The organism is Cellulosimicrobium sp. ES-005, from assembly GCF_040448685.1.
Taxonomy (GTDB): Bacteria; Actinomycetota; Actinomycetes; order Actinomycetales; family Cellulomonadaceae; genus Cellulosimicrobium; species Cellulosimicrobium cellulans_G.
Genome location: NZ_CP159290.1, coordinates 343472 through 400856, shown reverse-complemented (window position 1 = coordinate 400856; position 57385 = coordinate 343472). Strand labels below are relative to the sequence as shown.

Here is a 57385-nt window from a genome sequence, read left to right as displayed (position 1 = left end):
GTGGAGTCGGGTCCCATGACCGGGCACCGGCACCTGCTCACCGACGTCCTCAAGGACGAGCTCGGGTTCGACGGCGCCGTGGTCTCCGACTGGGTGGCGACGCACACGACCGAGCTCTCCGCGAACGGCGGCCTCGACGTCGTCATGCCCGGCCCGGGCGGCCCGTGGGAGGACGCCCTCGTCCGCGCGGTCGAGGAGGGCCGCGTCCCCGAGAGCGAGATCGACGACAAGGTCGCGCGCATCCTCCTGCTCGCGCGCCGGGTCGGCGCGCTCGACGAGCCCGCCCGCCCCGTCACGCACGACGGCGACCTGCGCGCGCTCGTGCGCCGCACCGCCGCCGCCGGCACGGTCGTCCTGCGCTCGGACGTCGCGAACCCCGTGTGGGACCGTCCGGCACCGCGGTCGATCGCGCTCGTCGGCCCCAACGCGGTGCGCCCGCACGTGCTCGGCGGCGGCAGCTCGACCGTGAACCCCGCGCACGTCGTCACGCCCGCCGAGGGACTGGCCGCGCGCTGGCCCGACGCCACGCTCACCGTCGCCCGCGGCGGCGACGCGCGCCGGTTCGCCCCGCGGCTCGACGTGGAGGGCCGCAGCGCCGACGGCGCCGCCGTCGCGATGACCTGGCTCGACGCCGAGGGCGCGACGCTCCGCAAGTCCGTCCTGCCCCGCTGGGACGGGTTCCTGCGCGACCTGCCCGCCGAGGTCGACACCGTCGTGCTCGACGTCGACGTCCTGCTCGACGAGCCCGGGGACCACGTGCTCGAGGTCGGCACGGTCCCGGGTCACACCATCGAGATCGACGGGGTCGTCGTCGCGGAGGACGACCGCCGCTCGGGGGTCGAGGTCATCCTCGACTCCTCGATCAACAACCCGGCGGGCGTCCCCACGACCGTGCACGTCGACGCGCCGCGCCGCGTGCGGATCACGGCGTCGCTCCTCGTCACGCGCGCCCAGGGGTACGGGAACCTCGTCCGCGCGGAGCTCCGCCACCGCGTCCCGGCGCCGAGCGTCGAGCAGGAGATCGCCGACGCCGTCGAGGCGGCCCGCGCGGCCGACCTGACCGTCGTCGTCGTCGGGACGAACGAGGAGGTCGAGTCCGAGGGCTGGGACCGCACGTCGCTCGCGCTGCCCGGCCGTCAGGACGAGCTCGTCGAGCGGGTCCTCGACGCCGACCCGGACGCGGTCGTCGTCGTGAACGCGGGCGCCCCTGTGCTCCTCCCCTGGCTCGACCGCGCGCGCACCGTGCTGTGGGTGTGGTTCCCGGGCCAGGAGGCCGGGCACTCGATCGCGGACGTCCTCGCGGGCGTCGTCGAGCCGGCGGGCCGCCTCCCCTGGACGCTCCCGGCCGACGAGGCCGACGTCCCCGTCCCGCACGCGGTCCCCGACCAGGGGGTCGTCGAGTACGCCGACGGCGTCCACGTCGGCTACCGCGCGTGGGAGCGCTCGGGCGCCGTCCCCGCCGCACCCTTCGGGCACGGGCTGGGCTGGACGACGTGGTCGTACGACGCGTCCGGCGAGCCTGACCATCTCCCCGCCCGCACTCCCGACGGCGACGCGACCCTCACGGTCCGCGTCACCAACACCGGGCACCGCGACGGCCGCGAGGTCGTCCAGGTCTACGTCGAACCCCCGGTCGCGCCCGCGTCGGCCCCGGTCGCCGAGCGCGACCGTCCGGTCCGCTGGCTCGGCGGGTTCGCCGTCGTCGACGTCGCCGCGGGGGCCTCCGCCGACGTCACCGTGACCGTCCCCCGCCGTCAGCTCGAGGTGTGGGACACCGACAGCGGACGCTGGCACCTCCCGGCCGGGACCTACCGGCTCCGGGTGGGGCGTTCCGTCCACGACCTCCGCCTGGACACCGCGGTCCGGGTGCAGGAGAGCACCACGGAACAGGAGTAGCCGGACCGCGGTCCACCCGGGCGACCCAGCGCCCCACGCAGTTCTCACGCAGTACTCACGCATGCTCGACCGCCCCGGCACCGCGCCGGGGACGAAGTTCCCTCGAAGGAGAGAGATTCATGAGGTTGAAGGCCTCCGCGATCGCCCTCGGCATCGCGACAGCACTCGTGCTGACCGGCTGCTCGTCGTCCGGCGGCAACGACGACGACAGCACGACCAGCTCCGGCGAGGGCGCCGCCCTCACCATCGCCAAGCCGGACGGAGCGATCGCGACCGAGTCGAACAACCCGTGGATCGGCGACTCGTCCGCGCTCAAGCTCGGCTACGTCAACGCGATCTACGAGCCCGTCGGCATCGTCAACGTCGTCGACCCGTCGGACGAGATCCGCCCCTGGCTCGCGTCCGAGATCACGTGGTCGGAGGACTACACGTCGGTGACGCTCACGACCCGCGAGGGCGTGAAGTGGAGCGACGGCAAGGACCTCACGGCCGACGACATCGCGTACTCGTACCAGATCCTCGTCGACACGCCCGAGCTCAACACCGCGGCGCTCGACATCACGGACGTCGCCGTGGACGGCGACAAGGTCACCGTCACGTTCGGCACGCCGATGTTCGCCAAGCAGGACAAGGTGCTGCACCGGTTCGTCGTCCCGAAGCACGTGTGGGAGGGCGTCGCCGACCCGACGACGGAGACGAACCCCGACCCCGTCGGCACCGGCCCCTACACGCTGACGAGCTTCAGCACGGAGAGCGTCCAGCTCGACGCGCGCGACGACTACTGGGGCGGCGAGCTCGCGGTCCCGACGCTGTACTACGTCTCCTACAACGACAACAGCGCCCTGACGACGGCGCTCGCCAACGGCGACGCGGACTGGGCGCAGGCGTTCCTCCCGAACGTGCAGTCGGCGTTCGTGGACAAGGACCCGGAGCACAACGTGTACTGGGCCCCCGCCGGCCTCGGCATCGACGCGATGTTCGTCAACACGACCAAGAAGCCGTTCGACGACGTCGCGTTCCGCCAGGCCGTGAACATGGTCATCGACCGCGAGCAGCACCAGCAGATCGCCCGCGAGGGCGGCGTCCCGCTGCTCACCTCCGTCACGGGACTGCCGACCCCGGCCGGCGACCCGTTCATCTCGGACGAGTTCGCGGGCGAGGAGTACGAGGTCGACGTCGAGGGCGCCAAGAAGGTCCTCACCGACGCCGGGTACACGTTCGAGGGCGACACCCTGATCGACCCCGACGGCGAGCCCGTCACCTTCCAGCTCAGCGTCCCGCAGGGCTGGAACGACTACGTCACCGGCATCAGCCTCATCGCGGAGTCGGTCAAGGCGATCGGCGTCGAGGCCACGGTCGACACGCCCGACTCGGACTCGTGGTGGGCCGCCAAGGGCACCGGCGACTTCGACGCGATCCTGCACTGGACCGAGACCGGCGCGACGCCGTACGACATCTACAGCGACACGATGGACGCCCGCTGGCTCAAGCCGGTGGGTGAGGCCGCGGACTACAACTTCGGCCGCTTCGACAGCCCGGAGGCCACGGCCGCCCTCGACGCGTACCTCGCGGCGACGACGGACGAGGACCGCGCGACGGCCATCGCGGAGGCGCAGAAGATCTTCGTGGACCAGGTCCCGGTCATGCCGATCGGCACGCGCCCGTTCATCACGGAGTTCAACACGCGCAACTACGTCGGCTGGCCGAGCGACGACGACCCGTACATCAACGCGGACCCGACGCAGCCGACCGCGGTGCTCATCCTCACCCAGCTCAAGCCGGCCGAGTGAGGTCACCGAGGCCCGCGCGGCGCACGCCGCGCGGGCCTCGGTGCGGCCCAGCCCCCCGCACAGAAACAGGTAGGACGAGTGAACACCGAACCCCTGCTGACCGTCTCGAGCTTCAGCGTGGTCTACGACGTCGACCCGCCGGTCGAGGCCGTCAGCGACGTCTCCCTCACGCTGCACCGCGGGGAGATCCTCGGCCTCGCCGGCGAGTCCGGCTGCGGCAAGACGTCGCTCGCGTACGGCATCCAGCGGCTGCTCAAGCCGCCGGCCGTGATCCCCTCGGGATCGGCGATCTTCCACGACGAGTCGGGCGAGGACGTCGACCTCAACGCGCTCGACGACGACGCGATGCGCCGGTTCCGCTGGGACAAGGCGTCGATGGTGTTCCAGGGGGCGATGAACGCGCTCAACCCCGTCGCGACCATCGGCAAGCAGCTCGGCGACGTGTTCGAGACGCACCGCCCCCGCATGAGCAAGGCCGAGCGGACCGAGGAGAGCGCCCAGCTCCTCGACCTCGTCGGCGTCGGACGCGACCGACTGCGCTCCTACCCGCACGAGCTCTCCGGCGGCATGCGCCAGCGCGTCATGATCGCCATTGCCCTGGCGCTCAAGCCCCAGCTCATGATCATGGACGAGCCGACGACGGCCCTCGACGTCCTCGTGCAGCGCGAGATCCTCCAGCAGATCTCGGACCTGCGGAAGCAGTTCGGCTTCTCGGTCATCTTCATCACGCACGACCTCCCGCTGCTGCTCGAGATCTCCGACCGGATCGCGGTCATGCGCCAGGGACGGATCGTCGAGCTCGACACCGCGGCGAACATCTACCACCACGCCCAGCACGAGTACACGCGCACGCTCCTCGGCTCGTTCCCGAGCCTCACCGGCGAGCGGGGCGGGTTCGTGCGCGGCCGGTCGGAGCCCGCGACCACGGCCGCGAGCACGGCCACGACCTTCGCAGGAGGCCAGGCCTGATGACCACCCTCGAGTTCTCGCACGTCACCAAGAAGTACAAGGTCCGGGGTTCGGGCGACCTGCTGGCGCTCGACGACGTCAGCTTCACGCTCACCTCGGGGCGCACCGTCGCGCTCGTCGGGCAGAGCGGCAGCGGCAAGTCGACGATCGCGAAGATCCTCACGCAGCTCGAGCGCGCCACGTCCGGCGAGATCCTGCTCGACGGCGCCCCCATCCCCCGCCGGGGACGGGCCCTGCGCCGCTACCGGCAGCAGATCCGCATGGTCTTCCAGGACCCGTTCGCGTCGCTCAACCCGTATCACACGATCCGCCACCACCTCGAGCGGCCGCTGCGCCTCGACCACGTGGTCCCGAAGGACGAGGTCGACGCGGAGGTGCACCGGCTCCTCGACCGCGTCCACCTGGACGGCGGGGTCGTGGACCGTCGCCCGCACGAGCTGTCCGGCGGGCAGCGCCAGCGCGTCGCGATCGCGCGCGCCCTCGCGTCGCGCCCGTCGCTGCTCATCGCCGACGAGCCGGTCTCGATGCTCGACGTGTCGATCCGCCTCGGCGTCCTCAACCTCCTCGCCGAGCTCCAGCGCGAGGCGAACCTCGGGGTCCTCTACATCACGCACGACCTGGCGACCGCGCGCCACTTCAGCGACGAGATCATGGTCCTGCACCACGGCAAGGTCGTGGAGCACGGCCCCGCCGACGACGTGATCCTCGAGCCCCAGCACCCCTACACCCGCGCGCTACGCGATGCCTCGCCCAACCCGGAGGTCCACTTCTCCGGCACCGGCCCCGCATCGTCGAGGAGCTGATCCCGTTGCGATTCTTCGCCCGCCGCACCGCCTTCTACCTGTTCACCGCCTGGGCGGCGATCACGATCAACTTCTTCCTGCCCCGCATGATGAAGGGCGACCCGGTCTCCGCGTACCTCGCGAAGAACCAGGGGAAGATCAGCCCGGAGGCGGCCGAGTCGCTGCGCACCCTCTTCGGGCTCGACGACGGCCGGTCGCTCTTCCAGCAGTACGTCGACTACTGGGGCCTCATGCTCCGTGGCGACCTCGGCCGGTCGTTCTCCAAGGGCCTCGCCCCGGTCGGCGACGTGATCGCCGCCGCCCTGCCGTGGACGCTCGGGCTCGTGGGCATCGCCACGATCCTCAGCTTCTTCCTCGGCAGCGGTCTCGGCGCGGTCATCGGCTGGCGCCGCGGGAGCAAGGCCGACGCGATCGTGCCGATCTCGACGTTCTTCTCGACGGTCCCGTACTTCTGGATGGGCCTCATCGCCATCGCGGTCTTCTCGAGCATGCTCGGCTGGTTCCCCGCCTCGCACGCCTACAGCAAGGGCGCGTCGCCCGAGTGGTCGTGGGAGTTCGCCTGGGACGTGATCCAGCACGGCACGCTGCCCGCGCTGACCATCGTCGTCGCGTCGCTCGGCGGCTGGGTGCTCGGGATGCGGAACATGATGATCACCGTCCTCGACGAGGACTACGTGACGGTCGCGCAGGCCAAGGGCCTCCCGCCGCGCAAGGTGCTCACGCGCTACGCGTCGCGCAACGCGGTGCTGCCGCAGCTCTCGAGCTTCGCCCTGTCCCTCGGCTTCATCGTGGGCGGCACGCTCGTCATGGAGCTCGTCTTCTCCTACCCCGGGGTGGGCAAGCTGCTGCTCGACGCCACCAACGCGAAGGACTACCCGCTGATGCAGGGCCTCTTCCTCGTCATCACGCTCTCGGTCCTCGTCGCGAACATCCTGGCGGACGTCGCCTACGCCGCCCTCGACCCGCGCACGCGTCAGACGGAGGCCTGAGCCATGACGTCCACCACCACGACCGCGGCGAGCGAGGCCACCGCGCCCGCGACCCCGCCGGCCGCCTCGGGCGGCTCCCCCGGACGCGGCCTCGCGAGCCGTGCCGGCGCGTCGTTCGCGATGTTCCGCAACGGCAAGTCGCTCACCGGCCTCATCATCCTCGGCGTGTTCACGCTCGTGGCGATCTTCGGCGACCTCCTCGCGCCGTACGGCCCGCTCGAGAAGGACTTCACCGCGCTCAAGCAGCCGCCGTCCGCGCAGCACCTGCTCGGCACGACGCACATGGGCGAGGACGTCCTCAGCCAGATCATCTACGGCACGCGGGGCGTGCTGGTCGTCGGGTTCGTCTCCGGCATCATCGCGACGCTCGTCGCGGTGATCGTCGGGGTGACCGCCGGGTACATCGCGGGCTGGCGCAGCGAGTCCCTCTCGGCGCTCACGAACGTGTTCCTCGTGCTCCCGGGCCTGCCGCTCATGATCATCGTGGCGTCGCAGCAGGAGAACCCGAGCCTCCTCCTCGTCTCCACGGTGCTCGCGATCACGGGCTGGGCCTGGGGCGCGCGCGTCCTGCGGGCGCAGACCCTGTCGCTCCGCAACCGGGACTTCATCCAGGCGGCGCGGGCGAACGGCGAGCCGATCCACCGCATCATCGCCGTCGAGATGCTGCCGAACCTCACCGCGATCATCGCGTCGAGCTTCGTCGGCACGGTGACCGCGGCGGTCCTCGGCCTGACGACCCTCGCCTTCATCGGGGTCATCCCCATCACGAACCTCAACTGGGGCACGATCCTCTTCTGGGCCCAGCAGAACGGCGCCTTCCCCGACTACTGGTGGTGGTACGTCCCCGCCGGCCTGTGCATCGCGCTGCTCGGCATGGCCCTGTCGCTCATCAACTTCGGCATCGACGAGTACGTGAACCCGCGCCTGCGGTCCGCCGGCGAGCGGGCGCGAGCGATGCGCAAGAAGGGCTACAAGGTCTCGAGCGGGATCACGACCGTCGCCGACCGCCCCGACCTGCTGGCGGGGAGCGTCACCCCGCCCCCGCCCGACGCGCCGCACGTCGACCTGCCGGGCGCTCCGGTGCACGGGGACGACATCGGCGCCGTGGCGGAGGCCGACCAGGCGACGGGCGGCCCGGACGTGATCCCGGCCGGCCGGCCGGAGCGCTTCGCGTAGCGGGCGTCGCACAGACAGGTGAGGGGCCGTACCACGGCCCCTCACCGGCAGACGGTCCCGGCACGGGACGCCGTCCGCGCCACGCCCCTGGTGCGGACGGCACGCCTCCACCCGTGCCGGGACCGTTCGCGTCCCTCGGGTCAGCGCATCTTGCGCCGGTAGATCGCGACGGCCCACGCGTAGGCGACGACGAGGATCCCGACGAGCCACGCGAGCGCGACCCAGATGTCGGAGCCGACCGGCTGCCCGCCGAACAGCGCGCGCAGCGTGTCGACGATCGCGGTGACCGGCTGGTTCTCCGCGAACCACGCGACCGGGCCCGGCATCGTGTCCGTGGGGACGAACGCGGAGCTGATGAACGGCAGGAAGATCAGCGGGTAGCTGAACGCCGAGGCGCCGTCGACCGTCTTGGCCGAGAGCCCGGCGACCACCGCGAGCCACGTCAGGGCGAGCGTGAACAGCACGAGGATGCCCAGCACGGCGAGCCACGCGCCCACCGACGCGTCGGTGCGGAACCCCATGAGGAGCGCGACGCCGACGACGATCGTCACCGAGACGAGGTTCGCCACGAGCGACGTGAGCACGTGCGCCCACAGGACGCTGGACCGCGCGACGGGCATCGACTGGAAGCGCTCGAAGATGCCGCCCTGCAGGTCGAGGAACAGCCGGTACGACGTGTACGCGACGCCCGAGGCGACGGTGATGAGCAGGATGCCGGGCAGCATGTAGTCGATGTACGACCCGGCGGCGCCGGTGTCGATCGCGCCGCCGAGGACGTAGACGAACAGCAGCATGAGCGCGATCGGGGTGACGGCGGTCGTGATGATCGTGTCCGGGCTGCGCAGGATGTGGCGCAGCGAGCGGCCGGTCAGGACACGGGTGTCGGCCAGGACGTGCGTGGTCATCGGAGCTCCTCTCCGGCGGGCTGGGCGCCCTCGGTGGTCGTCGGGGTCGTGGGGTCCTCGCCGGTCGCGCCGACGAGGGTGAGGAACACGTCCTCCAGGGACGGCTGCTTCTCGACGTACTCGACCTGCGCGGGCGGCAGGAGCGCCTTGAGCTCGGCCAGGGTGCCGTTCTGGATGATGGTGCCGCGGTGCAGGATCGCGATCCGGTCCGCGAGCTGCTCGGCCTCGTCGAGGTACTGCGTGGTGAGCAGCACGGTCGTGCCGCCCTGGGCGAGCTCGCGCACCGTGGCCCAGACCTCGATGCGCGCCTGGGGGTCCAGACCGGTCGTCGGCTCGTCGAGGAAGATGACAGGCGGGTCGCCGATCAGGCTCATCGCGATGTCGAGGCGACGGCGCATCCCGCCCGAGTAGGTCCCTGCCCGGCGCGAGCCCGCGTCCGTGAGCGAGAAGCGGGCGAGGAGGTCGTCCGCCACCTGACCGGGGTGCTTCAGGTGGCGCAGGCGCGCGACGAGCACGAGGTTCTCGCGCCCGGTGAGGACCTCGTCGACCGCGGCGAACTGCCCGGTCAGCGAGATCGACTCCCGGACCTGCCCGGGCTGCTCGACGACGTCGTACCCGTGGACGCTCGCAGCGCCCGCGTCGGGCGTGAGGAGCGTCGACAGGATGCGGACGAGCGTGGTCTTGCCCGCCCCGTTGGACCCCAGGAGCGCGAAGATGCTCCCGCGTGCCACGTCCAGGTCGACCCCACGCAGCACGTGCAGGTCGCCGAACGACTTCTCGATGCCTCGGACCCGCACCGCGGGCTCGAGCGTCTGGTCGACTGACATGTCCAGGTCTCCGTCTCTCTCAGGTGGGGTTCAGGGCCGGCGGACGACGACGTCGCCGAAGCCGGTGCTCGCGTGGATCTCCGCGGTGGCCTCGTTCTCGACGGGCCCCTCGGTCGGGGTGAGGTGGTTGCGGACGCTGCCGTGCTCGGAGCTCGCGTCGAGGAACGCGGCCGTGCCCTCCGGCACGCCCACGTCGATCGAGCCGAACGACGTGCTGAGCGTGACGCTGCCGGACTCCAGGCGGTCGACCCGGATGCCGCCGTGGGCGGACTTGGCGGTGAGCGTGCCGAGCACCCGGGCCACGGCGATCTCGCCGTGCGCGCCCTGCACGGCGAGCGTGCCGGTCACGGCGCCGACCGTCGTCGTGCCGTTGCTGGCCTTGATGGTCCCGTCGCCGGCGATCTCGCTGATGCGCACCGAGCCGGCGCTGACCTTGACGTCCGCGGCGCCGGCGACGCGGCCGACGACGACGGACCCCGCCGAGGCCTTGAGGGCCAGCCGGTCGACGTCCTCGAGCCGGACGTCGGCGACGGAGAGCGTCATGTCGACGTCCCCGAGCGAGCCCTCGGTGTAGAGGGTGCCCGCCTTGCCGCGGAGGTCGGAACCGGCCGGGAGCTCGACGGTGATGTCGGCGGTCCCGGCCGCGAACGGCAGGACGAACTGCTTCCACGAGCCGGGGTACAGGATCGTGACGGCGTCACCGTCGCGGTCGACCCGGACGTCCTGGGCCGCGCGGACGCTGCCGGACTTCGAGGGGTCCGTCGGCAGGACCGTCACGACGACGTCGTCACGGTCGCCGGCGACGACGTGCAGGTTGGCGAAGGGCACGTCCACGACGACCGGGACGGGCTGGGAGGCGGGGAAAGTGGGCATGACGGAGCTCCAACGGTGGTGTCGGTGTGGTGTCAGCGGATGGTGGGAGGGGCGGGCGCGCGGACCGGAGCGGTCAGCGCACCCAGCCGGTGACGCGGGCGGAGCCGCGCGGCTGCGGGCGGGCCTGCGCGGCCGGGCGCCCGGTGGACTGCTCGAGCGCCGCGGCGACCGCGCGCACGAGCCACGTGTTGACGGAGACGCCGTCGCGGGCGGCGGCGGTCTCGGCCTGCGTCTTGAGGTGGTCGGGCAGACGCAGGGTCGTGCGGGTCGTGGCGCCGGACTCGGCGTCGACCGGCGCCACGGCGGGGGTCGGCGCGGACGCCGGAGCGACGCCGTACGCCGGCTCACCGGGAGCGCTGGGCGGGGCCGCGGCGGCCGGGGCGGCGACCACGAACTCCGGGGCGCCGCCCCGCAGCCGCACGTCGACCGACCCGGGCGCGAGCTCCGCGGAGATCTCTCCCGCCGCGGCCGAGAGCGCGTCGAGCAGGACGAGCCGCACGGCCGCGTCGAGAGGAGCGGTCAGCCGCTCGGCGAGCCGGCGGCCGTCGTCCCCCGCGGCGTCCGCGGCGGCGGCGAGGCGGTTCTGGAGGTCGTCGACATACGGGGTGAGGTCCATGACGCCATCATGGCACCACTCGTGGTGTCACTGCAACCCCTTGTGGCAACATCACGACACCACGTGACACCAGGCGCGTGTCCGCGCTGGTCAGCGTGGCGTCAGGAGCCCAGGTCGGTGACGACGTCGTACCCGAGCTTGAGGATGAGCGCCCCCACCACGACGACGAACACGACGCGGACGAACGCGCTGCCCTTGGCCACGGCCATGCGCGCCCCGACGTACGCGCCGAGCAGGTTCGCCGCACCCATGAGCAGGCCCAGGCCCCACAGCACCGCGCCGTAGGGGACGAAGAAGATCAGCGCGCCCGCGTTCGTCGCGAAGTTCGCGATCTTCGCGAGCGCCGACGCCGGCAGGAACGCGTACCCGAGGATGCTCACGAGCGCGATGACGAAGAACGTCCCCGTGCCCGGGCCGAGCAGTCCGTCGTACGTGCCGATGACGAGGCCGATCCCGGCTGCGGCCCAGCGGTGGCCGTTGCCCTCCCAGCGCAGGTTCGTCGTGTGCCCCAGCTTCGGCTTCGCGATCGTGTAGGCCGCGACCCCGACGAGCACCACGAGGATGATCGGCTCGAACAGCTCCGCCGGGATGCGCGACGCGAGGGCGGCGCCGCCGATCGCGCCGACCAGCGCCGCGAGCGCCATCGGACCGGCCGTCCGCAGGTCGGGGCCCACCCGCCGGTAGTACGTCGCCGCGCTCACCGAGGTGCCCATGATGCTCGCGAGCTTGTTCGTCGCGAGCGCCTGGACCGGGCTGATGCCGGGCACGAGGAGCAGCGCGGGGAGCTGGACCAGACCCCCGCCGCCGACGACGGCGTCGATCCACCCCGCCGTCAGGGCGGCGAGGACGAGCAGGAGGACGGTCACGCCGTCGATCTCGAGCCCGCCGGAGACCGGGAGGGAGAAGGCGGGCAGCACTCCCTAGTGGTACCACAGCGCCTCGGTCGCGGTGGTCCTGCGTCCCGGTCGTGCGCATCCGGTCCGTCGGACGGGCATCGAACCGCGACGTGCGTCAGGACTGGAGGGCGTCGTACTCCGCCTCGGCCGCGACGTCGTCCTCGACGTCGAGGCGCAGGTGCGCGAGCGCGAGCTGCAGCACGCGCAGCGCGCTCGCGGCGCGCTCCCCCCAGAGCGAGACGTAGGAGAACTGCCACCACCACAGGCCCTCGAGCTCGCGGCCGCCGTCGTAGTGCTGGAGGCCCTTCGCGAGGCACTCGGCGACGCACGCGAGGTCGCCCGAGAGGGACGCGGCCCCGACCTCGGCGCCCACGAGCGGGTCCGTGATCTCGGCATAGTCGTCGAACCCGTCGAAGAGCTGGGAGAGGGCCGTCCGCAGCGGGTCCACGTCGGTGTCGCGGCCGGCGTCGGGCTCGAAGCGCTCGACCGGGACGACGTCGCCCATCGCCCCGAGCCGTGCGCCCGCGGCGAGCGCGTCCGACAGCGCGAGCAGCAGCAGGGGCAGCACGGCCCCGGGTGCGGCCCCCGACGCGACCTGCGTCGCGGTCGTCAGGAACGCGCGCGCCTGCGCGGCCATGCCCTCGGCGATCTCCCGCAGGTCGGGGTCGTTCTCGATCTCCCCCATGCTCGTCACCTCTCGTCAGCCGCCGACGAGACGTCGGCCCTCGAACGCCCGGCCGAGCGTCACCTCGTCCGCGTACTCCAAGTCTCCCCCGACCGGCAGCCCGGACGCGAGGCGGGTCACGCGCAGGCCCATGGGGCCGAGCATGCGCGCGAGGTACGTGGCCGTGGCCTCGCCCTCGACGTTCGGGTCGGTCGCGAGGATCACCTCGGTCACCTGGCCGTCGGCGAGGCGCGCCATGAGCTCGGCGATCCGCAGGTCGCCCGGACCGACGTTCTCGATCGGGTTGATGGCGCCGCCGAGCACGTGGTACCGACCGCGGAACTCGCGCGTGCGCTCGATCGCGACCACGTCCTTGGGCTCCTCGACGACGCAGATCACCTCGGGCGACCGGCGCGGGTCCGCGCAGATGCGGCACTGCTCGGACTCCGCGACGTTCCCGCACGTCTCGCAGAAGCGCACGCGCGCCTTCACCTCGGTGAGCGCGTCGGCGAGCCGGCGCACGTCGACCGCGTCGGCCGCGAGCAGGTGGAACGCGATGCGCTGCGCGCTCTTGGGCCCGACGCCGGGAAGCCGGCCGAGCTCGTCGATCAGGTCCTGGACAGCGCCTTCGTACACGCCCCCAGCCTACGGGGCGCGGCCCACACGACCGGCCTGCCCGGTCGAGGCAGGACGGCCGGGTCGGTCAGGACGCGACGATCTCGACCTCGAACCCGTCGACGTCCTCGAGATAGGCGGCGTAGTGGTCGTCTCCGCCGGCGAACGGGTGGCGGTCGCCGAACAGCAACGACCACCCGTGGTCGCCGGCCCGCAGGACCAGCTCGTCCACGTCAGCGCGCGAGCCGCCGCGGAAGGCGAGGTGGTTCAGGCCCGGCCGCAGCCGGTCGTGCTCCCCGGACGCGAGCACCGGGCTCTGCTCGACGACGACGTACGTCCCGCCGAGTCGCCAGGACCGGCCGTGCTCCCATCGCTGGTGCAGCGCGTACCCGAGCTCGGGGAGCAGCCAGCCCCAGGAGCGCTCCGCCCGGGCGAGGTCCGGCACCCAGAGCTCGACGTGGTGGAGGCCGCCCCGGCTCACGGTCAGACGCCCTGGTCCTGGATCTCCTCGATGATCTTGCCGTCGAGCAGGCTCACGACGAGCGCCGTCCCGACCAGACCGGTCGAGACGATGTCGGGGTCGTCCGCGGAGGGCAGGTCGTCCATCGGATCGACCGTCGACGGCGCGTCCCGCCGAGCCGACGCCTCGGCAGGTCGGGAGACGCGGGCCGTCGTGGCCGCCGCGATCGCCGCGCGCGCGGCAGAGACCCCGCGCAGCGGCTGCGCCGGGGAGGCCGGCGCAGGGCTCACGGGCGAGACCGGTGCCGGGGCGGCCGGAGCCTGCGCAGCGGGCACCACGCGCGTCTCCGGGGCATTGTCGAGAACAGGCTCCGGCTCGGGCCCGTCGTCGAGGTCGGCCGGAGGCTCGGCGGGCGCCCCCGCGAGCCACGCCTCGTCCGCCGTGTCGATCCGAGGTTCGGGCGACGGCGACGGCGACGGCGACGAGGCTCCGGCGAGCCAGGCCTCGTCCGCGGCGTCGACCACCGGACGGTGGTCCGCGTCGCCGCCGGCGACGCCCGTCTCGACCGGTCGCTCCTGCAACGCGACGGCGCCGCGCGGTGCGGACGCGCCCGTCGCGAGCGCGGTCGGGGAGGTGGCCGTGCCGGACGCCACGGTCCCGCCCGGCGCGCCGACCGTCGCGAGGGGCACGGACGCACCGCCCCCTCCGGAGCCGGGCTCCGGACCGGTCCCGCCGAGGCCGGGCGCTGCCGGGCCCTGGCCGGGGCCCGCGGGGGCGGGGGCCGCAGGGCCCTGTGCCGAGGGGCGCCCGGCACCGGCCGCCCCGCCCTCGTCGAGCCGCGCCTCGACGCGCACCTGGAGCCCGAGGGTCTGGTAGACGACGTCCTGCACCGCGTGGATGTGCCGCGAGGAGGAGAAGGTGCGTGCGAGGCCCGGCGACGGGAAGGCGAGGAAGAGGACGCCCTGCGCGAGCTCCGCGACCTGCGCGTTCGGGCCGACCAGCGACCACGTGACGGGGTTCGCCCGCAGGTTCTCCAGCACCTCGGGCCAGCGCCGCCGGAGCTCCTCGGTCGTGAACGCCGGGCTCGCGGCACCGGACGGGGCGCTCGCCGTCGGCTGCGCCGGACGGCCTGCTGCCAGCCCTGCGGGGGCCGCCTCGGCACGCGCGGGCGGCGCCGCCTCCTCGCGCGTCGGCGACACGGCGTCGTCGCGCGTCGCTGCATCGGCGTCCGCGTGGTCCTGCTCCGCCGGACCGGTCGGCTCGACCGGGCCGGTCCGACGCGCGGTACCGGTCTGCTCGACCGGCGGCACCGCCTGCGCCGGTCCGCCGCCGGTCTCCGCGGTCGACGACGACGTGGGCACGGCGGGCGGCGCGGCATCCGTGCGCGCGGGCTCGGTCGTGCCCGACGGAACGACGCCCTCGTTCGGTACGGACGGGGTGTCCGGTGCCGACGGGGCGCCGGGCGCCGAGCCCCGCTCGTCCTCGACGGTCCCTGCCGGGACGGCCGCGGCGGCGCGGGGCTCGGCCGGCTCGGGTGCAGGCCGCGCGTCGGTCGGCGCGGCGGCACCGGCCGACGGCTGCACAGCGGGGGCGGACGGGGTGGTCCGGGTGGGGCGGAGGGCCGCGCGCACGGCGGCGGCACCGGTGAGGCCGGACGCCGGTGCGGTCGCGACGGGGGCCTGGCCGCCGCCGTCGGGCACGGCGGCTCCGGCGCCGGCAGGCGTCCCCGCCCCCGGCGAGACGGCCGCCGGCACGGCGGCGACGGCGCCCAGGCCGCCACGCTCGAGCCGGTCGAGGCGCGCCGCGAACCCGGCTGCGCCGTCGTCGGCCCCGGGAAGGAGCAGCCTCGCCATGAGGAGCTCCAGGTGGAGTCGCGGCGAGGTGGCGCCCGTCATCTCCGTGAGCGCCGCGTTGACGAGGTCGGCCGCGCGCGAGAGCTCGGCGACGCCGAGGTTCTGCGCCTGGGCGCGCATGCGCGCGAGCTGGTCGGCGGGCTGGTCGCGCAGCACGGCCTGCGCCTCGTCGCCGGAGACGGCGATGACGATGAGGTCGCGCAGGCGTTCGAGGACGTCCTCGACGAAGCGCCGGGGCTCGTGCCCGGTCGCGATGACGTGGTCCACGACGCGGAAGATGCTCGCGCCGTCGCGCGCGGCGAGGGCGTCCACGACGTCGTCGAGGAGCGTCGCGTGCGTGAAGCCCAGGAGCGCGACGGCGCGCTCGTACTCCACGGCGCCGTCCTGGGCGCCCGCGATGAGCTGGTCCATGACGGACAGCGAGTCGCGGACGGAGCCGCCCCCGGCGCGCGTGACGAGCGGGACGACGCCGCCGCCGATCGTCACGCCCTCCGCGGCGCACAGCTCCTCGAGGTAGGGCCCGAGCACGTCCGGCGGGACGAGGCGGAAGGGGTAGTGGTGCGTGCGCGAGCGGATGGTGCCGATGACCTTGTCCGGCTCCGTCGTCGCGAAGACGAACTTCACGTGCTCGGGCGGCTCCTCGACGAGCTTGAGCAGGGCGTTGAAGCCCTGCGGCGTCACCATGTGCGCCTCGTCGAGGATGAAGATCTTGTACCGGTCGCGCGCCGGGGCGAACGCGGCGCGCTCGCGCAGCTCGCGGGCGTCGTCGACGCCGTTGTGCGACGCCGCGTCGATCTCGACGACGTCGAGGCTGCCCGGGCCGCCGCGCGCGAGCTCGACGCACGACGGGCACTCGCCGCAGGGCGCGTCGAGCGGGTCGTCCGGGGTGTTCCGCGCGCAGTTGAGCGTGCGCGCGAGGATGCGCGCGCTCGTCGTCTTGCCGCAGCCGCGCGGGCCGGAGAAGAGGTAGGCGTGGTTCACCCGGCCGCTGCGCAGCGCCTGCATGAGCGGCGCGGTCACGTGGTCCTGACCGATCACCTCGGCGAAGGTCTCGGGCCGGTAGCGGCGGTACAGGGCGGTGCTCACCCCCGTCACTCTAGACGCCGCGTCCCACAGGCACGAGGCCGCTCCGCCGTCGTCGACGCCGAGCGCCACGAGATCGACCCGTACGTCCGAGATCGACCCTCGGGAGGTCGATCTGGGGACGCACGGGCCGATCTCGCGGGGCGGGTCAGCGGTGGAGCGCCTTGCGGGCGAGCCAGTTGCCGAGGAGCTGCGCGACCTGGACGATCGCGATGATGACGAGGACCGTCACGACCACGACGCCCCAGTTGTAGCGCTGGTAGCCGTAGACGATCGCGAAGTTGCCGAGCCCGCCGCCGCCGATGATCCCCGCGATCGCGGACATGTCCAGCACGGCGATGAAGAGGAACGTGTACCCGAGGATGAGCGGCGCGAGCGCCTCGGGGACGAGCACGGTCGTGATGATGCGCCACGACGACGCGCCCATCGCGCGCGCCGCCTCGATGACGCCCGGGTCGATGCCCACGAGGTTCTGCTCGACGATGCGGCTCGTGCCGAACGCCGTCATGACGGACAGCGGGAAGATGAACGCCTCGGTGCCGAGCGTCGTCCCGACCACCTGGAGCGTCACCGGCCCGAGCAGCGTGACGAAGATGATGAACGGGATGGGCCGCACGATGTTGACGAGCACGTTGAGCACGCCGAACACCCAGCGGTTGTCGAGCAGGTTGCCCCGCCGCGTCACGTAGAGCGCGATGCCGAGGGCGAGGCCCGCCAGCCCGCCCGTGAGCAGCGCGACGGACACCATCTGGAGCGTCTGCCCGAAGGACTCCCAGAGGATCGGCCAGAGCTGGGACCAGTCGCGGTTCATCAGCGGCCTCCGAGGTTGCCGTGGCGGAAGAGGGTCTCGCGGCCGGTCCCGTACGGGTCGCCCGGGTCGCCGCCGGCGTCCTCGGGGGCGTCCCCGCCGCCCGGGTCGGCGTCGAGCCGCGCGACGCGCGGGTCGTCGAGCGGCCGGTCCGCGGTCCCCAGGTCCACGACGTCGGCCCGCTCGGCCAGCGCGACGAGGAACGGCGCGATCCGGTCCTCCGGCGCGTCGAGCTCGACGGTGAGCGATCCGAACGGGCGCTCCCCGACCTCGGAGATGCCGCCGTAGACGACGGACCCGTCGACGTCGTGCTCGCGCAGGAGGCGGAACAGGTCGGTCCCCGTGCTCGCGCCCTCCCGCACGCCGACCGTCACGAGCCGCCCGGGGTGCCGCTCGCGCAGCCGCGCGAGCGTCTCGCGCGACGGCCGGTCGTGGAGCGCGGTGCCGACGAACCGCTGCGCGGCGTCGGCGCTCGGCGCGGAGAAGACGTCGTACACGTCACCCGTCTCGACGACCCGCCCGTGCTCCATCACGGCGACGCGGTGGCACGTCGAGCGCACGACCTCCATCTCGTGCGTGATGACGACGATGGTGATGCCGAGCTCGGCGTTGACGCGCCGCAGGAGCGCGAGCACCTCGCGCGTCGTCTCGGGGTCGAGCGCGGAGGTCGCCTCGTCGGCGAGGAGGATCGTCGGCTGCGCGGCGAGCGCGCGCGCGATGCCGACGCGCTGCTTCTGCCCGCCCGAGAGCTGGCGCGGGTACGCCTTCGCCTTGTCGGCGAGGCCGACGAACGCGAGCAGCTCCGCGACGCGCGCGGCCCGCTTCTCGCGCGGCCAGCCGGCCACCTTGAGCGGGTAGGCCACGTTCCCGGCGACCGTCCGCGACGACAGCAGGTTGAACTGCTGGAACACCATGCCGATGCGCGAGCGCACCTCGCGTACGCGGCGCTCGGGCAGCCCGGTGATCACCTGGCCGTCGACGACGACCTCGCCGCTCGTCACGGTCTCGAGCGCGTTGACGAGCCGCACGAGCGTCGACTTGCCGGCGCCCGAGTAGCCGATGACGCCGAAGATCTCACCGCGGCGGATGCGCAGCGAGACGTCGTCGACGGCGTGCACGGCGCCGTCGCCCTCGCCGAACGTCTTGCTCACGTGGCGCAGCTCGATCGCGGGCTGCTCGTCACCGCCCTCGTCGCGGGGGACGTCGGTCACGTCGGGTTCCTCTCGTCGGAGGCCGGGCCTCCGGGCCGGGGCCGCCCGGGTCGCCTGGGATCACCAGGTGCGTCGTCGGGGCCGCCTGTCGGGGTGTGCCGCTCGCCTGCCATCGTCCTCCCCCGGGCACGACGGCGCGCGAGGGCGGGCGCGACGCGCGCGCCCGCCCTCGCGGGGACGTCAGGAGTTGCGGATGTCGTCCTCGATGCCCGCGAGGATCTCCTGGAGCTCGGTGGGCGTGTTCTCCTTGATGACGGCGGTGCCGCCCGACGCCTTCTTCTCCGCCTCGACGACCTCCGGCGAGTGCGAGATCTCGGCGAGCTTGAGCAGCGTCTCGTCGTCCTTGTCCTCGGCCCGCGCGACCCACACGTTGATGTAGGGCTTGGCGGCGTCGGAGTCGGGGTCGTCCTGGAAGAGCGCGTCCTCGGGCTTGAGGCCCGCGTCCTCGACGAAGTCGTTGTTGATGATCGACGCGTCGACCGACTGGAGCTGGATCGGGGTCTGCGCGGCGTCGACGGGCGTGACCGTCACCTTGGAGCTGGGCAGCACGTCGGCCTCGGTGGAGATGGAGCTCCCGCCGTCCTCGAGCTCGACCAGGCCGGCCTCCTGGAGCACGAGGAGCGCACGGGCGAGGTTGGTCGGGTCGTTCGGCACGGCGACCTGGCCGCCGTCGGGGATCTCCTCGAGCGACGTGTGCTTCGACGAGTACAGGCCGAGCGGGTAGACGGCGGTCGCGCCGATCGGCTGGAGGTCGTCGCCCGCGTCCACGTTGTACCCCGCGAGGAACTGGAGGTGCTGGAACTGGTTGACGTCGAGCTCGCCCTGGGACAGCGCCGGGTTCGCCTGCGTGTAGTCCTGGAGGTCGACGAGCTCGATCTCGATGCCCTCGGCCTCGGCCTGCTCCTGGAACACCGCCCACTTGTCGTCGGACGCGCCGACGACGCCGACGCGGATCGGGTCCGCGGCGTCGCCGCTCGCGGCGCCGCCCGCGGTGTCGTCGCCACCGCCGCAGGCGGTGAGGGTGAGGGCGGCCGTGGCGGCGATCGCGGTCCAGGTCAGACGCTTGCGGGTGGTCGAGAACGACATGGGGGTTCCTTCCGGTGGCGGCGACGACGGTCACGGGTGGCGACCGGCGCGGCCGGTGGTGCAGGGACGGCCCTGCGAGGCGGTGGGGTTCGGGGTGCTTCCGGCGGGCCATCAGCCACGCGGCGAGCGGGGGCGTCGTCGTCAGGACGACGCGGCGGGTGCGGCGCAGGTCTCCCTGCGGGTCACGACGGCGTCAGCAGCCGCACATTCGCCCGGTGCGCACGCCACGACAGCACGACGTGCCGGCGCAGGACGCTGCGCGCGGGGTCGTGGTGACGACGTGGTTCCGGGTCATGCCGACATCATGAGCACGGTGGCACCCCGGACGCCAATCCCCGGGCCAGATTGTCCATGATGTGGACGGAGAAATGGTCGCATGCCGGGAATCCCCGGCCTCAGACCGGGACGAAGCGGGCACCTGGCCAGGTCATGAGGGCCGTGCGACGACCGAACGGGGAGATCTGCGCCACACCGCCGCTCACGTCCGGGCCAGGGCGGCGAACTCGGGCGCTCCGTCCGCGGGAGGGTCCACGCGCATCGGCGGCATCACCCGCGCGACCAGCCAGACCGGCAGGATCGCGACGCACAGCACCGGGATGAGCCGCACGTCGCCCACGGTCACGGCCGCCATGAAGAGCGCGAGCCACCCGTCCCGGCTCACGACGAGCACGGCCCCGAGGACGGCCGCCGACACCGCGACCGCCGCGGGCACGGCCGGGACGAGCGACGATGCCGCGAGCCCGACCGCCACGCCGACGAACACCGTCGGGAAGATCCGACCGCCCCGGAAGCCGGCGCCCGCGGCGACGACGAGGGCGACGAGCTTGACGAGGGCGAGGACGAGGATCGCCGACCAGGCGAGCGTGTCGGCCTCCTCGGACAGCTCCTTCATCTGCGCCAGCCCCTTGAAGAGCGTGAGCGGCCCTCCGAGGACCCCGAGGAGCCCGAGCAGGAGACCGGCGGCACCGAGGGCGAGGACGGGGTGCCGCAGCGCGTGGAACGCGCGGTGGACCCACGGGAGGGCGAGGACGGCCAGGAGCGCGAGCAGTGCGGCGACGAGGGCCACGACCGCGGCGCTCAGCGCGTCGCCGACGTGCAGCCCGGGATGGTCGGGGAGGTCGATCGCGAACGTCGGCGCGTCGAACGCGAGCATCGTCACGGCCCCGGCCCCGGCGGCCACGAGCGGGGCGAAGAGCCGGTCGAACAGCGGTCCCGGTGCGTCGCCCCGCTCGGCGAGCGTCTCCGTCAGGACGAGCGCGGCCGCGACCGGCGTCGCGAACATCGCCCCGATCGTCGCGGCCATCGCCAGGCCCACGGCACCCTGCACCGGCACGCCCAGCCGGGGGCGGCACAGGAGCCAGGCCGTGAGGGCGACGTTGATCGCGATGATCGGGTTCTCCGGCCCCAGGCTGACGCCGCCCGCGAGGCCGAGGACGAGCGTGAGGGCGAGGCCGGGCAGGGCACGCAGCGGGAGCGGAGCGGTCACGAGGTCCGTCGTCGCGGGGTCGACCCCCGCGTGCCCCGGTGCCCACCGGATCGTCGCGCCGACCAGCAGGCCCGTGACGGTGAGCACGACGACCGTCCACCAGGTCTCCGTCGTCGCGAGGCCCCACGCCGCGGGCAGCCGGTCCCACACGAGGTCCTGGATCCACGTGGCGAGCGCCGAGAGCGCGAGAAGGGTCAGGGCGCAGAGCACGCCGACCAGGAGCGCCGGGACGACCAGGCGCACCAGGCGCCCCGTCGACGACGGAGGCTGCGGTTCCCCGGTCACACGGGCAGAGAACCACGCCGGGACCGAGGCTGCACCTCGACCGCTCGGGTCCGCCGCGGCCCCGGGACGCGAAGGACCCCTCGCACACCCACCAGAGCTCACCTACCCTTGCTGCCTTCCGGCCCTGGGGGAGTTCGGCGAGATGATGCCGCACGAGGGGTCTGCGCCCACCCTAGCCCAGGTCGGCGCCCCACCCGAAACCCGGTCGGGCGCGGGGGCGATTCGGCCCGGACGCCGCGGTCCGGTATCCTCGTTGCGCTGCCGTCGGTGCGCCGTGTGCGCGTCGGCCGTCGCACCAGGAGGATTCGCCTAGTGGCCTATGGCGCACGCTTGGAAAGCGTGTTGGGTTAACAGCCCTCGGGGGTTCGAATCCCCCATCCTCCGCAGACCGAAGGGCCCGCCGCACTCGCGGCGGGCCCTTCGTCGTCGTCCGTCGCACCATGTCCGGCCGCCTGGACCGAAAAGGCCCGTCGCACGAGTGCGACGGGCCTCTCGACGTCCCGACGGTCCGACGCGCCGGGACGTGGCGCCGGCGGTGCCGCCGACGGCTACCCCCAGCCTACGGGTGTCTGGCCCGGAACGGCAGGGGTCTCTCGTCCCCAGTGCCCGTGATCTCCACGACGCACGTCGTGCGGGGAGCCGCGGCCACGGGTCAGACGACGTGGCACGGGCGCCCTCCGAGGGTCACGAGCTGCGGGCCGGCGCCCGGCGCGCCCGACGCGACGAAGCCGAACGTCGCGGTCGCGCCCGGTCGCACGCGCGCGTTCCACGACAGGCTGTGCGCGGTGAGGGCGGCGCCGTCGCGGCCCGCCTGCGCGCCCCACACGTCGGTGAGCCGCTGGTCCCCGTCGGGCGTCCAGCGCAGCTCCCAGCCGTCGAGCGGCGACGCGCCGGTGTTGCGGAGCTCGACCTGGGCGATGAAGCCGCTGCCCTTCTTGCCCTGCCACGTCCCGTGGACGGTGTACGCGACCTCGCAGGTCGGGCGCTCGACGGCGGGAGAGGCGAGCGCGAGGAGCTCCGCGGCCTGCTCGACGAACCACTGCCCCGCCGCCGGGTCCTCGATGCCGCGTGCGGGGTCGAGCGGGCCGCCGGTGCCGCGGTAGCACTTGCCGTCGGACTCGCCGGGCACCTTGATCCACAGGTACGCGTCGACGAACGGGTCCGCGGTGTCCGTCGTCGGTCGCTCGCCGAGCCCGCGGTCGGGCGGGTTGCACCACACCTCGGGGTCGGCGTAGACGCCGGACGGGGCGGTCCACGGCCCCTGGCCGTTGCGGCTCGTGTCGACGACGACGTGCTTCTGCGCCGCCGGGTCGCGCGCGACGCCCGTGTCCGCGTAGGCCTGGGCGTACGCGGCGTCGGTGAGACCCCAGGTCTCGACGTCGTCGGGGTTCGCCGGGTAGTACTGGCTCGCGCACCACGCGGGCTCCCACCAGCTGTTCACCGACAGGTTGACGCAGTCGCTGATCCACGTCCCGTACTTCACGAGGCGCTCGGTCTCGACGTAGTTCGACGCGTTGACGAACACGCCGTCGGCGCGCTCGACGCCCGCCTTGACGAGTCGGTCGGTGATGTCGCCGACCCCGAGCCACCCGCTGTGCGTCCCGTCGAGGTACACGGAGGTGGCGGGGAGCGCCGTGAGCGCGTCGACGGCGTGGTTGAGCTGGACGAACCGGTCCGCCGCGGCGGTCTCCGGGTCGAGCTCGGCAGGCCGGCACCACTCGGGGTTGCCGTTGATGTCGGTGTACCAGGGGATGATCCCGAGCCCGTCCGGCTCGAGGATCACGATCGCCGGGTCGTCGCCGATCCCCTCGGCGAGGGCGTCCACCCACGCCGTGTAGGCGGCCGTGTCCGCGGCGCCGCCCGCGGAGTACTGCGCGCAGTCGCGGAACGGCAGGTTGTAGACGACGACGGTGGGCACCGCGCCGTCCGTCGCGGCCGCCTGCACGACGGACGCGACGTCGTCGCGCACCTCGTCGGGCGTGCCGCCCGTGAACCACGAGGCCGACGGGAAGGACCCGAGGAGCTGGGCGTCGGCGCGGGCCTGGCCCGTGAGCGCGGCGGCGGCCTGGAGGGTCGTGGAGAACGGGTCCACGTAGAGGCGGGTCCCCGGCCCGACGACGTCGTCCGCCGCGGGGGCGGCCGTCGCCCGGGGTGCGGCAGGGGTCGGGACGGGGGCGGCGCCGGCGCTCCCGGCGGCGGCGAGCAGCGGGCTCGCGAGCGCGAGAGCGGCGACGGCGGACAGGACGGCACGACGTCTCATGCGGATCTCCTTCGATCGACACGGGGGTGCGGAAACGACGTATGGAAGCGCTCCCATCGCGTCGTGAACTCCACTCAACCCGGCGCCGTCGTCGGCGTCAAGGGCCAGGTCGCGACAGAGCGCTCCCTCGCGGGTGGACACTCGTTGAACGGGTGTTTAGTCTATTGAACGTGCGTTCAGACCAGCCCTCGCCGACCGGCCGCGGCCGCCCCGCGCCGTCGGGCACCGACGACCTCACGACCCGCGCCCGCATCCGGGACGCCGCCGTCTCGCGCTTCGCGCGCGACGGGTTCGGCGCGCCGCTGCGCACCATCGCCGCCGACGCGGGCGTGAGCGCCGCGCTCGTCGTGCACCACTTCGGCTCCAAGGACGGGCTGCGCCGCGCGTGCGACGACTACGTGTTCGACGCGGTGCGCGCCGCCAAGACCGACGCCATCTCGCCGCAGGACCCCGCGGCGGGCCCGATGGGACTGTTCGCGCAGCTCGCCGGGATCGAGGACTACGCGCCCGTGTTCGAGTACACGCTGCGCAGCCTCCAGGCGGGCGGGGACCTCGCGCGGTCGTTCGTCGAGCACCTCACGCAGGTCACGCTCGAGTACATGGAGTCGGGCGTCGCCGCGGGCGTCATCCGCCCGAGCCGCGACGAGGCGGCCCGCGCGCGCTACCTCGTCTCCGTCTCGCTCGGGTCCCTGCTCGTCGACGGCGCGCTGCGCGAGCGGGCCGAGCCGCGCGACCCCGAGGCGGACCTGCGCGAGTACGTCGAGCGCGTGATGCTCCCCGCGCTCGAGGTCTTCACCGAAGGACTCTTCGTCGAGACGACCCTGCTCGACGCCTACCTGCAGCACACCACCCACCAGGAGGAGACGCGATGACGAGCACGACCCCCGCCGTCGAGGTGCACGACCTGCGCAAGGCCTTCGGCCACGTGCAGGCGCTCGACGGCCTCGACCTCACCGTCCGCGCGGGCGAGGTCGCCGGGTTCCTCGGACCGAACGGCGCGGGCAAGTCGACCACCATCCGCGTGCTGCTCGGGCTGCTGCGGCCCGACTCCGGCAGCGCGCGGCTGCTCGGCGGAGACCCCTGGCACGACGCCGTCGACCTCCACAAGCGCCTCGCCTACGTGCCGGGCGACGTGAGCCTGTGGCCCAACCTCACCGGCGGCGAGGCGATCGACCTGCTCACCCGGCTGCGCGGGAGCGTCGACCCGCAGCGCAAGAAGCTGCTGCTCGAGCGCTTCGAGCTGGACCCGTCGAAGAAGGCGCGCACGTACTCCAAGGGGAACCGGCAGAAGGTGGCGCTCGTCGCGGCGTTCGCGTCCGACGTCGAGCTGCTCGTCCTCGACGAGCCGACGTCGGGCCTCGACCCCCTCATGGAGTCCGTGTTCACGCAGTGCGTGCGCGAGGTGACCGCCGAGGGCCGGTCCGTCCTGCTCTCGAGCCACATCCTGGCCGAGGTCGAGAAGCTCTGCGACACCGTGACGATCATCCGCGCGGGCCGCACGGTGCAGTCCGGCACGCTCGCCGAGCTGCGGCACCTCACGCGATCCTCGGTCACGGCCGTGACCGAGCGCGACCCGTCGGCGCTCGACACCCTCGACGGCGTGCACGACCTCGTCGTGGAGCCCGGCGCGGACGGCGCGCGGGCGCGGTTCGACGTCGACAACGACCACGTCCAGGCCGTCCTGCGCACGCTCACCGACCTCGGCCTGCGCTCCGTGACGGTCAACCCGCCCTCGCTCGAGGAGCTGTTCCTGCGCCACTACGGCGACGAGCTCGCCGTGCTCGACGGGGCGGGCGCGCTGTGAGCGCCCCCGGGACCGCGCGCACCGCGGCACCGACGCGCGGACGGCGCGCCACCGCCGTCGCCCCCGAGCCCCACCGGCGGGGCCGCGCGGCCACCGGCTGGACCACGCTGCTGCGCTTCGTCCTGCGGCGCGACCGCGTCCGCATCCCCGTGTGGACCGCGTCGATCGCGCTCCTGTTCGGGTACGCGGCCGTCGCGCTGGACACGCTCTACCCCACCGCGGCCGACCGCCAGGCGCGCGCGGCGCTCGTGTCCAGCCCCGCGGGGATCATGCTATCCGGTCCCCAGTACGGGATCGAGGACTACACGCTCGGCGCGATGATCGCGAACGAGATGGCGCTCACCGTCATGGTCGCCGTCGCGATCATGAGCATCTCCCTCGTCGTGCGGCACACGCGCGCCGAGGAGGAGACCGGCCGGGCGGAGCTCGTCCGGGCCGGGGTCGTCGGGCGCCACGCCCCCGCGACCGCCGCGTTCGTCGCCGCGCTCGTCGCGAACGCCGCCATCGCGCTCGCGACGGGGGCCGTCCTCGTCGCGACCGGGCTCGAGGCCGTCGACTCGTTCGCGCTCGGCGCCGCGGTGGGCGTCACGGGGCTCGTGTTCGCCGCCGTCGCGGTCGTGACGAGCCAGGTGACCGAGCACGCGCGCGCCGCGAGCGGTCTCGCGCTCGCCGTGCTCGGCGTCGCGTTCCTGCTGCGCGCGGTCGGCGACGTCCAGCAGGAGCACGGGAGCTGGGTCTCGTGGCTCTCCCCCATCGGCTGGGCGCAGCAGATCCGCGCGTTCGTCGACCTGCGCTGGTGGCCGCTCGGCCTGTCGGCCGTCCTCGTGGTGCTGCTCCTCGCCCTGGGCGCGGCGCTCGCCGCGCGGCGCGACCTCGGCGCGGGCCTCGTCCCGCCGCGTCCGGGCCGGCCCGACGCCGCCGGGTGGCTCGCGAGCCCGCTCGCGCTCGCCTGGCGCCAGCAGCGCGCGTCCGTGCTCGCGTGGGGCGTCGGGGTCGGTGTCACCGCGCTCGCGTGCGGGACGTTCGTCGACTCGGTGGGCGACATGGTCGCCGACAACCCCGAGATCGCGCAGATGCTCGGCGACGCCTCCGACCTCGTGGGCGGGTTCGTCGCCGTCATGGCGCTGTTCCTCGGGCTCGGGGCGGGCGGGTTCGCCGTCGCGTCGGCCCAGCGGGCCCGCGGCGAGGAGACGGCGGGACGCCTCGAGCCCGTGCTCGCGACCGGGGTCGGGCGCGTCCGGTGGCTCGGGGCCCAGCTCGTCGTGACCCTGGTCGGGACGTCGGTGCTGCTCCTCGTGAGCGCCGTCGGGCTGTGGCTCGGTGCGCTGAGCGTCGGCGAGGACGCGTTCGGGCTCGGCGACTACCTCGCCGCGTCGTTCGCCTACCTCCCGGCGATCGCGGTCGTCACGGGCGTCGCCGTCGCCGCGTTCGGCTGGCGGCCGGGCCTCGCGTCGCTCGCGTGGGCGCTCCTCGCGTACTCGTTCGTCGTGACGATGTTCGGCGCCCTGCTCGACCTGCCGTCGTGGGCCAGCGGCGTCTCCCCGTTCTGGCACGTCCCCCAGCTCCCCGGGGCGGACGTCGAGCCGTGGCCGTTCGTCTGGCTCACGCTCCTCGCCGTCGCGCTCGTCGCGCTGGGCCTCGCGGGCTTCCGCCGCCGCGACGTCCCCCGCCCGTGACGCCGAGGTAGAGGCCTGGTAGCGCGAGGTAGAGGCCTGGTCGGCCCGTGCCCTGACCACGCCTCTACCTCGGCGGACCAGGGCTCTACCTCGCGTCGCCGTGGGGGCCTCCGGATAGGCTCGGTCCACTGTGCCCGACCACGGAGGTGACGGTCATGTCCACGCCCGACCAGAGCGACGCGACGCGCTCGGCCAGGGCCACCCTGCACGAGTGGGTCGCCGCGATCCCCACCCAGGAGCCGAGCCCGGCGCCGGACGGCGGCTCCGGCGTCCCCGACCCGCGCACGTGGGTCGCGGCGCTCGCGCTCGAGGGGACGTGGCTCGGCCTCTACCAGGACGCGTACGCGCTCACGGAGGCCGAGTGGGAGGACCTGCTCGGCGACCTCTCCCGGTACGCGGACGTGCGGCCGCCCGCGAGCGCCGTCGTCTTCCGCGACGTGGACCTCGACGAGGACCCGTTCCGCGACGACGAGCGCCCGCTCGTGGACGCCGTCCTGCGGGTCGCGCTCGAGGAGGGTGTCGACAACCTCACGCTCGCCGCGGTCGCGCGCCGCTGCGACCGCAGCGAGTCCACGCTGCTGGCGATGTTCGGCGACGCGGAGACGCTGGTCGACGACGTCGCGCTCGAGGTGCTGCAGTCCGGGTTCGACGACCTGTCCCCGCTGCGCCTCGACCCGTCGCGCGCGGCGGTGGCCGCGTCCGTCGCGGCGCTGGACGACTCGCGCAAGGCCGCGGCGCTCCTGCGCCTGTACGCGCTCGGCGGCGTCGCGCGCGACGACGTCCCGGAGGGGCAGCACGAGGTGCACGCGCTCGTGCTGCGCGCGTGGCGCGAGGAGGGCGCGCCGTCGTCGCTCGTGCTCGCCGCGCTCGCGTGCGACGGCTGGCGCGCGGGCGAGCTGCAGCGGGCGCTGCTGTTCCCGCCCGCGCTGCCGGGCGCCGTCGTGCGCGAGCTGGCGCGCCTCGTCGACGACGCGGCGGGTCACTCCTCGAACCGGTAGCCGATGCCGGGGCTCGTGATGAGGTGGCGCGGGGCCGCCGGGTCGTCCTCGATCTTGCGGCGGAGCTGCGCGAGGTAGACCCGCAGGTAGTGGGTGTCGCGCGTCGCGGTCGGCCCCCACACCTCGCGCAGGAGGTGCTCGCGCTCCACGACCCGCCCGCGCTGCGCGACGAGGATCTCGAGCAGGGCCCACTCGGTGGGGCTCAGCCGCACCTCGACGCCGCCGCGCAGGAGGCGGCGGCGGGCGAGGTCGATGTGCAGGTCGCCCGCCTCGACGACGGCGGACCCGTCCCGGGCGGTGCCCGTCGACCGCCGCACGGCGGCCCGCAGCCGCGCCATGAGCTCGGGCATCGCGAACGGCTTGGTGACGTAGTCGTCGGCGCCGGCGTCGAGCGCGTCGACCTTGTCGTCGCCGAGGTGGCGGGCGGAGAGCACGACGATCGGCACGGTGCTCCACGCGCGCACCGCGCGGATGACGTCGAAGCCGCTGAGGTCGGGCAGACCGAGGTCGAGGAGGATGACGTCGGGCGTGTCCGTCGCGACGAGGTCGATGCCCGCCCCGCCCGACGTGGCGGTGCTCACCCGCCAGCCGTGCGTGCGCAGCGTGATGGCGATGGCGCGCAGCAGGCCGGGGTCGTCGTCGACGACGAGGACGTGGTGGGTCGCCGGGTCGTCGCTCACGCGCTCTCCTCCCGCTCGGGGCGTGCCGCGTCGCGCGGCGCGACGGGGACGGTCAGGACCATGGTGAGGCCTCCGCCCGGGGTGTCCTCGGGGACGAGGGTCGCCCCGACGGCGCGGGAGAACCCGCGCGCGACGGCGAGCCCGAGCCCGACGCCGTGGCCGGCAGCGTCACCGAGCCGCTGGAAGGACTCGAACATCCGTTCCTTGGCCTCGTCGGGCACCCCGGGCCCGAGGTCGACGACCCGCACCTCGACGATCCCGCCCGAGGCGGACGCCCGGACGCGGACGGGCTCGCCCGGGGGCGCGAACCGCACCGCGTTGGCGACGACGTTCGCGACGACGCGCTCGAGCAGGCCGGGGTCGGTGCGCACCAGCGGCAGGTCCTCGGGCACGTCGAGCACGACGCGCGGGCCGTGCGGCTCGACCGCGACCGGCACGATCTCCTCGAGCGAGACGTCGCGCAGGACCGGGGCGACGGAGCCCGTCTGCAGGCGCGAGAGGTCGAGCAGGTTGTCGATGAGCTGTTCGAGCCGCCCGGTCTCGGACGCCGCGGTCTCGACGAGCGCCGTCCGGTCCTGCGGCTCCAGGACCGCCTCGGGCGAGCGCAGCCCGTCGACCGCGGCGCGGATCGCGGCGAGCGGGGTGCGCAGGTCGTGCGAGACGGCGGCGAGCAGCGCCGTGCGGGTCGCGTCCGCCTCGGCCAGGACGGCGGCTCGAGCCGCCTCCTCGCGCAGCCGGCGGTACTCCAGCACGATGCCCGCCTGCGCGCCGAACGCCTCGAGCACCTGGCGGTCGCCCGCGGGCAGCGGACGGCCGTCGAGCACGAGCCGGAGGTCGTCGTCGACGCTCACCACGGTCCGGGTCTCGTCATCGCCCCCGGGGCGTCGTCGGGACCCGCTCCCGGCCGGCCCCCCGGTGTCGGCGGCGCGGTCTGCGACCGCGATGGTCGACCACTCGCGCCCGCGCCCGTCCGCGCGCGACCGCTCCTCGATCGCGACCCGCCGGAGCTGGAAGGTCTGGGCCAGCCGACCGACGACGGCCTCGGCCGTGTCCTCCCCGGACAGGACCGAGCGGGACAGCGCGGCGAGGGTCGACGCCTCCGCCCGCGCCCGGTAGGCCTGCACCGTGCGCCGGGCCGAGAGGTCGACGACCGACGCGACCGCGGCCGCGACGAGCACGAACACGAGCAGGGCGAGCAGGTTCTCCGGGTCGGCCACGGTGAGCAGCCCCGTGGGCGGCGTGAAGAACCAGTTGAGGCACAGGAACGAGACGACGGCGCAGGCCAGCGCGGGCCACATGCCGCCGACGAGCGCGACGCCGACCGACAGCGCCAGGAAGAGCATGACCTGCGTCGACAGCCCGACCGCTCCCCGGGCGGCGTCGAGCAGGCCCGTGAGTCCCGCCGGGCCGGCGACGGCGAGCACGAACCCCGCGACGCGCCGCCGGGCGGACAACGGGCTCCAGCCGCGCCGCGCGACCCGTCCCGACCGGGCCCGCTCGTGCGTCACGAGGTGCACGTCGAGCGAGCCCGAGAGCCGGGCGATCTCCGCGCTCGTGGACCCGAGGAACGCCTCGCGCCACCGCGAGCGCCGCGAGACGCCGACGACCACCATCGTCGCGTTCGCGCCGTGCGCGAAGTCGACGACGGCCGACGCGACGTCCTCCCCCACGACGGTGTGGAACGTCCCGCCGAGGGACTCGACGAGGGCGCGGTCGGCGGCGATCGCCGCGGGCGAGGCCGTGGGCAGCCCGTCGGTCGCGAGCACGTGCACGGCGAGGAGCTCGGACCCCGCCGCGCGCTCGGCGATGCGGGCGCCGCGGCGCAGCAGCGTCGCGCTCTCGGGGCCGCCGGTCACGGCCACGACGACGCGCTCGCGCGCCGGCCACGTCCCGGAGATCGCGTGGTCGGCGCGGTACCGCGTGAGGGCGTCGTCGACGCGGTCCGCGAGCCACAGGAGCGCGAGCTCGCGCAGCGCCGTGAGGTTGCCCTCGCGGAAGTACGAGGACAGCGACGCGTCGATCTGCTCGGCCCGGTACACGTTCCCGTGCGCGAGCCGCCGCCGCAGCGCCTGGGGCGAGAGGTCGACGAGCTGGATCTGGTCGGCCTCGCGCACCACGTGGTCGGGGACGGTCTCGCGCTGCCGCACCCCCGTGATCGCCTCGACGTCCTCCGTGAGCGACTCCAGGTGCTGCACGTTCACCGTCGTCACGACGTCGATCCCGGCCGCCAGCAGGTCGTGCACGTCCTGCCACCGCTTGGCGTGGCGCGAGCCCGGCGCGTTCGTGTGGGCGAGCTCGTCGACGAGCGCGACGTCCGGGTCGCGTGCGACGACGGCGTCGACGTCGAGCTCGGTGAGCTCGACGCCCCGGTGCCCGACGGCGCGGCGCGGGACCACCTCGAGGTCGCCGATCTTCGCCGCCGTGGCCGGGCGCCCGTGCGTCTCGACGAGGCCCACCACGACGTCGGTCCCGCGGGACCGGCGACGGTGCGCCTCGTCGAGCATCGCGAACGTCTTGCCGACGCCCGGCGCGGCGCCGAGGTAGACCGTCAGCCTCCCCCGGCGCCGCCCGTCAGGCGTGTCGGCACTCATGTGCGCAGTCCATCACGTCGCACGTCAGGGCGCGTCCGAGCCGGCGGGCGCGAGTTCCTCGAGGGCGAGGTTGAGCGCGAGCACGTTCACGCGCGGGTCGCCCAGCACGCCGGCCACGCGCCCGGCCGCGGCGTCGTCGACGAGCGCGCGCACCGCCGCCGGGTCGAGCCCGCGCGCGGCCGCGACGCGGTCGACCTGCTGGTACGCGTACGCGGGCGACACGTGCGGGTCGAGGCCCGAGGCCGACGCCGTCAGGGCGTCCGGCGGGACCGTCGCCGGGTCGACGCCGTCCTCCGCGGCGACGGCCGCCCGGCGCGCCTCGATCGCGGCGACGAGCTCGGGGTTGTTCGGCCCCAGGTTCGACCCCGCGGACGCGAGGGTGTCGTAGCCGTCCCCGGCCGCCGACGGGCGGCCGTGGAACCACTCGGGCGCGGTCCCCGGCTCGCCGAACGCCTGGCCGACGAGGACGGACCCGACGACCGGGGCGCCGTCCGCCCCGGCGTCGTCGACCGACGAGGCCCGGGTGCCGTCGGCGCGGACGAGCGAGCCGTCGGCCTGCCACCCGAAGGCGGCCTGGCCGACGCCCGTCACCGCGAGCGGGTAGAGCCCGCCGAGCAGGAGCGTCATGAGGAGCAGGACGCGCAGCCCCGCCCACGACTGCCGGACGAAGGAGACGGCGCCGCCGGCGGTCGACGGGCGGCCTCCGGACGGGACCTGCGAGGAGCTGGGCACGGGAGTTCCTTTCGGCACCGGGATCAGAAGCCCGGGAGGAGGGAGACGAGGAGGTCGACGAGCTTGATCCCGACGAACGGCGCCACGAGGCCGCCGAGCCCGTAGATCAGCAGGTTGCGCCGGAGCAGCGCCGACGCGGACGCCGGGCGGTAACGCACCCCGCGCAGCGCGAGCGGGACGAGGACCACGATGATCAGGGCGTTGAAGATCACCGCGGAGAGGATCGCGGACTGCGGGCTGGACAGGTGCATGACGTTGAGCACCTCGAGCGCGGGGAACACGCCCAGGAACATCGCGGGCAGGATCGCGAAGTACTTCGCGACGTCGTTCGCGACGGAGAACGTGGTGAGCGCGCCGCGCGTGATGAGGAGCTGCTTGCCGATCTCGACGATCTCCAGGAGCTTCGTCGGGTTCGAGTCGAGGTCGACCATGTTGCCCGCCTCCTTGGCGGCGGTCGTCCCCGTGTTCATCGCGACGCCGACGTCGGACTGGGCCAGCGCGGGCGCGTCGTTCGTGCCGTCGCCGGCCATCGCGACGAGGCGACCGCCCTCCTGCTCGCGCCGGATGAGGGCGAGCTTGTCCTCCGGCGTCGCCTCGGCGAGGACGTCGTCCACGCCCGCCTCGGCGGCGATGGCCCGCGCCGTGATCGCGTTGTCGCCCGTCACCATGACGCTCCGGATGCCCATCGCGCGGAGCTGGTCGAACCGCTCGCGCAGCCCGTCCTTGACGACGTCCTTGAGCCGGACGACGCCGAGCACGCGCGCCGGACCGTCCGCCACCTGCTCGGCCACCACGAGCGGCGTCCCGCCCTGCCCGCTCACCGTCTCCACGTGGGCCGCGAGCTCGTCCGTCTCCGGACCCGTCACGCTCCCGCCCGTCGAGTGCACCCACCGCTGCACCGCCGAGCCGGCGCCCTTGCGCACGCGCCGCACGCCGCCGTCGGGCGAGGGCAGGTCCACGCCCGACATCCGGGTCTGGGCCGTGAACGGGATGAACTCCGCGCCCGCGGTCTCCCGGACCAGGTCCGCCGCGGGACGCCCGTCCATCGACGTCACGAGGTCGACGATGCTGCGCCCCTCCGGGGTCTCGTCGGACAGCGAGGCCAGGCGCGCCGCGTCGGCGAGCTCCGCCGCGCTCACGTGGCCCACCGGCAGCACCTCGGTCGCGAACCGGTTGCCGTGCGTGATCGTGCCGGTCTTGTCGAGCAGCAGCACGTCGACGTCGCCCGCCGCCTCGACCGCGCGGCCCGACATCGCGAGCACGTTGCGCCGGACCAGGCGGTCCATGCCCGCGATGCCGATCGCGGACAGCAGCGCGCCGATCGTCGTCGGGATGAGGCACACGAGGAGCGCGACCAGCACCACGAGCGACTGCCGTGCCCCCGAGTACACCGCGAACGGCTGGAGCGTCGCGACGGCGAGGACGAACACGATCGTCAGCGAGGTGAGCAGCACGTTGAGCGCGATCTCGTTCGGGGTGCGCTGACGCTCGCTGCCCTCGACGAGCGCGATCATCCGGTCGACGAACGTCTGGCCGGCCGGTGCCGTGATCCGCACGACGATGCGGTCGGACAGCACGACCGTCCCGCCCGTGACCGCCGAGCGGTCCCCGCCCGACTCGCGGATCACCGGCGCGGACTCCCCCGTGATGGCCGACTCGTCGACCGACGCGACGCCCTCGATCACGTCGCCGTCGCCCGGGATCGTCTCCCCCGCGACGACCACGACGACGTCACCCACCCGCAGGCTGGACGACGGCACGTCGACCGTCGGCAGCAGGTGCAGGCTGGACCCCGCCGTGAGCGTGTCGGTCGGCGCGTCCACACGGCGCGCCGTGGTGCTGCGCTGCGTCGCGCGCAGGCTCGACGCCTGCGCCTTGCCGCGCGACTCCGCGACCGACTCGGCGAGCGTCGCGAACAGGACCGTCGCCCACAGCCACACCGCGACGAGGACCGAGAACAGGTCCGGGTCCAGCGCCGCGAGGACCGTCGTCGCGACGGCACCGATCTCCACGACGAACAGGACCGGCGACCGGTACAGCACGCGCGGGTCGAGCTTGCGCACCGCGGCCGGCAGCGCCGCGCCCACCTGCGCGAGGGACAGCGCCCGCGGCGCGCGACGCCCGCCGCGGTGGTCGTCGTGGTGCGCGCCGCCGTCGGGCGCCTCCGCGGGGGACGCCGGGGTGCCGGGCAGCTGAGGGACGGAAGCGAGCGGGGTGCTCATGACAGGGACTCCACGACAGGACCGAGGGACAGGACGGGGACGAAGGTGAGGCCGACGACCACCAGCGCGACCGTGCCGAGCAGGCCGACGAACAGCGGCTGGTGGGTCGGCAGCGTGCCGGCCGACGGCGGCACCGAGCGCTGCGAGGCGAGGCGCCCCGCGAGGGCGAGGACGAGCGCGATGGGGACGAATCGGCCGACGAGCATCGCGAGCCCGAGGAGCGTGTTGTAGTACGGCGTCCCGGCCGACAGCCCGGCGAACGCGGAGCCGTTGTTGTTCCCGGCCGACGCGAAGGCGTACAGCACCTCGGTGAGCCCGTGCGGGCCGCCCTCCTGCTGACCGGCGAGGCCGTCGGGCAGGACCACGGAGAGCGCCGTGCCGACGAGCACGACCGCCGGGGTCGTCAGGACGTAGAGCGCGACGAGCGTGATCTCCTGGCGGCCGATCTTCTTGCCCAGGTACTCGGGCGTGCGACCCACCATGAGGCCCGCGACGAACACCGCGACGACGGCGAGCACGAGCATCCCGTACAGCCCCGCGCCCACGCCGCCGGGGGCGATCTCGCCGAGGAGCATGTTGAAGAGGACGACGCCGCCCCCCGGTGCGGTGAGCGAGTCGTGCATCGCGTTGACCGCGCCCGTCGACGTGCCGGTCGTCGCGGTCGCGAACAGGGCGCTCGCGGCGAGGCCGAACCGGGTCTCCTTGCCCTCCAGCGCGGCACCGGCCGCCTGCGGCGCGGCACCCGGGCCGGCGAGCTCGGCCCAGGTGGTCAGCGCGAGCGCGACGGCGAACAGCCCGGCCATCGCGCCGAGGACGGCCCAGCCCTGACGGCGGTCGCCCACCATGAGGCCGAACGTGCGCGGGAGCGTGAACGGGATCAGCAGGATGAGGAAGATCTCGAAGACGTTGGTGAACGGGTTCGGGTTCTCCAGCGGGTGCGCCGAGTTCGCGTTGAAGAACCCGCCGCCGTTGGTCCCCAGCTCCTTGATGGCCTCCTGGGACGCGACCGGACCGCCGAGGACGTGCTGCGTGCCGCCGGCGAGCGTCTCGACCGCGGTGTGCGGGCTGAGGTTCTGGACGACGCCGTTCGCCACGAGCACGACCGCGGCGACGAACGCGATCGGCAGCAGGATCCGCACGACGGAGCGGGTGAGGTCGGTCCAGAAGTTGCCGACCCGCGCGTCGGTCCCCGAGCGGGCGAACCCCCGCACGAGCGCGATCGCGACCGACATCCCGACGGCGGCCGAGACGAAGTTCTGCACGGCGAGGCCGGCCATCTGCAGGAGGTGGCCCGCGGCCGCCTCGCCGGAGTACCACTGCCAGTTCGTGTTCGTCACGAACGAGACCGCGGTGTTCCACGCGCCCGCGGGGTCCAGCCCCGTGAACCCGAGGTTCATCGGCAGGTGGTCCTGGAGCCGGCCGAGCCCGTAGAGGAGCAGGACCGAGGCGAGCGAGAAGCCCAGCACGGAGAAGAGGTAGGTGCTCCACCGCTGCTCCGCGTCGGGGTCCACGCGCGCCAGCCGGTAGCCCGCGCGCTCCACCCGCAGGTGGCGCGACGAGGTGTACACGCGCGCCATGTACGCACCGAGCGGCGCGTGCACCGCCGCGAGCGCCGCGACGAGGAGCGCGACCTGACCGACGGCCGCCCACACGACCGCGGCGTCGACCGTCGTCGGCACGGCGCTCACCGGGCCCGGTCGCTGCGGAGCAGCGCGACGAAGAGGTAGCCCAGCACGGCGACGACGGCGCCGAGCGCGATCCAGTCGAGGATCATCACCGGGTGCCTCCCGAGGAGCCGTGACGACGCGCGACGAGCGCGACCGTCGCGAAGAACGCGACGGTGAGGAGGAGGAAGGCCAGGTCGGCCATGGTGGGAACGCCTTCTCGACGACGGTCGGCCGGCGCTCGTGGCGGGCGCCGTGCCGGCACCCGGAACCCGGGCGCACTGCCGTTCTACGCCCGGCCGGAGGGCTCCGGGCGGGGCTCTGACGGAACCTTGACGCCCTCTGCCGGAACCTTGACGGGGCGCCGCGCCGACGGCCCGCGCCCGCCTGGCACGATGGCGCCATGCTGACTGTGCGGGTCACCGCGGGGCACGACCTCGCCGAACGTCTGCGTCCCGTCCTCGACGCCGACCCCACCGTGTGCGACCTGGCGGTCGTGCCCGGCGCGGCGCTCGAGGGGCGCGGCGACGTCCTCTGGTTCGAGATGGCGCGGGAGAACGCGAACAACGTCATGCGGACGCTCCGGCACGCGGGCGTCCCGGCCGACGGGAGCATCGTCGTCACGGAGCCCGTGACGGTCGTGTCGGACGCCGCGGTCGCGGCCGAGCGGGCGGCCCCCGGCCATCCCGCCGACGGGGTGCTGTGGGCGCAGCTCGCGGACGCGTCGCGCGAGGACTCCCGGCCCTCCGCCACGTTCTTCGTGTTCCTGCTGCTCGCGACCCTCATCGCGGGGGTCGGGCGCCTGCTGGACCAGCCCATCCTCATCATCGGGGCCATGGTCGTCGGGCCGGAGTTCGCCCCCATCGCGGCGATCTGCTACGCGGTCGTGCGACGGCGGCGCGGGATCGCCGGGTCGGCGCTGGCGACGCTCCTCGGCGGGTTCGCGGGGTGCGCCGCGGTCGCCTGGGCGGTGTGGAGCCTCGCCTACGCGGCGGGCCTCATCACGTTCGAGCAGGCGACGACCGGGGCGCAGACGGAGTTCATCGTGTCGCCCGACGCGTGGTCCTTCGCCATCGCGCTCCTCGCGGGCGTCGCGGGTGTGCTCTCGCTCACCACGGCCAAGTCGGCCGCGCTCGTCGGCGTCTTCATCTCCATCACGACGGTGCCCGCCGTCGGGACGATCGGCCTGACCCTCGCGGTCGGGGCGTGGGACGAGGCGCTCGGCGCGGGCGTCCAGCTCCTCGTGAACGTCGCCGGGCTGCTCGTCGCCGGCATCGCGACGCTGTTCGTCCAGCTCCACCTCGGACGCCGGCTGGGCCGCGCGCGCCCGCTCCGGGTCCGCCCCGACGCCCGCTGACGCGAAGGACGCGGGTGCTCCTCGTGGGGAGATCGTGACGACCGCGTGACCGACACCCCGACGACCTGGGCACGGGCCGCCGTCGGGCCTCTAGGATGTGCCGCATGATCTTCAAGGCCGTCGGCGACGGGCGCCCCTACCCGGACCACGGCCGGGTGACCGCCCGCGACTGGGCCGAGGTGCCCCCGCGTCAGGTGCGCCTCGACGAGCTCGTCACCACCAAGCGCACGCTCGACCTCGACGCGCTCCTCGCCGAGGACTCGACGTTCTTCGGCGACCTCTTCGCCCACGTCGTCGAGTACGAGGGCATCCTCTACCTCGAGGACGGGCTGCACCGCGCCGTGCGGGCCGCGCTCCAGCAGCGCGCCATCCTGCACGCCCGCGTCCTGACCGTGCGATGAGCGCGGGGTCCGGTAGGTTTCTGGCGTGACCACCCGCCCCGACACCGCGCGCGCCGAGCGTCGCCGACGCATGCACGAGCGCCAGGCCGTCGTGTTCGGGCTCCTCATCGCCGCGCTCGCCGTCGTCGGGCTCGGTGCGCTGGCCGTGTACACGGGCGCGATCGACGCCCCGTTCGACCGGCCGCTGTCGTCACCCGAGGCCGTCGACGACCTGGCGCACGTCGAGGTCCCCTGCCTCCCCGAGGGCACCCTCCCGGTGGCGACCGGCGACATCCAGGTCAACGTCTACAACGCGTCCGGCAAGGACGCCCCGCTCGGGCGCCTGAACCAGGACCTCCTCACGTCGCGCGGCTTCACGGTGCTCTCCACGGGCAACGCGCCGGACCTGGACGGCGACGAGAAGTCGGACGTCATGGCGCGGACGCAGATCCACTTCGGAGCCGCCGGCCTCGCGCAGGCGTACACGCTCGCCGCCCACTACGACAACCCCGGCCTCGTGCTCGACGCGCGCGAGGACGCCACCGTCGACCTCTACGTGGGTGCCGACTTCGAGGACGTCGTGGACCCCGAGCTCGTCGGCCTGTCCGGCGACGTCCCGCTCGAGAGCCGCGCCGGGTGCGTCGCGATCGAGGAGATCACCCCGCAGCCGCTGCCCGTGCCGCCCGCGGAGGGCTGAGCACGTTCCTCGCCCGGCGCCCGCCGAGCCTCACGACCGCCGAACGGTACCCATGAGCACCCTGCCCCTCCGGCCCGCCCGGACCACCGACCCCGACGAGGTCGACCGCCTCTACGAGATCTGCCTCCGGACCGGCGCGTCCGGCGCGGACGCGACCGCGCTGTACACCGACCCGCGGCTGCTCGGCGAGGTCTACCTCGGGGCGTACCTCGCCCTCGAGCCGTCGCTCGCGTTCGTCGTCGAGGCCGACGGCGTGGCCGCGGGCTACGTGCTGGGGGCGCGCGACACCGCCGCGTTCGAGGCACGGTCCGAGCGGGAGTGGTGGCCCCCGCTGCGCGAGCGCTACCCGCTCGGCAGCTTCCCCGAGGGTTCGCGCGACGAGGCGCTCGTCCGTCAGATCCACCGCCCGCACCTCACCGACCCCTCGGTGCTCCCCGACTACCCCGCGCACCTCCACGTCGACCTGCTCCCCGCTGCGCAGGGCGGCGGCAACGGCCGTCGGCTGATGGCGGCCCTGTTCGACGCCCTCCGCGCCGCCGGGGCCCCGGGAGTCCACCTCGGCGTCGCGGAGGACAACGTCTCCGCGATCGGCTTCTACGAGCACCTCGGCTTCACCCGCCTCGACGTCGACGAGGGCCTGGTCCTGGGCCTCCACCTCTGACCCGGCGCCCCGGTGCCGACCCCGGGATCGCTCCTCACGCGCGGCACCTCCTGGGGAGAGATCCCGGGTTGGCGCGAACCCTGGACTTCTCCCTTTGGACGCGCGCGTGGGAGGAGCGATCCAGGGGTCGGCCCCCCGCGAGGCGGGGAGTGACTCGACGGGTTCCACAGTCCCTCGGTTGCGGGGTCCCTTCCACAGGGGCGTCCGGCGAGCCCCTCCGACGACGTCAGGTGCGCTGGGATGCGACCCATGCCGCCCCGTTCTCCCGTACCGGAAGCCCTGCGTGCCGTCGCCGCCCAGCAGGAGTCGCTCGTCTGCACGAGGCAGTGCGTCGAGGCCGGGGTCGGTCGGAACGTCCTGACCCGCCTCGTGCGCTCGGGGTCCTGGTCACGGATCACCGCCGGCGTGTACGACCTCGACGCGGCACCCTGGCAGGCGCGTCCGCCCGACTCCCGACGCCGCCGTGCTGCCTGGGCGGCGCTGCTCGCCTTCGGCCCCGAGGCGATCGCCGTCGGGCCGTGCGCGCTCGCGCTGCTCGGCGTCGCGGGACTGCCCGCGCGCGTCGTCCCCCAGGCGACGTTGCCGGGTGCCCGCTCCCTCGAGTCGCGCGACGGCATCCGGCTGCGCATGTTCGACGACGGGATGACGGTCGTGCGGGTGGGCGACCGGTACGTCGCCGCCCCCGAGTGGGCGCTGGCCCAGGCGGTGCCCGAGCTCGACCGCCCCTGGGCCGTGGCGGTCATGGACTCGGCTCTCCACCTCGGGCTGGTGACGCCCGAAGGTCTCGACCGCGCGCACGACCACGCCCGTGGTCGGCGGGGTGTCGCGCGGACGCACTCGTGGTGGGAGCTCGCGGACGGTCGGTCCGAGTCGCCGCTCGAGACCTGGGTGCGTCTCGACTGCGTCGACGGCGGCGTCCCGCCGGACACGCTCCAGGTCCCGCTGGTCGGGTCGAGCGGACGGGAACGACGCGGCGACCTGGGCTGGCTGGTCGACGACGGCCGCTGGGTCGTCGCCGAGGCCGACGGCGCGGAGTTCCACGACACCCCGAGCGCCGCGTTCGCCGACCGGGAACGTCACAACGACCTCGTGACCGGCGACGTCGCGGCGATGCTTCGATTCACCTCCGCCGACACCCGCGTGCCGGGCCGCGTCGCAACCACGGTCCGCCGCGCTCTCCTGGCGTCGGGACGCCGTCGTGCCGCGTGACGTGAGGACGCCGAACCCGGGCCCGCTCCCCAGCGAAGGCTTCGGCTGGGGAGAGATCCCGGGTTCGGCATCGGGCGGGGGTCCGTCAGCGGGCGTCCTCGACCGCGTCGTGGACGATCGGCTCGTCGCCGCCAGGGGCCGACGCCGGGCTGGCGGGCTCCTGGGTCGTGCCGCGCCACCGCGCGATGGTCCGCATGAGGTGGTAGATCACGAGCGCCGCCGCGGTGCCGAGCGCGATGCCCTCGAACGTCAGGTCGCCGACGACCCACGTGAAGTTGGCGATGCCGACGACGAGCGGCACGGCGGCGGTCGTGAGGTTGACCGGGTTGGAGAAGTCGACCTTGTTCTGCACCCAGATGCGCGCGCCGAGGATGCCGATCATGCCGTAGAGCATCGTCGCCGCACCGCCCAGGACCCCGGCGGGGATGGTCGCGATGAGCTCACCGAACTTCGGCGAGAGCGAGAGCACCAGGGCGGTCGCCGCCGCGACCCAGTACGCCGCGGTCGAGTAGACGCGCGTCGCCGCCATGACGCCGATGTTCTCGGCGTACGTGGTCGTGCCGGACCCGCCGCCGATGCCCGCGAACGTGGTCGCGAGGCCGTCCGCGAAGAGGGCGCGGCCGGTGAGGTCGTCGAGGTTCTTGCCGGTCATCGCCGCGACCGACTTCACGTGCCCGACGTTCTCCGCGATGAGCACGAGCACGACGGGCACGAACAGGCCGAGCACGGCGACGTCGAACGTGGGCGTGACGAACTCGGGGAACCCGATCCAGTCAGCCTTGCGCATGTCGGTGAAGTCGACCTCGCCCTGGAGCAGCGCCGCGACGTAGCCGACCACGACCCCGACCAGGATCGACAGGCGCCCGAGGATGCCCTTGAACAGGACGCTCACCAGGATGATCGACCCGAGCGTGACGAGCGCCGTGACCGGCGCCTTCTCGAAGTTGTCCCACGCGGCCGGGGCGAGGTTGAGGCCGATGAGCGCGACGATCGTGCCCGTGACGATCGGCGGCATGACGACGTCGATCCATCGCGCGCCCGCGACGTGCACGAGCAGGCCGACCGCGGCGAGCACGAGGCCGGTGACGAGGATGCCGCCGACGGCGACGGACTGGCCCTGCGACATCGTCGCCGCACCGATCGGGGCGATGAACGCGAAGCTCGACCCGAGGTAGCTCGGCAGCCGGTTGCGCGTGATGAGCAGGAACCCGACGGTGCCGATCGCGGAGAAGAACAGCGTCGTCGCGGGCGAGAACCCGGTGAGCAGCGGCACGAGGAACGTCGCGCCGAACATGGCGACGACGTGCTGCATGCCGATCCCGATGGTCCGCGGCCAGGTCAGCCGCTCGTCCGGGTCGACGACGTCCCCCGGCGCGACCGTCTTCCCGTTCCCGTGCAACCGCCACCCGATGGCGCTCATGTCTCTCCCGTCCGTGAAGTTCGTGTGAAGACCCCCGGAGCAGGGTAGTGCCCGCCGAACCCGGGGTTGCTCCCCACGCGGGCGGTCCGGTGAGGAACGACCCCGGGTTCGGCGGCGGTGCTACGCGGCCGCGTGCACCTGGAGCCATGCCAGGAGGTAGCTGCGGGTGGTGCCGTCGTCGATGCGTTCCGCCGGGAGGGTGCGGGCGACCTCCAGTGCGGCCGCGGCGTCGTCCGGGCCGGCGAGCGCCGCGTACATGAGGAGCTGGTCGCCGAACAGCACGTCCCACGACGCGGGGTCGTCGCGGGGGCCCGCGAGCGCCTCGTCGAGGTTCGCCCGGATGCGCTCCGGGTCGCCCGCGAGGTAGCCGGCGACGGGCTGCGTCGGCAGCACGAGGATGCCGAGCATCGCGCTCGGCTCGGCGCTGAACCACGTGGCCCAGTCGCGCTTGCCGCCCCACACGAGCGACGTCACGGTGTGCCCGAACCCGTCGAGCGCCGGGTCGTCGCGGTCGACGTCGGTCCAGTACGCGCGCGCCGACGCCGCCTCGGCGGACAGCAGCCAGCGCGCCTGCGCCTCGAGCGTCGCGTCCCCCGACGCCTGCGCCCACAGCGCCAGCCCGTTCCACGCGGACACCGCCTCGGACGCGGACTCCTGGTTGTTCCCGTCCGCGAAGGGCGCGTACCCCGACGCCCACGAGTGGCCGGCGTACGCGTCGAACACGCGCAGCGCCGGGAAGTCCTCGTCGCCCGCGCCGGACGCGACGTCCGCGGCGAGCAGGTCGAGCACGGGCGCGAGGTCCGCGGCGAGCGCCGGGTCGTCGGCTGCGACGACGCCCGCGGCGTAGAGGAAGTACCCGTAGTGGAAGTGGTGGTCGTTGAGCTCGTCCGAGCCGAACGACGGCGTCCGCCCGACGACGCTGCGCACCTCGGGGTCGTAGACGAAGCAGCGCGCGTCGCGCTCCCCGCAGCCGGAGGGCTCGGCCCACTCGCGCAGCGCGGCCGAGAGGTCGTCGCGCAGCGGCGCCGCGACGTCGTCGAGCCCGAGCTGTTCGGCGAGGGCGAGCAGGTTCGCGTCGCGCGCGAGCGCCTTGCCGCCGAAGTACGTGTCCGACGGCACCTCGAGAGACCCCGCCTCGAGCGCCGCGGCGTCGGCCCGCACCTGGTCGGCGAGCTCCGTCGTCTCGTTCTCGCCCAGCCCGGAGAGGTCGAGCGTTCCGGCGGGTTCGACGGCGGGACTCGACCAGCCGAGCGTGCTCGCCGTGCACACGTCGACCGTCCCGAGCACGGTCGCGTAGGTGCCCAGGCCGCACGACGCGCCGTCGCTCTCGCGCTGGTGCGGCAGCCGCACGACGACGGTCCCCGGCCCGGGCTCGTCACTCCCGGTCTCGTAGGTGATCGCCGTGGTGGCGGCGTCGTCGGCCACGCCGTACGTGAGGGTCGTGCCCGTGACGGGGTGCGCGGCCGCCTCGGCGAGCGTCGCGACGGCACCGTCCGGGGCGCCGTCGGGCACGGGGAACCACGCGACGGAGTCGCCCGCGGCGAGGTCGAGCGAACGACCGTCGTCGGACAGCGCGCCCTCCGCCCCGACCAGCACGTACTCGCGTCCGCCCGCCTCGGTCGTGACGAGCCCGTCCGCCGCGTCGAACGCGACGGTGAGCGCCGCCGTCTGGTCCGTCGCCGCGGTGTACCGCAGGACGGGCGACCCCTCGACGAGGGCCACCGTCCCCAGGACGGAGCCTGCGTCGAGCAGGTCGACCGTGACGGACGCGGTGTCGTAGGCGGTGACCTCGACCGACTCCGCCCCGACGTCCACGCCGACCCGCGGCACGAACGGGCCGAGGATCGACTGCTCGGTGACCTCGACGTCGGGCAGGCCGAACGCGAACCCGCCGTCGGTCACGCCGAACGCGAGCGGCACGGGGAACACCGGCAGCGGCTCGTCGCCGAACACCAGCCCGGAGAACCAGCGGTTGGTCGGCGGCACCAGGCCGTCCGCGAGCCGGGTGGTGGGCATCGGAGCGACCGACTCCTGCGGCAGGATCGACGGGTCGACGTGGGGGACGGTCCCGGTCAGGTCCGCGGCGGGGTGCCCGACGGCAGAGCCCGCCCCGGGCGGCCCCGTCGCCCCGGGCGACACGTCCGTCTCGAACAGCCCGCACCCGGTGACGAGCGCTGCCGATGCGAGCACCACCACGACGGCCCGTCCGCGAGATCGGCCCGAGCGTCCGAGATCGACCTTCGGGGGGTCGATCTCGTGACGGACGGGTCGACCCTGGCGGGGCGTCACAGCCCCACCTTGCGGAGGAACGCGCCGAACGACTCGTCGACCCCGGCGAGCGGGCCGTCGTCGTGCAGCTCGATGCTCGCCGTGACGGGCGTGCCCGACGCGACGAGGCCGTGCTCCGCACCGCGCACAAGCGCGTCGCTCGTGACCTCGATCGTGGCCTCCGCCTGGTTGGCGGTGTTCTGCACCGCGACCGACGCGACCTCACCCGCGACCTCCACCTGGTTCGGCAGCACGACCGTGACCTCCGCGCCCTGGCGGACGCGCGCGAAGTCGCTCGGGTCGAGCGTCAGCCGGGCGTCGACGAACAGCGACCCTTCGCGCTCGAGCGACGCGATCACCTCGCCGGCCTGGACGAACCCGCCCTCGCGGGTCGTGACGTCGGTGACCACGGCGTCGTAGGGCGCGACGAGCGTGATCGTCCCGTCGGGCGCCACCTGGTACGCGGACGTGTCGGCGCTGACGAGCCCGAGCGCGATGTCGTGCTGGAGCGTCAGGCTGCTCACGGTGAACAGCGGGTCGCCCGCGGCGACCTCGTCCCCCTCGGCGACCTCCGCCGCGGTGACGGTCCCCGCGTAGTCGCTGCCGACGTCGAGCACCTCGGCCCGGATGGTCGCCGTGGTGCTCGTCGCCTGCCCGAGGCGCCGGTTCATGACGAGCGTGAGCGCCGCGCACACGAGCACGACCACGAGCAGCCCGCCCACGAGGCGGAAGCGGTTCGACCAGGTCATGCGACACCTCCGACAGGTCCGGACGACGAGTCCCCGCCACGGCGCGCCCGCCGCCTCCCGGCCCGCGTCCCGACGCCGACCGTCACCTCCACGCCGAGCCGCGCCGACAACGCCTCGTCGACGACGGCCGCGGCCGCTCCGTCTCGCGGCCGGACCAAACGCCCTCCGTCCCGAGCCGCCAGGCGCGTCGACCGCGACTCTCGGAGGGCCGTCACGACGAACGCGCCGAGGATCAGCGTGTTGGTGACGTTCCAGGCGAGCGCGAGGCTCGGCATCGGGTCGCCCCACTCCTTCCAGGCCCCGACCACCGACGTCACGAGCAGGAACGCGAAGAACAGCACCTGCGGGATCATGTAGTTGAACGGCGACGTGACCTTCCCCTTGCTGCCGGTCACGTGCCACGCCTGCTCCTTGCCGGTCAGCGCGTTCCACAGGGCCGTGGTGTAGATGGGGAACGACACGGACGCGAGCATGAGCACCTCCCACCGGAACGACCCGAGCGTGAAGAACGCGATGGCGATCTGGAGCACGTAGAAGCCCGCGTAGTAGAGCAGCCACGTGCCCCACGAGATGGTGAGGTTCATGGGCGTGAGGTCGAGGTAGATCTGCAGCGGCGGCACGAGCAGCAGCACGAGCGGCGCGATGCCCGCGAGGTAGTGCGTCGCGGTGACGGTGTACTGGAGCCGCTGGTCGAGCGTGAGGGTGCGGCGCGGGCTGAGCGGGTTGTGCTGGAGCAGGATCTCGAACCCGCCGGTCGCCCAGCGCAGCTGCTGCTTGGTGTACGCCTCGACGGTCTCCGGGGTGTCGCCGACCGCGAGCGTCGTGGGGATGTAGATCGTGCGCCACCCGCGCTCGTGGAGCATGAGCGACGTCCACACGTCCTCGGACTTGGAGTCGGTGTGCAAGCCGCCGATGTCGTCGATCGCGGCGCGGCGGAAGATCACGTTGGTCCCGACGCAGAACGCGGCGTTGAAGCGGTTGCGGCCAGGCTGCACGAACCGGTAGAAGACGGCCTGCATGTACCCGGCGCCGCGCGAGATGAGGTTGTCGAGGTTGCCGTAGGTCTGCGGCGTCTGGACGAACGCGACGTCGTCCTTGACGAAGAACGGCACGGTCTCCACGAGGAGCTCGGGCCTGGCGACGAAGTCGGCGTCGAGGATGACGAAGAAGTCGCCCTTGGCGATGGCGAGCGCGTGGTTGACGTTGCCGGCCTTCGCGCCGTTGCTCGACAGCCGTCGCACGTAGCGCGCCCCGAGCTGGGCGGCGAGGTCACGGACGTCGTCGGACCGGCCGTCGTCGAGCACCCACGTGCGGTGGGTGCCGCGGACCGCGACGGCGGCGCGCACCGTGCGCGCGATGGTGTCGAGGTCCTCGCCGTAGGTCGTGATGAGGACGTCGACCGTGACGGGACGGTCGTGGAGGTACAGGTTCCAGCGCGTCGGGTCGTCCTCGGCGCCGTCGCGGATGATCTCGGGGACGTCGAACAGGCGGTCCTTCGCGTGGTGGAACGAGAACCCGCGCGGGTCGTGCCCGCTCGACAGGACGGTCCACATCGCCAGCAGCGCCTGGGCGACGAGCACCGACTCGGCCGTGATGACCATGACGTACGGCAGCGCGTCGCCGCGGTTGGCCGGGTTGAGCAGGAACACCGCGTACGCGACGACGCCGAGCGTCGCCAGCAGCATGATCATGACGAGCGACGGCGAGCGCGCGGCGGAGTTCTCGTCGCGCGGCGGGCCGGTCGGGCGGTCGACGTCGGCGCTCGGGCCGAACGTCGCGGGCCGCACGTGCTGCGTACGGCGCGGGGTGACGACCAGGCGGTCGAACTCGGAGACGGGCATCGCAGACCTCCGGCTCTCGACGGGACCCCGGGAATCCTCCGGGGGCGCGGTCGGGCCGACGGCGGACGACGGCGGGCGGACCCGCCGGGTCGTCGAGAGCCCGGGTGCGGCGACGTCGTCGGCGTCGTGACGTGGTGCGTGTCGTGACGTGGTGCGGTGCCGTGCGGGACGTGCGGTGCGGTGCCGTGCGGGACGTGCGGTGCGGCCGAGCCGGTCGAGCGCGGGCCGAGACGGGTCGAGGTGGCCCGCACCAGCGGGCCACCTCGTCGTCTGCGCCGAACGTAGCGGTGCCGGGCGGGCTTGTCACGGGTCGTGCGGGGTGACGCGACGGCCTCTCTTCCGCCCCAGGTCAGATGTGAACGGGCCGGGCCGCGGGCGGCGCCACGTCGTCGAGGTGCGCCGGATCGTTGGTGCGGTGCCGTTCCCGACCCGGTCGGACGCCGTCGTACGCGACCGGGTGAGCGCTCACCCGGCGGCGACCCGCACGAGCCGGAAACGAGTCGTTCACGGGCGGAAACGGAGAATTCACGGCGCCGGCGCGCCGGGCGTCCGACGGGTGGACGCCTGCGGCGGGCGGACGGCACCGGCCGCGGTCGCGGTCGCGGTCGCCGTCGACGATGCCCACGTCGCGACGAGCCTGACGTCGCGACGCGGGCACGGACGGTCAGGGCAGCTGCGGCACGACCTCAGACGCGATGAGGTCGAGGTGGTCGAGGTCGTGCAGGTCGAGCACCTGGAGGTAGAAGCGCGTCGCGCCCTGCTCGGCCGCGGCGGCGATCTTGTCCGCGACCTCGGAGACCGTCCCGGCCAGGCCGTTGCGGCGCACCTCGTCGGGCTCGCGCCCGATCGCGTCGGCCCGACGGCGGAACTCCGCCTCGTCCTTGCCCACCGCGACGACGAACGCCGCCGAGTACACGAGCGAGTCGGGGTCACGGTCGGCGTCAAGGCACGCGGCGCGCACGTTCTCGAACCGGTCGGGCAGGACGCCCGGGTCGGGGAACGCCGCGTTGAACTCGCTCGCGTACCGGGCCGCGAGCGCCGGGGTGCGCCGGGGACCGTGGCCGCCGACGATCACCGGGACGTGCTCCTGCGCGGGCTTCGGCAGGGCCGGGGAGTCGGTGAGCGTGTAGTGCTCGCCGCTGAACGAGAACGTCTCCCCGACCGGCGTCTCCCACAGCCCGGTGATCACCGCGAGCTGCTCCTCGAGGATCCCGAACCGCTTCTCCGGGAACGGGATGCCGTACGCCTCGTGCTCGCGCGCGAACCAGCCCGCGCCGAGCCCGAGCTCCACGCGACCGCCCGACATCTGGTCGACCTGCGCGACCTGGATCGCCAGCACGCCCGGGTGGCGGAACGTCGCCGACGACACGAGCGTGCCGAGCCGGATGCGGCTCGTCTCGCGGGCCAGGCCGGCGAGCGTCGTCCACGCGTCGGTCGGGCCGGGCAGCCCGTCGCCGTCGCCCATGACGAGGTAGTGGTCGGAGCGGAAGAAGGCGTCGAACCCGAGGTCCTCGGTGGCCTTCGCGACCGCGAGGAGGTCGTCGTAGGAGGCGCCCTGCTGGGGCTCGGTGAAGATGCGCAGGTCGATCTGGGTCATGCCGTCACCCTGCCACACCGGGCGACTGCCCCCGCCCGCAGGAGCCCCCGTCCCGCGAGGTAGAACGTCCGGTCGCGAGGTAGAACGCGCCGAGCTCTACCTCGCGACGCGATGTTCTACCTCGGCGAAGGCACCGGGCGGCGATGCAGTCAGTCGGCGAGCGGGACGAGGTCGAGCTCCTGGAACTCCGCGACCTCGGGCACCCAGCGGTCGGCGACGAACCCGCGGTGGTCCGGGTGGGCGTCGTACGCGGCGTACGCGGCGTCGTCGTCGAACACCATGGAGAACTGGAACGTCAGCGGGCTCTTGGCGCTCACCTGGCGCGAGACCGTGAAGTCCCGCACCCCCGGGATCGCGGTGAGCGTGCGGCGCGCGGTGCCGAGGAACTCGGCCTCCTCGGCGCTGCCGGCGGGGTGGACGAGGCGGAAGGCGACGGTGTGCTGGATCACACCGACACCGTAGACGGGGCCCAGGATCGGCGCCCGCTAGTCTCGCGGCATGCGGATCCGCTGGCGCGAGGTCTCCGGGCACTTCGACGAGAGCGTCGAAGGACGCCTGCCGGACGGATTGGTGCACGGGACGACAGGAGCCGACCCCGCTCTCCTCCTTCTGCGGTACCAGGCGCTCGGTTGGAGGGTCGAACAGGACGGTCGGCCGATGGATGCCGACGGTCTTCGCCCGACCGAGGACGGGGAGCCCCCAACGCTCGTCGTTCATCCCGACGCGACGGTGTCGGTGAACCTGTTCCTGTGGCCCGGAGACGAGATCGCTTTCGACGTCGACGCCCGGGAGATCCATGACCAGGCCACGTTCGACGTCGTCTGCCGGTTCCTCGTCGAGACGGGCCGCGCGCTCGCCACGGACGTCGACCTCTGCACCGAGGGAACCACGTCGCCGTTCCTCCGCTACAGCGCACGGACGGACAGCCTCGGCCTGTGTCCCTAGGCTGGCGACCATGCGCGTGAGCACCGTGATCCTGCCGATCTACCCGTGGAGTGAGGGCCGCGACGTGTGGCGCGAGGCCGACGACCTCGGGTTCCACGCCGCCTACACGTACGACCACCTGTCGTGGCGGACGTTCCGCGACGGGCCGTGGTTCGGCGCCGTCCCGACGCTCGCCGCCGCGGCGGGCGCGACGGAGCGGGTACGCCTGGGCACGCTCGTGTCGTCGCCGAACTTCCGTGAGCCGGTGACGTTCGCGAAGGACGTCATGACGCTGGACGACCTGTCGGGCGGCCGGATCACGGTCGGTCTCGGCGCAGGCACGACCGGCTTCGACGCGGCGGTGCTCGGCGGAGAGCCGTGGTCCGCGCGCGAGCGGGCGGACCGTCTGCGCGACTTCACGGTCCTGCTGGACCGGCTGCTCACCGAGCCCGCCGTCACGCACGACGAGGGCCACTACCGCGCGCACGAGGCGCGGACCATCCCCGGTCCGGTGCAGTCCCCGCGCGTGCCGTTCGCCATCGCCGCGACCGGCCCGCGCGGCCTGCGGCTCGCCGCGCGCTACGGCCAGGCGTGGGTGACGACGGGCGACGGCCGTCTGGGCGACGACGCGACCCCGGAGCAGTCCCGCGCGGCGGTCCGCGACCAGGTGGAGCGGCTGGAGGCCGCGTGCGCCGATGCCGGTCGCGACGCGGCGTCGGTCGAGCGGATCCTGCTCACCGGCTTCACGCCCGACCCCGCGCTCGCGTCGGTCGACGCGTTCGTCGAGACCGCGCGCGGGTACGCGGAGGCGGGGATCACGGAGATCGTCGTCCACCGGCCGATCCCCGGCACGCAGTTCGCCGCCGACCAGCGCGTCTTCGAGCAGATCGCGACCGACGGAGCGGCCCAGGTCGCCGGTCTCTGACCGTTCGGATCCCGCCCCGGAGCGAGCCACCGCCGTCGGGCCACGGCGCCGCGGGAACGGTGATCCGCGGCCGGAGGGAACCTCGCCGGCCTCTGCTGCGTGAAAGAGGTGGGGCTGCTGTGACACAGGTCCGTACGGAGGGGCTCACGGTCCGTGACGCGAGGAGGCGACATGCGCAAGGCACCGGCGGGGTGGTACCCGGACGCACCGGGGTCGGGCAGCGAGCGCTGGTACGACGGCGCGGCGTGGACCGACCGCACCCGGACCCGCCGCGCGGCGGAGGGCGCCGGGCTGTGGCGGCGCGTCCTCGTCGTCGGGGCGGTCGTCGTGCTCGTCGTCGCGGCGCCGCTCCTGCTCGCCGTGCTCGACTGAGGCACCGCGACCCCGACACGGGCCGTCAGCCGAGCGGCCCCAGCACCCGGTACGTGACGTGCGTGACGAGCGACGCGGCGCGCACGGCGACGGTCTCGAGCGCGAGGGGCGGGACGCCGTCGAGCACGCGGTCCCCGTGCCCGAGGACCTGCGGCACGACGTGCAGCCGGAGCTCGTCGAGGAGCCCGGCCGAGAGCGCCTGGTTGATGGTCGCGGCGCCGCCGGCGACGGAGACGTCCCGGTCGCCCGCGGCCTCCCGCGCCTGCGCGACGGCGGACTCGATGCCGTCGGTCACGAAGAAGAACGTCGTCCCGCCCTCCATGACGAGCGGTTCGCGCGGGTGGTGCGTGAGCACGAACACGGGCCCGTGGTACGGCGGCTCCGGACCCCACCACCCGCGCCAGTCGAGGTCCCACTCGCCGCGGCCCGGGGTGAACATGTTGCGGCCCATGACGTACGCACCGGCGGCGAGGATCGCGTCGAGCTCCGCACGGTTCTCGTCTGCCGTCTCGAACATCCACCGGTGCAGGTCCACGCCCTCGCCGAACGGGTGCTCCACCGTCTGGTCGGGCCGGGACGAGAACCCGTCCACCGACACCGCCACGTCGCACGTCACGTTCCCCATGCCGCCCTCACCCTCCGCGGTCGGCACGAGCCTTGACCGCCGTCGTCCACACCTGACGCCACCTCCGACCGCGCGCGCACCCGGAACTCATCGCACCCGCTATCTCGACGTGGCGGCCTCCTCGGTCGCGATGCGCAGGGCGGCGACGAGCTCGCGGTAGAGCTCGTCGGTCGCGAGGAGCTCGGCGTGCGTCCCGCGGGCGCGGACGCGTCCGTCCTCCATGACGAGGATGAGGTCGGCGTCGATCACGGTCGACAGGCGGTGCGCGATCGTCACGACGGCGCGGTCGCGCGCGAGGTCCTCAATGACGGCGTGCACGGCGGCCTCGGTGAGCCCGTCGACCTGCGCCGTCGCCTCGTCGAGCAGCAGGACGTCGGGCGCGTGCAGGACGGCGCGCGCGAGGGCGACGCGCTGCCGCTCGCCGCCCGAGACGGTCGTCCCGACGAGGGACGTGTCGAGGCCCTCGGCGAGCGAGCGCACCTTGGCCTCGAGCCGGACCTTCGCGAGCGCGGCCCACATGGCCTCGTCGGTCGCACCGGGGTCGGAGAGGAGGAGGTTCTCGCGGATCGTCCCCGGCACGACGGGCGTCTCCTGCTCGACGTACGCGAAGCGGCGCCGGACGTCGTCGAACGTGAGGTCGTCGTAGGGCACGCCGTCGAGGAGGATCTGCCCGGACTCGGGCTGGAGGAACCGCAGCAGCAGGGAGAACGTCGTGGTCTTGCCCGCGCCCGACGGCCCGACGATCGCGACCTGCCCCCGGTGGGGCACGTCGAGGTCGAGGTCGCGGACGACGGGCTCGCCGCCGGGCAGGTAGCGCGCCGTGACGCCCCGCAGGGAGAGGCGCGGCGTCCCGGCAGCGGTCCCGTCCGTGCCCGACGTCGCGCCCGCCACGGCCTCCCGAGTCGCCTCCGCGGCGGCCGGGTCCAGCGCCGCGGCGCCCGCCCGGGCCGGCCGAGCGACGTCGTCGTCCTCCTCCGGCTCGATCGACTGGACCTCGCTGATGCGTCCCGCGGCGGCGATGCCGGCCTGGAGCTGCGTGACGTTCATGGTGAGGCCGGTGACGGGCTCGACGATCTGGAACGCGTAGAGGAGGAACGCGACGAGGCTCGACACCGCGAGCAGCCCCTCGTCGACGCGCCACGCGCCGAGCGCGAGGATGACGATGATCGCGAGCTGGATCCCGCCGCCCGCGATGGTCCACGCGACCGCCTCGGTCCGCACGGCCCGGACGCTGTGCCGCGCGGACGCCTGCGCGTCGTCGAGCACCCGCTCGATCTGGCGCCCCTCGGCGCGGCTGGCCTTGATGGTGCGGATCGCGCGGAGGCCGCCCTCGAGCGTGCCGCCGAGGCTGCCGAGCGACTCCTGCGCCTTCTCCTGCGCCTTCGCGATCCGCGGCATGAGCGCGCCGACGAGCACCGCGATGACGACGATCGCGCCGAGCGTCGTGCCGAGCAGCACGATGTCGAGCACGCCCATGAGGACGATCGTCCCGACGAGGGACACGGCGAAGTTGACGAGGTTGACGATGCTCGACGACGCGGCCTCCCGCAGCAGCACGGTGTCGGACGTGACGCGCGTGACGAGCTCGCCGGTCGGGCGCCCGGTGAGCGCACCGATCCGCGCGCGGAAGTAGCGCCGGACCATGGACGACCGCGCGTCGAGCACGACCCGCTCGGCGAGCGTGCCGAGCAGGATCCACTGCCACAGCCCGAGCACGAGGCCCACGACGAGCAGCCCGACGAGCGTGAGGACGGCCGGGGTCAGCGACTCCCCCGTCCCGAGGGTGTCGAGCACCCACTTGGTGACCATCGGCGTCGCGAGCGCCGCGGCGGTGGTGCCCAGCCCCAGGACGAGGCCGAGCAGGAGCGTGCGGCGGTGCGGTCGGACGAACTCCCCGAGCACCTTGAGCCGCGGGAGGAACGGGCCGGTGGGCGTGTCGGGCGTGGCGGGCGTCGTGGTCGGCGAGCCGGTGGCGTCAGTCGTGGACATGGTGTCAACCATGGTTGACATCCTCTCTCGTGTCAACTGTGGTTGACGCGGGCGGGACATGGGAGCGGAACTGGCGTGACCACTAGTGGAACATTCCTGTTCCACTCGTGGCAAGAGGTGTTCCACTGCGCGGAGGGCTATCGTGGGCCGCGTGACGGCACGAACCAGCGCGCGGGACGCCACCACCGCGCCGGCCCTCGCAGCGGCGCGCGACGGCGCGCCCGCGGAGAGCGGCACGCGCGCGCGCACGCGGCGCGCGATCCTCGACGCCGCGGTCGCCGTGCTCAGCACGGACAAGTCCGCGTCGCTCGGCGACGTCGCCCAGGCCGCGCAGGTGGGGCGCACGACGCTGCACCGCTACTTCCCCGAGCGGGCCGACCTCGTCGAGGCGATCGGGACCGAGGCCGTCGAGCGCACGCGCGCCGCGATCACCGCGGCCCGCCTCGACGACGGCGCCCCCGCGTCCGCGCTGCGCCGCCTCGCGTTCGAGTACTTCGACCTCGGCCCCTGGTACATGGTGCTGTTCAACGAGCTGTCCGGCGGCGAGCCCGAGTTCTGGGCGGAGTCCGACGCGGTCGAGGAGCCGGTGCGCGACCTCCTGCGCCGCGGCCAGGCGGACGGCGTGTTCGACGACCAGCTCAGCGTCGCGTGGCTCGTCCGCACGCTCTGGTGGATGCTCTTCAACGCGTGGGCGATGCACGACGAGGGCGAGGCGACGCGGGCCGACGCGCTGCGCATGGCCGTGCGCAGCATCGAGGGCGTGGCGCTCGCCCGCGAGGCCCGCCCGTGAGCACGGCCCCGACCCCGCGACCCGGCCTCGGCGAGCGCCTGCGGCGCTGGTGGCAGCGTGCCGACGAGGTGCGCACGGGCGTGCGCTGGGCGAGCGTGGGGACGGTCTTCGGCGGGATCGCCGTCGCGCTCGTGTGCCTCGTCCTCGTGCTGCGCGGCCGCGTCTGGGCGTGGTTCCCGCTCCTCGTCGCCGCCGCCGTCGCGCTGCGCGAGGTCCGCTACCTCCAGCGCGCCGCGCGCGGCGGCCGACCCCGCTACCAGGAGAACGCGCCGCGCTGAGGTCCGAGCCGTGTGCGAGCCGACTCCGGACCGGTCCCGGACCTCGGTGGGCTCAGGGCACGGGGGGAGGTCTCCCCATCGTGCGTGCTCGCCGGTCCGGCTAGCGTCGACGGCGACCACGCTCGCTCGAGGACACGACGAAGGACGCCCGATGTCAGGATTCTGGGGAAGCAGTCCCTCCGAGCTGCGCAACCTCGCCGCGCGCGCGACAGACGCCCGCGGACTGCTCGAGGACGCCCGCCACGTGCTCGACACGGCCGTGCGCGCCACGTCCTGGTCGGGTCCGGACGGCGACGCCTTCCGCACGTCGTGGGCTGAGGAGCTCGCACCCCGCCTGAGCGCCGCGGCGCTCGTCGTCGACCACCTCTCGACGACCCTTCGCCACAACGCCGCCCAGCAGGAGTCCTCGAGCGCACCGACCGGCCCCTCGGACGGGTGGGCGCTCCCGTCGATCCTTCGCGTCGGCTTTGCGTCCCCGTTCGAGCTCGAGGTCTGCGCACCCTTCGACCCCGACAAGGGTCCTTCTCCCCAGCCTCTCGCTCGGCCGGACCTCGACGACATCGTGGCGCTGCCCGCGCCAGTGCCCGACGGCATCGGTCCCGTCCGCTCCCTGCCCGACCGCGCCCCCGTGCCCCCGGACCTCGACGGTATCCAGTCCCTGCCGGCACGAGTGCCTCCGGGGAGCATCCCGTCCCTCCCCGACCACGCGCCCCTCGATCTCGACGACATCCAGGCGCTCCCCGCGCGCCTCGACCCGCCGGACGGCGCCTCGGAGCGGTTCTCCGGGTAGGCGGGTCATCCGGAGGTCGCACCCGGTGGACCGCAGGATCCACCGGACGGGCGACGCGCCGGGGACGGGTCGACGGGAAGACTGGCGGCACGGCGTCGGGCAGCGGCGCCGGAGACCTCCGGAGGTGCTCCGTCCGTGACGACCCCGACTCCTGCCCGGGACGCTGCGTCCCCCGAGCAGCTCCCCGAGCCGTCGCCCCGGCAGCCCTCCGCCCGTGCGGCCGCGCGCGGCCTGCGCTTCACGGCGCGTCGCGGTGCCCGACGGCGCGAGGCCGACCCCGCGCAGCGCCCGGCCGTCCCGCCGGTCGAGCGGGCGAACGGCTGGCTCGTCGCGGTCGCGGTGCTCGGCGCCGCGGTCCTCTTCTCCGTCCTCGCGATGAACGCCTTCATGGGCGGCTGACGCCCCGCACGCCTCCCGCCGTCGTCGCCGTCACAGTCGCGGGTCGACGGGCTCCGACTCCAGCGCCAGCACCGCGAACACCGGCTCGTGGACGCGCCAGGTCGGCTCACCGCGAGCCACCCGGTCGAGCGCCTCGAGGCCGAGCGCGTACTCCCGCAGTGCGAGGGACCGCTTGCGCCCGAGCGACCGCTCGCGCAGCCGTTCGAGGTTGCGCTCCTCGGTGTACTCGGGGCCGTAGATGATGCGCAGGTACTCCCGGCCGCGGACCTTGAGCCCCGGCTGCACGAGCCCGCCGCCCTTCCCGGGAGCGCCCCGGCGCCGCACGAGGTTGGCGGCCGGCTTGACCACCATGCCCTCGCCGCCGGCCGCCGTGAGCTCCTCCCACCAGGCCGTCCCCTCGGCGCGCGAGGTCTCGTCGGCAAGGTCGACGACGACGCGCCGCGTCGTGCGGAACAGCGCCGGGTCCGCCGCGACGAGCCGGTCCGCGACGTCGAGGTGCCACAGGTGGTCGCGCTCGGCGTACGTCGTGCCGGCCGACTCCGCGGACCCGGCTCGCGCGGACGTCCCGCTCGCGAGCACCTGGAACGGCGCGACCTGCACGCCGCGCAGCGGGTCGGGCGCGGCGTCGCCGTCCACGGCCACGCCCGTGTCCCAGCGGTAGCGCCGGTACGACTCGACGAACAGCCCGGCGTCGGTCGACCGCCGCGCGGTCCGTCGCCGGAGGTCGCCCACGTCGGCTCCCCGTGCCTCCGCCGCGGCGAGGGCCGCCAGGGCCGCGGGCATGACCGCCCGTGCGGCCGCCCCGACGCTCGCGTACTGGTCGCGCAGGAGCTGGTCGGCCTTGAGCGACCACGGCAGCACCTCGGCGTCGAGCAGCACCCAGTCGGCGCCGAGAGCGTCCCACGTCCCGGCCGCGTCGAGGGCCGCGGCGACGCGCCCGAGCAGCAGCGCCGTCGTCGGCTCGTCGAAGAACGACCGCCCGGTGCGGGTGTGCACCGCGCCGGGCGCGTCGACCCCGAACCGCTCCGCGACGACGCGCGACCCGTCCGCCGACCCCGAGTCGCGCGCGACGAGCAGCACCGCGCGCGACCCCATGTGCTTCTCCTCGCACACGACCCGGTCGACGCCGTCGCGCGCGTACGCGGCGAACGCGCCGTCGGGGTGCTCGAGCAGACCGGGCAGGGTCGAGGTCGCGACCGGGCTCATGGTCGGCGGCAGGTACAGCAGCAGCCGCGGGTCGACGGCGAACCGGCTCATGACCTCCAGCGCCCCCGCCGCCTGCTCCTCGCCGACGGTCACGCGCCCGTGCGTCGCGGTCTCGACGGCGCGCCGCCCGAGCACGTCGGCGACGGAGAGCAGGTCGGGCTCGCGCACCGGCGCGCCGTCCGAGTCCTCCGGCAGGAACGGGCGCGCGGGCGCGTAGTACTCGCGCGCGGCCGGGACCTGCACCACCTCCTTCTCCGGGCAGCGCAGCGCGGACAGCCTCCCGCCGAACACGCACCCCGTGTCGAGGCACATCGTGTTGTTGACCCACTCGGCCTCGGGCGTCGGCGTGTGCCCGTAGAGGACCATGGCGCGACCGCGGTAGTCGTCGGCCCACGGGTAGCGCACGGGCAGGCCGAACTCGTCGGTCTCGCCCGTGGTGTCGCCGTAGAGCGCGAAGCTCCGCACCCGCCCGGACGCCCGGCCCTGGTAGGACTCCTTGAGTCCCGCGTGCGCGACCACGAGGCGCCCGTCGTCGAGCACGAGGTGGGAGACGAGGTCGCGGCAGAACTCCGCGACCTCGCGCCGGAACTCCTCGGGCTCCTCGGCGAGCTGCGCGAGCGTCGTCTCGAGGCCGTGGGAGACCTTGACGTCGCGCCCGCCGAGCGCGCGCACGAGCTTGTGCTCGTGGTTGCCCGGCACCGCGAGCGCGTGGCCCGCCCGGACCATGCCCATCGCGAGGCGGAGCACGCCCGGGGAGTCGGGACCGCGGTCGACGAGGTCCCCAAGGAAGATCGCGCGCCGGCCCGCGGGGTGCGCGGCGTCGACGGGCCGGCCCACGTCGTCGCGCACGACGGCGTACCCCAGCTCGCCGAGGAGCGCCACGAGCTCGTCGAGACAGCCGTGCACGTCGCCGATCGCGTCGAACGGGCCGTGCTCGTCGCGACGGTCGGTGAGCAGCGGCGTGCGCACGACCCGCGCGGCCGCGACCTC

51 protein-coding genes, 1 tRNA gene and 1 other RNA gene (2 of these 53 cut by a window edge) are annotated in these 57385 nt (G+C 74.0%); 23 read left to right on the top strand and 30 right to left on the bottom strand.

All coding sequences use genetic code 11. From position 1 onward, the window contains the following. The 6 genes from ABRQ22_RS01750 to ABRQ22_RS01725 form a co-directional block, all read left to right on the top strand. Positions 1–1896 carry the 3' portion of a glycoside hydrolase family 3 N-terminal domain-containing protein gene (locus ABRQ22_RS01750; RefSeq protein WP_353708361.1) on the top strand. Its footprint begins 630 nt before the window's first position, so the window shows 1896 of its 2526 coding nt (coding positions 631–2526); its start codon lies beyond the left edge, outside the window; its stop codon occupies positions 1894–1896. A 119-nt stretch (positions 1897–2015) separates the two neighbouring features. Further along, positions 2016–3686: an ABC transporter substrate-binding protein gene (locus ABRQ22_RS01745; RefSeq protein WP_353708360.1), complete on the top strand. Its 1671-nt coding sequence runs from the start codon at positions 2016–2018 to the stop codon at positions 3684–3686. A 78-nt stretch (positions 3687–3764) separates the two neighbouring features. Beyond that, the gene (locus tag ABRQ22_RS01740) at positions 3765–4655 is read left to right on the top strand and encodes an ABC transporter ATP-binding protein (protein WP_353708359.1); all 891 of its coding nucleotides are present in this window, start codon (positions 3765–3767) and stop codon (positions 4653–4655) included. Then, on the top strand, positions 4655–5458 hold the full coding sequence (locus ABRQ22_RS01735; RefSeq protein WP_353708358.1) for an ATP-binding cassette domain-containing protein: 804 nt from the start codon (positions 4655–4657) through the stop codon (positions 5456–5458). The genes ABRQ22_RS01740 and ABRQ22_RS01735 overlap by 1 nt, the downstream gene beginning before the upstream one ends. 5 nt (positions 5459–5463) lie before the next feature. Next, positions 5464–6447, top strand: a complete 984-nt coding sequence (locus tag ABRQ22_RS01730; protein ID WP_353708357.1) for an ABC transporter permease — start codon at positions 5464–5466, stop codon at positions 6445–6447. Between the two features lie 3 nt (positions 6448–6450). Beyond that, the gene (locus ABRQ22_RS01725; RefSeq protein WP_353708356.1) at positions 6451–7623 is read left to right on the top strand and encodes an ABC transporter permease; all 1173 of its coding nucleotides are present in this window, start codon (positions 6451–6453) and stop codon (positions 7621–7623) included. Positions 7624–7763: 140 nt separating this feature from the next. On the opposite strand, the gene ABRQ22_RS01720 is transcribed toward ABRQ22_RS01725, so the two are convergent. The 14 genes from ABRQ22_RS01720 to ffs all read right to left on the bottom strand — a co-directional run bounded on the left by ABRQ22_RS01720 (position 7764) and on the right by ffs (position 21456). After that, positions 7764–8528, bottom strand: a complete 765-nt coding sequence (locus ABRQ22_RS01720; protein ID WP_253053974.1) for an ABC transporter permease — start codon at positions 8526–8528, stop codon at positions 7764–7766. Beyond that, a complete protein-coding gene (locus ABRQ22_RS01715; protein WP_253053977.1) occupies positions 8525–9355 on the bottom strand; it encodes an ATP-binding cassette domain-containing protein in 831 nt (276 codons plus the stop codon). Before ABRQ22_RS01715 ends, ABRQ22_RS01720 begins: the two co-directional genes overlap by 4 nt. 30 nt (positions 9356–9385) lie before the next feature. Further along, the gene (locus ABRQ22_RS01710; RefSeq protein WP_253053979.1) at positions 9386–10228 is read right to left on the bottom strand and encodes a DUF4097 family beta strand repeat-containing protein; all 843 of its coding nucleotides are present in this window, start codon (positions 10226–10228) and stop codon (positions 9386–9388) included. Between the two features lie 73 nt (positions 10229–10301). After that, positions 10302–10844 carry a histidine kinase gene (locus tag ABRQ22_RS01705; RefSeq protein ID WP_353708355.1) on the bottom strand — a complete coding sequence of 181 codons (543 nt, stop codon included), beginning with the start codon at positions 10842–10844 and terminating at the stop codon, positions 10302–10304. A gap of 101 nt (positions 10845–10945) precedes the next feature. Next, positions 10946–11761 (bottom strand): TSUP family transporter, encoded by an 816-nt coding sequence (locus ABRQ22_RS01700; RefSeq protein ID WP_353708354.1) that lies wholly within the window; start codon positions 11759–11761, stop codon positions 10946–10948. 94 nt (positions 11762–11855) lie between these two features. Then, entirely contained in the window at positions 11856–12425 is a 570-nt protein-coding gene (locus tag ABRQ22_RS01695; RefSeq protein WP_053371787.1) for a DUF5063 domain-containing protein, read from the bottom strand. A gap of 15 nt (positions 12426–12440) precedes the next feature. Beyond that, positions 12441–13040 (bottom strand): recombination mediator RecR, encoded by a 600-nt coding sequence (gene recR / locus ABRQ22_RS01690; protein WP_253053985.1) that lies wholly within the window; start codon positions 13038–13040, stop codon positions 12441–12443. A gap of 67 nt (positions 13041–13107) precedes the next feature. Beyond that, positions 13108–13500 (bottom strand): VOC family protein, encoded by a 393-nt coding sequence (locus tag ABRQ22_RS01685; protein WP_353708353.1) that lies wholly within the window; start codon positions 13498–13500, stop codon positions 13108–13110. A 2-nt stretch (positions 13501–13502) separates the two neighbouring features. Then, a complete protein-coding gene (locus ABRQ22_RS01680) occupies positions 13503–16418 on the bottom strand; it encodes a DNA polymerase III subunit gamma and tau (protein WP_353708352.1) in 2916 nt (971 codons plus the stop codon). Between the two features lie 145 nt (positions 16419–16563). Then, complete coding sequence (locus ABRQ22_RS01675; protein ID WP_253053991.1) at positions 16564–17226, bottom strand: methionine ABC transporter permease; 663 nt, start codon at positions 17224–17226, stop codon at positions 16564–16566. Next, positions 17226–18389, bottom strand: a complete 1164-nt coding sequence (locus ABRQ22_RS01670; RefSeq protein WP_353709484.1) for a methionine ABC transporter ATP-binding protein — start codon at positions 18387–18389, stop codon at positions 17226–17228. The genes ABRQ22_RS01675 and ABRQ22_RS01670 overlap by 1 nt, the downstream gene beginning before the upstream one ends. Positions 18390–18614: 225 nt before the next feature. Further along, positions 18615–19520 carry a MetQ/NlpA family ABC transporter substrate-binding protein gene (locus ABRQ22_RS01665; RefSeq protein ID WP_353708351.1) on the bottom strand — a complete coding sequence of 302 codons (906 nt, stop codon included), beginning with the start codon at positions 19518–19520 and terminating at the stop codon, positions 18615–18617. Between the two features lie 478 nt (positions 19521–19998). Next, a complete protein-coding gene (locus tag ABRQ22_RS01660) occupies positions 19999–21291 on the bottom strand; it encodes an ion channel protein (RefSeq protein WP_353708350.1) in 1293 nt (430 codons plus the stop codon). A 68-nt stretch (positions 21292–21359) separates the two neighbouring features. After that, positions 21360–21456: signal recognition particle sRNA small type (gene ffs, locus ABRQ22_RS01655), an RNA gene on the bottom strand. Positions 21457–21589: 133 nt separating this feature from the next. Between ffs and ABRQ22_RS01650 the strand changes: the two genes are divergently transcribed. After that, positions 21590–21675 (top strand) — tRNA-Ser (locus ABRQ22_RS01650). A gap of 268 nt (positions 21676–21943) precedes the next feature. Here the strand turns inward: ABRQ22_RS01650 and ABRQ22_RS01645 are convergent. Further along, positions 21944–23551 carry a glycoside hydrolase family 6 protein gene (locus tag ABRQ22_RS01645; RefSeq protein WP_353708349.1) on the bottom strand — a complete coding sequence of 536 codons (1608 nt, stop codon included), beginning with the start codon at positions 23549–23551 and terminating at the stop codon, positions 21944–21946. A 170-nt stretch (positions 23552–23721) separates the two neighbouring features. On the opposite strand from ABRQ22_RS01645, the gene ABRQ22_RS01640 reads away from it, so the two are divergent. The 4 genes from ABRQ22_RS01640 (at position 23722) to ABRQ22_RS01625 (ending at position 28029) form a co-directional block, all read left to right on the top strand. Further along, positions 23722–24423: a TetR family transcriptional regulator gene (locus tag ABRQ22_RS01640; RefSeq protein WP_253053999.1), complete on the top strand. Its 702-nt coding sequence runs from the start codon at positions 23722–23724 to the stop codon at positions 24421–24423. Further along, entirely contained in the window at positions 24420–25355 is a 936-nt protein-coding gene (locus ABRQ22_RS01635; protein ID WP_353708348.1) for an ABC transporter ATP-binding protein, read from the top strand. Before ABRQ22_RS01640 ends, ABRQ22_RS01635 begins: the two co-directional genes overlap by 4 nt. After that, positions 25352–27031, top strand: a complete 1680-nt coding sequence (locus tag ABRQ22_RS01630; RefSeq protein WP_353708347.1) for a hypothetical protein — start codon at positions 25352–25354, stop codon at positions 27029–27031. The genes ABRQ22_RS01635 and ABRQ22_RS01630 overlap by 4 nt, the downstream gene beginning before the upstream one ends. A gap of 155 nt (positions 27032–27186) precedes the next feature. Next, complete coding sequence (locus ABRQ22_RS01625; RefSeq protein WP_353708346.1) at positions 27187–28029, top strand: hypothetical protein; 843 nt, start codon at positions 27187–27189, stop codon at positions 28027–28029. Here the strand turns inward: ABRQ22_RS01625 and ABRQ22_RS01620 are convergent. The 6 genes from ABRQ22_RS01620 to ABRQ22_RS01595 form a co-directional block, all read right to left on the bottom strand. After that, the gene (locus ABRQ22_RS01620; protein WP_353708345.1) at positions 28011–28709 is read right to left on the bottom strand and encodes a response regulator transcription factor; all 699 of its coding nucleotides are present in this window, start codon (positions 28707–28709) and stop codon (positions 28011–28013) included. The two genes, ABRQ22_RS01625 and ABRQ22_RS01620, sit on opposite strands and share 19 nt — an antisense overlap. Beyond that, positions 28706–31300: a DUF4118 domain-containing protein gene (locus ABRQ22_RS01615; RefSeq protein ID WP_353708344.1), complete on the bottom strand. Its 2595-nt coding sequence runs from the start codon at positions 31298–31300 to the stop codon at positions 28706–28708. The genes ABRQ22_RS01620 and ABRQ22_RS01615 overlap by 4 nt, the downstream gene beginning before the upstream one ends. A gap of 24 nt (positions 31301–31324) precedes the next feature. Beyond that, positions 31325–31945, bottom strand: coding sequence for a potassium-transporting ATPase subunit KdpC (kdpC, locus tag ABRQ22_RS01610; RefSeq protein WP_353709483.1), 621 nt, complete (start codon positions 31943–31945; stop codon positions 31325–31327). A 110-nt stretch (positions 31946–32055) separates the two neighbouring features. Beyond that, on the bottom strand, positions 32056–34254 hold the full coding sequence (gene kdpB, locus ABRQ22_RS01605) for a potassium-transporting ATPase subunit KdpB (protein WP_353708343.1): 2199 nt from the start codon (positions 34252–34254) through the stop codon (positions 32056–32058). After that, complete coding sequence (gene kdpA, locus ABRQ22_RS01600; RefSeq protein WP_353709482.1) at positions 34251–35933, bottom strand: potassium-transporting ATPase subunit KdpA; 1683 nt, start codon at positions 35931–35933, stop codon at positions 34251–34253. The genes kdpB and kdpA overlap by 4 nt, the downstream gene beginning before the upstream one ends. Positions 35934–35938: 5 nt before the next feature. Beyond that, positions 35939–36028: a potassium-transporting ATPase subunit F gene (locus ABRQ22_RS01595; protein ID WP_253054013.1), complete on the bottom strand. Its 90-nt coding sequence runs from the start codon at positions 36026–36028 to the stop codon at positions 35939–35941. A 293-nt stretch (positions 36029–36321) separates the two neighbouring features. Between ABRQ22_RS01595 and ABRQ22_RS01590 the strand changes: the two genes are divergently transcribed. From ABRQ22_RS01590 to ABRQ22_RS01570, 5 genes are all read left to right on the top strand, one after another. Continuing rightward, the gene (locus tag ABRQ22_RS01590; protein ID WP_353708342.1) at positions 36322–37275 is read left to right on the top strand and encodes a DUF389 domain-containing protein; all 954 of its coding nucleotides are present in this window, start codon (positions 36322–36324) and stop codon (positions 37273–37275) included. Positions 37276–37379: 104 nt separating this feature from the next. Next, complete coding sequence (locus ABRQ22_RS01585; RefSeq protein WP_353708341.1) at positions 37380–37676, top strand: type II toxin-antitoxin system VapB family antitoxin; 297 nt, start codon at positions 37380–37382, stop codon at positions 37674–37676. 25 nt (positions 37677–37701) lie between these two features. Further along, positions 37702–38352 (top strand): LytR C-terminal domain-containing protein, encoded by a 651-nt coding sequence (locus ABRQ22_RS01580; protein ID WP_253054017.1) that lies wholly within the window; start codon positions 37702–37704, stop codon positions 38350–38352. A gap of 52 nt (positions 38353–38404) precedes the next feature. Continuing rightward, entirely contained in the window at positions 38405–39013 is a 609-nt protein-coding gene (locus ABRQ22_RS01575; protein WP_253054019.1) for a GNAT family N-acetyltransferase, read from the top strand. A 249-nt stretch (positions 39014–39262) separates the two neighbouring features. Beyond that, positions 39263–40222 (top strand): type IV toxin-antitoxin system AbiEi family antitoxin domain-containing protein, encoded by a 960-nt coding sequence (locus tag ABRQ22_RS01570; protein WP_353708340.1) that lies wholly within the window; start codon positions 39263–39265, stop codon positions 40220–40222. Positions 40223–40307: 85 nt separating this feature from the next. On the opposite strand, the gene ABRQ22_RS01565 is transcribed toward ABRQ22_RS01570, so the two are convergent. The 6 genes from ABRQ22_RS01565 to ABRQ22_RS01540 all read right to left on the bottom strand — a co-directional run bounded on the left by ABRQ22_RS01565 (position 40308) and on the right by ABRQ22_RS01540 (position 48546). Continuing rightward, entirely contained in the window at positions 40308–41642 is a 1335-nt protein-coding gene (locus tag ABRQ22_RS01565; protein ID WP_253054023.1) for a solute carrier family 23 protein, read from the bottom strand. 120 nt (positions 41643–41762) lie between these two features. Further along, positions 41763–43838 carry a glycosyl hydrolase gene (locus tag ABRQ22_RS01560; protein WP_353708339.1) on the bottom strand — a complete coding sequence of 692 codons (2076 nt, stop codon included), beginning with the start codon at positions 43836–43838 and terminating at the stop codon, positions 41763–41765. Positions 43839–43927: 89 nt separating this feature from the next. Further along, positions 43928–44659 (bottom strand): HlyD family secretion protein, encoded by a 732-nt coding sequence (locus ABRQ22_RS01555; protein ID WP_353708338.1) that lies wholly within the window; start codon positions 44657–44659, stop codon positions 43928–43930. After that, positions 44656–46500: a cellulose synthase catalytic subunit gene (locus tag ABRQ22_RS01550; RefSeq protein ID WP_353708337.1), complete on the bottom strand. Its 1845-nt coding sequence runs from the start codon at positions 46498–46500 to the stop codon at positions 44656–44658. The genes ABRQ22_RS01555 and ABRQ22_RS01550 overlap by 4 nt, the downstream gene beginning before the upstream one ends. 664 nt (positions 46501–47164) lie before the next feature. Next, positions 47165–48088: an LLM class F420-dependent oxidoreductase gene (locus tag ABRQ22_RS01545; protein ID WP_353709481.1), complete on the bottom strand. Its 924-nt coding sequence runs from the start codon at positions 48086–48088 to the stop codon at positions 47165–47167. A gap of 158 nt (positions 48089–48246) precedes the next feature. Further along, positions 48247–48546 carry a Dabb family protein gene (locus ABRQ22_RS01540; RefSeq protein WP_253054032.1) on the bottom strand — a complete coding sequence of 100 codons (300 nt, stop codon included), beginning with the start codon at positions 48544–48546 and terminating at the stop codon, positions 48247–48249. Between the two features lie 49 nt (positions 48547–48595). Between ABRQ22_RS01540 and ABRQ22_RS01535 the strand changes: the two genes are divergently transcribed. From ABRQ22_RS01535 to ABRQ22_RS01525, 3 genes are all read left to right on the top strand, one after another. Further along, complete coding sequence (locus ABRQ22_RS01535) at positions 48596–49042, top strand: hypothetical protein (protein ID WP_353708336.1); 447 nt, start codon at positions 48596–48598, stop codon at positions 49040–49042. 10 nt (positions 49043–49052) lie between these two features. Beyond that, the gene (locus ABRQ22_RS01530; protein WP_353708335.1) at positions 49053–49946 is read left to right on the top strand and encodes an LLM class flavin-dependent oxidoreductase; all 894 of its coding nucleotides are present in this window, start codon (positions 49053–49055) and stop codon (positions 49944–49946) included. Positions 49947–50117: 171 nt separating this feature from the next. Next, positions 50118–50318 (top strand): DUF2510 domain-containing protein, encoded by a 201-nt coding sequence (locus ABRQ22_RS01525; protein ID WP_353708334.1) that lies wholly within the window; start codon positions 50118–50120, stop codon positions 50316–50318. Between the two features lie 25 nt (positions 50319–50343). Here the strand turns inward: ABRQ22_RS01525 and ABRQ22_RS01520 are convergent, their stop codons facing one another. Beyond that, entirely contained in the window at positions 50344–50943 is a 600-nt protein-coding gene (locus ABRQ22_RS01520; protein WP_253054040.1) for a dihydrofolate reductase family protein, read from the bottom strand. A gap of 99 nt (positions 50944–51042) precedes the next feature. Continuing rightward, complete coding sequence (locus tag ABRQ22_RS01515; RefSeq protein ID WP_353708333.1) at positions 51043–52932, bottom strand: ABC transporter ATP-binding protein; 1890 nt, start codon at positions 52930–52932, stop codon at positions 51043–51045. A gap of 151 nt (positions 52933–53083) precedes the next feature. Between ABRQ22_RS01515 and ABRQ22_RS01510 the strand changes: the two genes are divergently transcribed. The 4 genes from ABRQ22_RS01510 (at position 53084) to ABRQ22_RS01495 (ending at position 55189) form a co-directional block, all read left to right on the top strand. Continuing rightward, entirely contained in the window at positions 53084–53722 is a 639-nt protein-coding gene (locus ABRQ22_RS01510; protein WP_353708332.1) for a TetR/AcrR family transcriptional regulator, read from the top strand. Then, positions 53719–54000 carry a hypothetical protein gene (locus tag ABRQ22_RS01505; RefSeq protein ID WP_353708331.1) on the top strand — a complete coding sequence of 94 codons (282 nt, stop codon included), beginning with the start codon at positions 53719–53721 and terminating at the stop codon, positions 53998–54000. The genes ABRQ22_RS01510 and ABRQ22_RS01505 overlap by 4 nt, the downstream gene beginning before the upstream one ends. Positions 54001–54151: 151 nt before the next feature. Next, positions 54152–54790 carry a hypothetical protein gene (locus ABRQ22_RS01500; protein ID WP_353708330.1) on the top strand — a complete coding sequence of 213 codons (639 nt, stop codon included), beginning with the start codon at positions 54152–54154 and terminating at the stop codon, positions 54788–54790. A 135-nt stretch (positions 54791–54925) separates the two neighbouring features. Next, positions 54926–55189: a hypothetical protein gene (locus ABRQ22_RS01495; RefSeq protein ID WP_353708329.1), complete on the top strand. Its 264-nt coding sequence runs from the start codon at positions 54926–54928 to the stop codon at positions 55187–55189. A gap of 30 nt (positions 55190–55219) precedes the next feature. Here the strand turns inward: ABRQ22_RS01495 and ABRQ22_RS01490 are convergent, their stop codons facing one another. After that, positions 55220–57385: the 3' portion of a polynucleotide kinase-phosphatase gene (locus ABRQ22_RS01490; protein WP_353708328.1), read on the bottom strand. It continues 549 nt past the right edge of the window; 2166 of the gene's 2715 nt are visible here — the last part of the coding sequence; the start codon falls outside the window, past its right edge — the gene reads right to left on this strand; it ends in the stop codon at positions 55220–55222.

Bases quoted from the DNA above. Each gene is read 5' to 3' on its own strand.
- ABRQ22_RS01745 (WP_353708360.1), top strand. From the start codon at position 2,016: ATGAGGTTGAAGGCCTCCGCGATCGCCCTCGGCATCGCGACAGCACTC.
- ABRQ22_RS01735 (WP_353708358.1), top strand. From the start codon at position 4,655: ATGACCACCCTCGAGTTCTCGCACGTCACCAAGAAGTACAAGGTCCGG.
- ABRQ22_RS01725 (WP_353708356.1), top strand. From the start codon at position 6,451: ATGACGTCCACCACCACGACCGCGGCGAGCGAGGCCACCGCGCCCGCG.
- ABRQ22_RS01720 (WP_253053974.1), bottom strand. From the start codon at position 8,528: ATGACCACGCACGTCCTGGCCGACACCCGTGTCCTGACCGGCCGCTCG.
- ABRQ22_RS01715 (WP_253053977.1), bottom strand. From the start codon at position 9,355: ATGTCAGTCGACCAGACGCTCGAGCCCGCGGTGCGGGTCCGAGGCATC.
- ABRQ22_RS01710 (WP_253053979.1), bottom strand. From the start codon at position 10,228: ATGCCCACTTTCCCCGCCTCCCAGCCCGTCCCGGTCGTCGTGGACGTG.
- ABRQ22_RS01705 (WP_353708355.1), bottom strand. From the start codon at position 10,844: ATGGACCTCACCCCGTATGTCGACGACCTCCAGAACCGCCTCGCCGCC.
- ABRQ22_RS01695 (WP_053371787.1), bottom strand. From the start codon at position 12,425: ATGGGGGAGATCGAGAACGACCCCGACCTGCGGGAGATCGCCGAGGGC.
- ABRQ22_RS01675 (WP_253053991.1), bottom strand. From the start codon at position 17,226: ATGAACCGCGACTGGTCCCAGCTCTGGCCGATCCTCTGGGAGTCCTTC.
- ABRQ22_RS01665 (WP_353708351.1), bottom strand. From the start codon at position 19,520: ATGTCGTTCTCGACCACCCGCAAGCGTCTGACCTGGACCGCGATCGCC.
- ABRQ22_RS01645 (WP_353708349.1), bottom strand. From the start codon at position 23,551: ATGAGACGTCGTGCCGTCCTGTCCGCCGTCGCCGCTCTCGCGCTCGCG.
- ABRQ22_RS01635 (WP_353708348.1), top strand. From the start codon at position 24,420: ATGACGAGCACGACCCCCGCCGTCGAGGTGCACGACCTGCGCAAGGCC.
- ABRQ22_RS01625 (WP_353708346.1), top strand. From the start codon at position 27,187: ATGTCCACGCCCGACCAGAGCGACGCGACGCGCTCGGCCAGGGCCACC.
- ABRQ22_RS01615 (WP_353708344.1), bottom strand. From the start codon at position 31,300: ATGAGTGCCGACACGCCTGACGGGCGGCGCCGGGGGAGGCTGACGGTC.
- kdpB (WP_353708343.1), bottom strand. From the start codon at position 34,254: ATGAGCACCCCGCTCGCTTCCGTCCCTCAGCTGCCCGGCACCCCGGCG.
- ABRQ22_RS01595 (WP_253054013.1), bottom strand. From the start codon at position 36,028: ATGATCCTCGACTGGATCGCGCTCGGCGCCGTCGTCGCCGTGCTGGGC.
- ABRQ22_RS01590 (WP_353708342.1), top strand. From the start codon at position 36,322: ATGCTGACTGTGCGGGTCACCGCGGGGCACGACCTCGCCGAACGTCTG.
- ABRQ22_RS01585 (WP_353708341.1), top strand. From the start codon at position 37,380: ATGATCTTCAAGGCCGTCGGCGACGGGCGCCCCTACCCGGACCACGGC.
- ABRQ22_RS01575 (WP_253054019.1), top strand. From the start codon at position 38,405: ATGAGCACCCTGCCCCTCCGGCCCGCCCGGACCACCGACCCCGACGAG.
- ABRQ22_RS01570 (WP_353708340.1), top strand. From the start codon at position 39,263: ATGCCGCCCCGTTCTCCCGTACCGGAAGCCCTGCGTGCCGTCGCCGCC.
- ABRQ22_RS01565 (WP_253054023.1), bottom strand. From the start codon at position 41,642: ATGAGCGCCATCGGGTGGCGGTTGCACGGGAACGGGAAGACGGTCGCG.
- ABRQ22_RS01555 (WP_353708338.1), bottom strand. From the start codon at position 44,659: ATGACCTGGTCGAACCGCTTCCGCCTCGTGGGCGGGCTGCTCGTGGTC.
- ABRQ22_RS01550 (WP_353708337.1), bottom strand. From the start codon at position 46,500: ATGCCCGTCTCCGAGTTCGACCGCCTGGTCGTCACCCCGCGCCGTACG.
- ABRQ22_RS01535 (WP_353708336.1), top strand. From the start codon at position 48,596: ATGCGGATCCGCTGGCGCGAGGTCTCCGGGCACTTCGACGAGAGCGTC.
- ABRQ22_RS01530 (WP_353708335.1), top strand. From the start codon at position 49,053: ATGCGCGTGAGCACCGTGATCCTGCCGATCTACCCGTGGAGTGAGGGC.
- ABRQ22_RS01525 (WP_353708334.1), top strand. From the start codon at position 50,118: ATGCGCAAGGCACCGGCGGGGTGGTACCCGGACGCACCGGGGTCGGGC.
- ABRQ22_RS01520 (WP_253054040.1), bottom strand. From the start codon at position 50,943: ATGGGGAACGTGACGTGCGACGTGGCGGTGTCGGTGGACGGGTTCTCG.
- ABRQ22_RS01515 (WP_353708333.1), bottom strand. From the start codon at position 52,932: ATGTCCACGACTGACGCCACCGGCTCGCCGACCACGACGCCCGCCACG.
- ABRQ22_RS01500 (WP_353708330.1), top strand. From the start codon at position 54,152: ATGTCAGGATTCTGGGGAAGCAGTCCCTCCGAGCTGCGCAACCTCGCC.